Genomic DNA, 46,292 nt, shown 5'->3' with positions numbered 1-46,292 from the left:
CCCAGTAATCTCTTCAGGCTTGAATTTTTAAATTTTATAACCATCAATTCTATTTAAAGACCTGCGGAATGTGGGTTCTAAAATCTAAAATCTAAAATCTAAAATCGATTGACCGGATTTGAGGTTTTGGAAGGGTTGAAATGCGATCTAACTACTTGTCAAATACCTGCTATCGTGATGAATTCACAACATTTTGGGTTACATCACTTTTTTGCTGTGCGGGATGCTAGGGCTGCACGATGAAAAATATTATTGCGATGCGAAGGGAAACGATATCAGGAATTGTAGCTTTTGAGCACTGAAGTCCGATGCTGCCAACCTAATTATATTTTTTTCCTCGAATTTTATATGGTTCGTAAGAGAGTTAATTTATAGCAGGCAAGATTTATTTAATTTGCCACAGCATTTAACCTTTGTGCTGTAAAATGTAGCAGTTCTCAGTTGCCGACTATACAGTAGGGACTTACCGAGGGCCTGTTTTCGTGTTGGCGATCGGCTAAAATCCATGATAAATCTCGTTCTTAGCAAAGTCTCGATTAATAAAAATAATGCAACATTAGGCCCGGAATCCAAACCCATACAAAATAAGCCATTCCCAAATCTAAAATCTAAAATCTAAAATCTAAAATGGTATGACTTTCATCTCCCTTCAATATGCCCTGTTTCTGTTGGTTTTGTTCGCGGCTTACTGGTTGGTTCCACTGCGGTGGTGGCGGCTGTTCATCATGTTGGCGGGTAGTTTGATTTTTTACGCTTCGCTACAAATTTGGTACATTCCTCTGCTGTTAGTCGGTGCTTTGTTTAATTACTGCTTGGCGATGGCGATTGGGGAACCTCTGGATTGGCGGATTGCTAATGAATCTTGGAACCGCCGCCGTTTGTTGCTGCTGTGGATAGGAATCTCGCTGAATGTGTTGCTGCTTCTGGGCTTTAAGTATGTGCCTTTTTTATTGAGTTCGATCGGCACTTTGTTCAATTGGCCTGTAGCTATCGACGGGGCTGACTGGGTGAAAAGTCACGTCATCGCACCCCTGGGATTGAGTTTCTTTTGCTTTGAGTGCATTGCTTATTTGATTGACGTGTACCGAGGCGCGCCTGCTGCTACTTCGCTGCTGCATTTTGCTGCTTACAAATTGTTTTTTCCAAAACTGATTTCCGGCCCGATTACTCGGTATCACAACTTGATCTATCAACTGAAAACCCAGCAATTTCCGACGCCCGATCGCATTTCTGAGGGACTTTGGACGATCGCCTTTGGTGCAGTAAAAAAAGGTCTTTTCGCAGATAACTTGGGAATTTATGTCGATTTAAGCTTTACCAACTTGCAGCGGGCGGGTAGCGAGGATTTGTGGCTGGCGATTTTTGCTTACGGGCTGCAACTTTATCTCGATTTTAGTGGCTATGTTGACATGGCGCGCGGTACTGCTTTGCTGCTGGGTTGGTATTTGCCACCAAATTTTGATTTTCCTTATTTTAGTGCCAGCATAGCTGATTTTTGGCGACGCTGGCACATGACTTTAGGCGATTGGCTACGCAATTATTTGTATTTTCCTTTGGGCGGTTCGCGAGTCGGTTTGTGGCGCACTTGTCTGAATTTGTCGATCGTGATGTTAATTGCGGGAATTTGGCACGGGGCAGCTTGGGGATTTATTGTGTGGGGGGGTTTACACGGTTTAGCTTTGGCGGTTCACAGGCTGACTGATGTGCTGTTTAAGCGGTTGCGTATCGAGTTTTTGTGGGAAAATCCGATCGGGATTGCGATCGGTTGGCTATTGACTCAGACGATGGTTTTTGGTAGTTGGATATTTTTCCGCCTTCCCGATTTAAAGGATTCTGGATGGGCGATTTCGCATTTGTGGGGACACACTGCTGACGTGCAGTTTGCTGAGAAAGTTTATGGCGAAGTTTTGGGTTTAGATAGAGTGAGTTTAGCTGGGATGTTGGCGGCGTTGGCTGCGGCGATGCTGGGGAATTATGCGTTGAGTCGGGGTTTGAAATTGGAGTTAAATTGGCCGATGAAATTGGTGTTAGTGCCGCTTTGTTTGTATGCGGTTTGGGTGTTGGCTCCCGAAGGGGGTTTGCCTTATATTTATTTTGATTTTTAGGGTATTATTTAAGTCGCCTTCTGAACAGGCAAGATGCCTGTTCCACAAGAAAATCTACTCTTTGTGGAACAGGCATCTTGCCTGTTCTTGACAAGGGTGCAAGATGTCAGTCGAAGTGATTACCCGCTACCTATTAGTGTCAACTTAAGCTTTTAGTTTGCCAGTCCTCCCGCTCACCCAACAGTCCGCCAGGGAATGAATTCCCTGTCTCATAGCTAAAGTCCTCTCAAAGAGGACTGAAGAACTCATTAGTCCTAATAGCGAGGAATTTCGCTTTGAAGAAAGGGTTTCAACCGATGCCGGACTGAGGGCTTAACGTTAACTTGACATCAATGCCCGCTACCATAAAACTCACAGTCAACAGTCAACAGTCAACAGTCAACAATCATCTGGCTCCTGCACGCTACAACTGATAAGAACACCAGTCACTCCAGCTACCTACATAAAGTTTAGCATCGGGAATTCCAGCGATTTCTAAAGACAGTAAATTAACGCAAGCCGTCACCCCGGAACCGCAATAAACAATAATTTCTTCGGCTTTTTCTAATTCCGTCCACCGCTGTTTTTGTTCGGATGCCGATCGCACTTTTCCAGTTTCATCCGTCACCCCTTGCCAAGGATAGTTAACCGCACCCGGAATGTGACCTGCAATGGGGTCGATCGGCTCCCGCAAACCTTCATATCTCTCGCTTTCTCGCGAATCAACCAAAACCTTTTCCGGCAAGTCTTTACGCTCTTTTACCGCCTCAATATCTACCGCCAAATCCTGCTGCAATTGAGCAACAAAGTTACCCTCGCGGGAGTCGGGCAAAGTATTTGTTACCGGATAGCCCGCCGCTTTCCAGGCGCTGAAACCGCCGTCTAACAAAGCGACTTTGCTGTGTCCCATATATCGCAGCAGCCACCACAAACGAGCGGCAAAAGCCAGCCGCGAATCGTCATAGGCGACGACTAAAGTTTCTGGTGAATTAATGCCCATCGCGCTCAACTTCTCAGCTAATTCTTCAATATTTGGCAGCGGATGTCTACCGCCATGTTTGCCCACTGAACTCGCGAGATCGCGGTTTAAATCTAAATAGAAAGCTCCGGGAATGTGACTTTCTTGATATTGTTTTTGTCCCAATTCAGGGTCGGCAAGAGAAAACCGACAGTCAAGGATTACAACTTGCGGATTGTCGGTATTGGTTGCTAACCATTCAGGAGAAACGATTAAAGTGTTGTCAGTCATAATTATTCACATCTATGTTTTAACATTTATCGGGAAGGAGCTTTTTTCTCTGGTTCTGCTTTCTCGGAAGGAGATTTCTTAGAAGTTGCTTTCTCTGAATCTCTCTTTTCAGAATTTGATTTTTTAGGAGTTACTTTTTCCGAAGTTTCTTTGGGCAAATTGGATTTTTTAGGAGTTGCTTTTTCCGAAGGTGATTTTTCGGCTGGTGCGGGAGTTGGAGTTGGCAGAGGGGGAGTTACTGCTGCTTCTTGAGCGTAAAGCAGATATTTCTGATACTCGATTACTTTTGCTTGAGCTAGTTGATGGTTGGGGCTAGAAACTGGTACTCTTCTCATTAATGAGACAGCTTCTTGCCAACGATCGATAACTGTAGTCCAATCTTCCTTGGTTTTTGCCGATCGCCCTAATTCTGCTGCTTTGAGTGCGCTGTTAACGGCTTCTCGAAAAGTATCTGGTGCAGTTGCTAAATCTGCTGTTTCATCGGGATTATTCCCCGCAGTTGCTGCTGGCTGGTTCAAAATTTTACCGACAAACGCCACCACGGCGATCGCCAACATACCTGTTACTAGCCCAACTACAATGAAAGTCGATCGCAGTCGGTTCTCAAAAGCAGCAAGTTCCGGCGGTTTTTCTTCCTCAATATTGCTCTCCATCTCTGTGCGATCGTCCATATTAGGAACCGCAGTATTTGGTACAGCTTCTCCTGCAAAGCTCTGTGGTTCAAAATTGCTGTTTTCTAAACTAAACTCTTGACTCCAAGCAGCAGCAATCTGACCACTTTCTCGGCCCTCAACCTTCACTTTGCGAATCGAATCCGGCTGCAAATTCGTCAGCTCGGTGCGAACAAAATCAACTAATGTATCTTCTATCGGTATCTGCTCTGCCTCAAGAATTACATCCAAACAGTCGCCGTCGAGATTCGCGGAGGCTGTGATGCCTTCAGATTGCAACTGGCTGTTTAGCCAAGATGCGATCGCAGTGGCGGGATTTCCCTGCTTGGCAAGTTCCTGAAAATTAAGCTCTGTCATAGCTGGACACCTGATAATGCAGAAGGTAGAAGGCAGAAGGAATGAAAAAGTCAGAAATTGTTTTTTAAAGTTGAAAACACCCTAACTGAAATTCAACAAATAGTATAATGTATCGTGGCAAATTCCAGCCCAAAGATGCCAAGTCTCACTCTCGCTCCCCCTCCCAGCCCTTGGGAAAAGACTCGCAGTCCTTACTCCCAAACGAACTCAGGTTTGTAGTGAGGAATGCCAGTCGTGTTGCTCAGCCCCCAAATACTGCTGCTGCAACGAGGTTTTTGATACCGGGCGCGCCAGTCCAGATATTGCAAGCATCGCCCCTACAACCAGCATCCGGCTGGAAAAATCCTCGATCGCGCGGATGCGAGATGGGAAATTTGAGATGAAAAATTTGTGCAATCGCAGTGCCATCGGCGGACAGCGAGTGATATCATCATTTAGTCAATATTCAAGTTTTTATAGCAAATAACTCGATCGCACAATGGTAGCAATAGCAATTTTAGCGGCTGGACGCGGCACGCGCATGAAATCTGACTTGCCCAAAGTTCTACACGAATTGGCCGGTCGATCGCTAGTTGAGCGAGTCCTCCAAAGCTGTCAAGAAATTCCAATTTTCCGGCGAATTATCATCGTCGGTTATCGAGGCGAACTCGTTAAAGAATCCCTGATTCGAGGTCAAGAAATATCAGGGAAAAATCCTCAATCTCCTCCCCTAGAATTTGTAGAACAAACCGAACAATTGGGAACCGGTCATGCCATCCAACAATTGCTGCCTCACTTAGAGGGATTTCAAGGAGACTTGCTGGTCTTAAATGGGGATGTACCTTTGCTGAGGGCAGAAACTCTCAAACAATTGATGGTAATTCACAAACAGCACCAAAACTCTGCTACTTTATTGACAGCTAATTTGCCGAATCCCCAAGGGTACGGCCGAGTATTTACCGACAGTCAAAACTTAGTCCAGCAAATTGTCGAAGACCGCGACTGCACACAAGCTCAAAAGCAAAATCACCGAATTAATGCAGGTGTTTACTGCTTTCACTGGCCGGATTTAGAGAAAATTTTGCCAGACTTGAAGGCAGACAATGACCAAAAAGAATATTACCTAACTGATACGGTAAATTTCCTCAATCCGGTAATGGCGGTGGATGTGGAAGATTATCAAGAAATATTAGGAATTAACGATCGCAAACATTTAGCCACAGCTTGCGATATTTTGCACACGCGGATAAAGGACAAGTGGATGACGGCGGGAGTGACGCTGCTCGATCCCAACAGCATCACCATTGACGATACAGTAGAGTTGCAGCCGGATGTGGTAATTGAACCGCAAACTCACTTGCGGGGAAATACTTCGATCGCCTCCGGGAGTCGCATTGGCCCCGGCAGTTTGATCGAAAACAGTCAGATTGGGGAAAATGTGACTGTGCTTTATTCGGTGGTTTCTGACAGTATGGTTGCTGAAAATTCGCGAATTGGCCCTTACGCACACTTGCGGGGACACGCAGAAATTGGGGCTAACTGTCGCGTCGGCAATTTTGTAGAATTGAAAAATACTCAAATAGGCGATCGAACTAATGTGGCTCACCTGTCTTATTTAGGCGACGCGACTTTGGGAGAAAAAGTCAACATCGGTGCTGGGACAATTACGGCAAATTATGACGGAAAAAACAAGCACAAAACTCAAATAGGGGATGGGAGTAAAACGGGTTCTAACAGCGTGCTGGTTGCACCGATTACTTTGGGAGAAGATGTTACTGTAGCGGCGGGTTCTGTGGTGACAGAAGATGTGCCGAAGGATTGTTTAGTAATTGCCCGTTCCCGGCAAGTTGTCAAACCAGGTTGGAAGTTGAAAGAACCTAAAAAGTGAACGATTGTTCACTTTTTAGATGATCAGTTTCCACCCACGAGTTTCGCACTGGATACCAAAGAAACCGGGTTTTTATAACGGAAGCGATCGCACTCTAGGAGAGATTTTGCTAAAAAACCCGGTTTCTGCGTAAGTCCGCAACCTTGAGAAATCTGGTCGATCGCGATCGGCTATTTTTGGTTATTTTGCTGGTGCAGATAGTTGTTAATCGCTTTGGCAATTTTTTCTTGCTGGTATGGGTTCATGGTGCGGGGTAGGGAGATGCGACAGCCTCCACAAGCTAACAGTCTGACTTCGTACCAAATGTCATGATCCCGATCTTTTGTGCGATCGACTTCCACGCCATAAATCTCGCACAGAGAGTATTCCATGACTTTACCTGCCAACAAACCCCGCTGTTTAACAGTCAAGGTGTTTAAAGTTTCATCGAAGCTGTAGATTTCATTATTTCTCAAGACGATCGCTGCGATTCCTGCGAGCAAAAATATGCCTCCTGTCCATCCCAACCAGTGATCGTCTTGGCTTAAGCGCAGCAAGCGATTTTTTGCATTTTTAACAAAAAAATTGATGTCAGAAGCCACAGCGTCTTGGGTTCCCCAATTAGTGGAGTTAGCAGTGAAAGGAACAGTGCCAACAGAAGTCAAAAGTACAACTCTGGTTTTATAGCCGCATCTTTCCACTTTAGCTCCCCGCAAAGAAGCAAGCTCAATTTCTTTGATGTTCGATCCCAGTAAATTCGATCGCACAATCTGGCATTTTCCTTGTTTTGCCTGCAATCGCTGGCAGCTCAGACTTGCTGCATGATAGTCAAAAGTCAGCGATATCAGTCCCAATGTCATGAATAAACAACTAGGGAACCAAAAATCAAATATACTTTGAGTCTGAATTATTAATTCACTTGCTGTTTGCTTGATTATTTTCATTGATCTCACCCTTTTATTCCAAAAATGAGGCTACACATCGACTTCCTGACCCCGATGAGCCGAATTGTTAACTTATATATTATTGGAAGTCGTCCTCTGCCATGACCCCTTTTATTTTGCTAATAGATTAGCACTAAAATGTCTGACCGACAATAAAGGTCGCGAGTTTAACTGGGGCTGGGTTTAAGATAGCTTTCCGTGATTTAAATTAGATGAATCTTAAAAATATGTTAATTATGTTATGGGGAATGAAACGTTAGCTTCGCGTTCCGTAGGAAAGTAATCATCCAGGTGAGCATAGGTTTACATTTTGTTACATTGTCAGCTTTATTTGCGCCTACTTAATTATCATTAAGCTAATCCGCATATAAATTCCCTGGTCAAATCAACTTTCACTCTTGTGGGGAGTAGCGGTTGGGCCCGAAAGCCCGCCCTCAACACAAAATTTAAATGCACAACAGCTTAGTTATGGATTTGGGCGATTCCCTACGGGAGAGCTAGGGTTCACGGATTTGTAGGGCCAATACATTGCTAAGCGTGCGATTATCGCTAATCGAGATATAGCTGCGAATCAAGTCAGCCATTCTGTGTTGTTCTGTTAGTGAATAGCTTCTTAAACAGATGATATCGCCCCCGAACATCCACAAATCAACATAATAGCTACGATTTCCATCGCTATCTCCTATTTCCTCTAATTCCACCGCAGAAATCTCGCGAGTTGAGCATTCGCTAACATCATGAAGCCACACACCCCGTCGTTTAATGGTCATTTTGCTAAAAGTTTTATCAAAAATGTATGTTTCATCTATCGCGCCGTCCAACAAAGACAGCGAAAACAACAGAAATATGCCTCCACCTATCCAATTTGATGCTAAAATAATCTGCAATAGTCCAATGACGATGAAGGGAGAAATTAATAGCAAACCATCCCAGGCGCTCGAAGATTGAATTGTTAGTTTAGTCGGTGTTTGGTTGAGAATTTTCATCAGTTAATTTTGGATTTTCACCAACAACGTGAATTACTTATATATCCGCTATATCCAATTTCTCAGGCACGGATTATTATTTAACACTGCTTTGGACGATCGCAATTTTGGTGTTGTAAACAGCCTTGACAGCATAAGCGTTGCCCGGACGTATCTGTAAAGCTCTGTTAAAATTGATTAAAGCGGTTTGATAGTCTCCCTGCCCGTAGTAGATATAGCCGAGTTTCATCGATTGTTTGAAGTCAGAATTTTGAGCGGCAACACGAGCAGAATTAGGATTAGTTACAGGTGCAGAAGAATTAGGATATGGCTCTTGATAGAGTGAGGGATAAGTATTGAAATCCGAAGAAAAAGAAGATGGCGATTGCTCGTTAGACCCCTGATCTACATTAGGCACAGAAGGATCGGTTCCGAGAAGACCTATTACAGGCAATAATGCAATGATAATGCCTAACAAGAAATACATGAGGAATCCAGTAAGTTGAAGTAAAAATGGTTTTCTAACTTTTTTATTACTCCAATTTTTAATATGAAATACCCAGGAAGCAAAGGGAACAAAAAAGTAAACCAATCCCCACAGAGTTTCTTGTTCAATAGCTTGAGATAATCCCCAGATATAACCAACCAAAATTAAAATAAAGCCCAGACCGCCAAAAAAGAAGACGATCGCAATAATAGACATTTTATGTTGCTCCCGTTGGTGTAAAGTTATTTGACAAACTGTAAAGGTAAGGATTGAGGCACATTTTCAACCTGAAACTCTTTCCCCTGTTTGCTGTGTTAAAAATAGATTAGCGGTGACAACAGTTCGATCGCGCACAGCGAATGTTAGGATTTTGGTTAGGAATTAGACTAGGAACTCGATCGCGACTGCCGCAAATGATACCCTCTACCCTCGATCGACCCGAAGAACCATTTGCACGCGCCAGCAACGGCTGGGACATCCAAAAGCTTTACAGCGACTTGGCAAATGCCAAACAAGAATTCGCCCCCCACACCAGAAGAGGGCTGACACCCGTAGAAAAGCGGCACCTCTGCGGCTTGCTGTGCGGCTACAGCCCAGCCGAAATTGCGGTATTTCTCAACAAACAAATCAAAGGTGTAGAAGTTGATTTGTCAAAAACTTTGTACAGATACATAGAATTATTGACAAATCGACCCCGCAATGCTCTTAAAAATTGGAGAGATGCGATCGACTGGCTGGAAATAGCCGGGTATAAAACGCAGCCAAAAACCTCAACCGGCGCCATCTTAAAAGCTACTCTCCACCATTCAGACAGGATTTTGTCTGCGGCTATCAGTCCCGACGGACAATTCCTCGCAACGGGTTCTGAGGACAGTACAGTGAAAATTTGGAGTTTGCACAGCGGGGAACTGCGGCAGACGATTTTCGGACATTCAACAGCCGTGTTGCTAGTGGCTTTCAGTCCCGCCAGCAAAACGCTGCTGACACGATCGCGCGCGGGCACAGTCAAACTCTGGAACCTGCAAAACGGCGAACTGCTGAAGCGTTTGGCAGACGTGCACCGCCACGAATCCGTCGCCGTCAGCCCCGACTGGCAAATTTTGGCGATCGGCACCACCCGCGGCACGATCAAGCTTCAGCACCTCAACAGCGGCCAACTGCTGCAAGTTTTAGAAGGCTATCAAGGGGATGACATAAGTGCCATCGCCCTGAGTCCCAACGGCAAAATGCTAGTAGCCAGCGGACTCAATGCAGCCAGCGGTTTCTGTCGGGCCACAGTCACTTTGTGGGAATTACCGGGAGGCGAAGTAAGGCGAACATTTGGCAGCGAAAATTATGTAGCGATTTCTTCCGATAGCCAAATTCTTGTCAGTCATGGAGGCCAAACTATCAAACTGTGGAATTTGCAAACAGGCGAATTATTGCATTCGCTGCAAACAGGAATTCGCATCACTTCCGCCGCCGCAATTAGCCCCGACGGGAAATACTTTGCAGTGGGCTGTTTTGACGGTACTGTTAGACTTTGGAATCTTCGCGGCGACTTGCTGCACACTTTAGATGGGCATTCTAGCCCTGTTTCTGCGGTGGCGATCGGGCTTTTGGGCGAAACTATCGTCAGCGGTGGGGAGAATGGTACTGTTAAACTTTGGCAACTGCGGATTGAAGATTAGAGAGGTGACGGGCCATGATTAAATTATTGGAGTATAATTGATTTAAGGTTTTTTAGAGGGGCCCAGACAATGAATGTTACCCTAACACCAGAACAGGAAAATTACGTGCTCTCGCAATTACAAGGTGGCAACTATGACAGCGTTCAGGAACTAATTAGCGAAGCATTGCAACTGCTAGAAGAAAGAAATCGTGCACTGAAACAGCAGCGTCTGGCAGAACTCAGACAAAAAATTGCTAGCGGCACTGAGCAAATTGCTCAAGGAAAAGTGACTGATGGTGAAGTAGTTTTTGCCAGATTGCAGGAAAAAATTCGCTCAATTTCTGAGTCTGGATTATGAGCAGCTATTCTTTCTCAGATGATGCAATTCAAGATTTAGATGACATTTGCGAGTATATTGCTGGTAATAATTACAGTTCGGCCAGTAAGCTTTTTGATAGGATTCGAGAAGGATGTAAAGTCACGGCGGATTGTCCTAATATGGGTAAAAATTATAGCCAGCTAGCTTCCAGCTTGCGAGGATTTATTGTCGATGATTACATCGTTTTTTATTACCCCAGAGAAGATGGAATTGATGTAGTTCGCGTAGTGAATGGATACCGCGACTTGGAATCTATTTTTTCAGATTCGGATGAAGGATAGGACGATCGCATTTTCAGAACTCATTGCATAAAATGTCGCCATATTGCTAGAAGTGAGAAAGGAATGAGTAAAACTAAGGATCGCGAATTAAATAACTTACAATTTTAATTGTTATTGTGGGATGGGCGTCCCGCCCGTCCAAAAAGGACGGGCGGGACGCCCATCCCACTTTCAAGAGTGGAAGTTATTTAATTCTCATTCCTAACGCAGATCGAACTCCCCGACTTCTTGGAGAAGTCGAGGATCGGAATCACCGATTAAGAACCATTTTTAAGCAATGAAAATCAGCGTTCCCTTGCTCATTTCCAAAGTATCGCCCATTTGCATACCGTTGTGAAAAGCACCCAAAATCACCTCGCTAGTTTTGCCGAAAGCGATCGCCCCGGTAGCATCAATTCCAATTGCGCCAAAATCCCGTTGACGTTCGTCAGCTTCAGCAAAAGAACGCTCAAAAGCAGCTTTCAAACTCAAACCATCCGTTACCCGAATCACAATTCGCGCGGCCAAACACTCGTCCATAATGTGCTCGCCAATCCCCGTACAGCTTACCGCCGCACTCCCTGCCGCGTAATTTCCTGCAGGCATCGCCGAGTCGCTAACCCGCCCAATCCGCTCAAAACCCTTGCCACCAGTCGAAGTCCCAGCAGCCAAGCGTCCATGCACATCCAAAGCTACGACTCCGATCGTACCCACACCGGCAGGTTCGGCAACCACGTCAGCCATTGCTTTGCTAAAATTGCCTTGGCGTTCCTGCATCCACTCGTGCAAACGCAAATCCGTCATCGGATCGTAAATCGGCAAGTGAAGTTCTCGCAGCAATTCTGCCGAACCAAAATCAGAGAGAACCCGATCGTCCGAAGTCTGCAAAAATTTAGCAAGTTCGATCGGATTTTGAACGCGAGAAACATTAATCGCCCCGCTGAAACGCTGCATCAAACCGTCCATCAGCGAAGCACTCATCCGAATTTGACCGTCCGACTGCACCACAGAACCAGTACCGGCATTGAATCGCGGGTCATCTTCCAACAATTGGCAGCCCCGCACCACTGCATCTACGGCACTTGCACCGTCTTTCAGCAGCGGATAAACTTCCTCCAAAACATCGTAAAGCGATTTCCGCACCGCCTCAATTCCGCCTTTACTGTGTAGAGAACTGCCGGCACCGCCGTGAATAACTAGCTTTGGTTGCACTTGTTGCGATGCCATAATTTATAACCTAATAACCTAAAATTTTTCCTTTGCAATCTTAGCTTTGTTCGAGCAACTTGCTCTAAATTCTTAATCTTGAGCCGCCAAACGGCGGCGACGACAACGTTCGGAGCAGTATTTCACCTCATCCCAGCAGTCGGCCCATTTTTTGCGCCAAGTAAAAGGTCGATCGCACACCGGGCACATTTTTGTCGGTAAATCAGATTTCGATCGTTGCTTTGCCATGCTAATTTTGACAATAGATTAACTAATTCACATCTTGTACCATTTTTATGAACAGGCAAGATGCCTGTTCCACAAGAGTTAAATTGGATTGTGGAACAGGCATCTTGCGATTATGAACAGGCAAGATGCCTGTTCCACAAGAGTTAAATTGGATTGTGGAACAGGCATCTTGCGATTATGAACAGGCAAGATGCCTGTTCCACAAGAGTTAAATTGGATTGTGGAACAGGCATCTTGCCTGTTGCTGAGGAAACAACCCGCATCTTGCCTGTTGTTGAGGCCTGTTCCACAAGAGTTAAATTTGATTGTGGAACAGGCATCTTGCCTGTTGCTAAGGAAAAACCTACTTTCTGCCAAACACCTCCCCAAATTAAATGCTCTCAACGGCCGACGCCAACATCCGAATAGTCTTAGTCGAACCTGCAGGCCCATTGAATGTGGGTTCAGTGGCCCGCGTCATGAAAAATATGGGTTTGCACCAATTAGTTTTGGTAAATCCCCAATGCGATCATTTAGGGGAAGAGGCCCGACTGATGGCAGTTCGCGCCGCCGACATATTGGAAACGGCCAAAGTTGTCGAGAGTTTGCCCGCTGCTTTGGTTGGGTGTGTCAGAGCGATCGCAACTACAGGAGATGATAGTCGATCGTTGCCAACACAACTAGAAGAACCCGCAGAGGCCTTGCCTTGGCTCCTAGAAGCCCCCAGCGCCCTCATTTTCGGCAGAGAAGACTGCGGCTTGACCAATACTGAATTAAACCGCGCTCAACGCCTGATCCGCATTCCCAGCAGCGATGCCTACACTTCCCTAAATCTCGCCCAAGCCGTCGCTATCTGCTGTTACGAACTATACCGGGAAGAAGGAAGAAGGAACAAGGAACAAGGAACAAGGAAGAAGCAAGAGGGAACAAGGAACAAGGAACAAGGAAGAAGCAAGAGGGAAGAAGGAAGAGAAAAGCAGGAAGAAGAAGAAGCCTCGTTCCCAGGCTCAGCCTGGGAACGCACATCCAGAGGCTCTGCCTCTTCAATACCCGATGCCACAGATAATTTATCAACTTGTTACCAAGAACAACTTGCCACCCGCCCGACAGAAAATCCCTCAATTCCCCTCGCCAGTGCACCCTTGGAAAATTTAGAGGGATATTACCAGCAACTAGAAACGCTGTTACTCAAAATAGGATATTTGCAGCAGCACACAGCAGCAAGCAGGATGGAAAAATTTCGGCGTTTGTACAACAGAGCTTATCCGACAGTGGATGAAGTCGCCATGCTGCGGGGCGTCCTCCGCCAAACAGAATGGGCAATCAAAAGTTACCCACGAGAGGCAAATTCTGATACTCTGGATGGGGCGTTACCGGAAAATCCAACCGACAGCTAGGAGAACTTTCCTGCACCCAGTTGTCACCTTCATAACAGGGTTCCTTGACTAAAAACCTAAGCTTTGCGATAATTTGCGGGCAATAAACCCGGTTGCTGATACCATGCAGCGTCTGGGATAAATCTAAAATCTAAAATCTAAAATCTAAAATTGATTGGCTGGCAAGCTGAAAAATCTTAAACTTGAACTTTACATTAGTGATGAAGGAGTAAGACGTGGCAGAGCGGTTTCCCAAAGGATCGATATTATCGGTGATATCCTCGATATCCTCTCCCAACTCCGGCTCAAAGCAGCCTAAGTCAGGCAAAGCAAGTCAGTCTGGCAACTCGGGCCGTCGCCGCCCTTCGCAACCGCAAAACGGCAATTCAGAAATTCGATCGCCCGAACCAGCGACTTTGCCACCGCAACAAAGCCGCGGCAGCAGAATTGGAGCTAATTCTCCCACATCTTCAGAAGAATTTACCACACAAGACTTTTTATCCGATCCTCGATCGGCAATTAACCCCAGAAAACCCAGAACCAGCAAAACTCCGCAGTCGAAGACTCGCCAACCAGGCAAAAAAGGCCTCGCTGCTGTCGATATGTTCGAGTTTCCGAACCCGAATCTGGAGCGGGAAAATGTGAGTTCGATCGCCAGCAATCCCAAGACCCAGAGCCCAACTGCGACTCCGCCTGCAACCCGTGGAAGTCTTCCCAGTTCGCCCCCAGTTCGCATTCCAGACACGGTAATCCCCGCAGATGCCAAAAAACCCCCCGTGCCTAAACCACGCTCACAAGCGAGTCAGAGACCGGGTAAACGCTCTGCACCTCGGAGCGTGCCACCGTTGGTGTACGCTACTCGCTTGCTGATTTTGGGAGTTGGGATAGCGGTGATTTGCGGTACGCTGCTGTCGGTGGTAAATGCTGTGAGTCGAGCATCGACTGTAGCGACAGAAGAACAAACTACCGCAGGGCAGAAAAACCCAGCCGATAGCGCATCTGCAGCATCCGCAACCCCAGAAGTGCTGCAACTGAATCAAGAATTAGGAGCTTTAAAAACCCAAGTTCAGGTTTTAGCAACAGAAAATCCTAGTTTGACAGCCGGAATATTTCTAGTCGATTTAGATACTGGAAGCTACTTAAATTTTAATGGCGATACTGCTTTTGCTTCAGCTAGCACAATTAAAGTACCAATTTTAGTAGCTTTTTTCCAAGCAGTAGATGAGGGCAAAGTGCAGTTAGATCAGATGCTGATGCTGAAGTCCGAACACATTGTCGGCGGTTCTGGGGATATGCAAGACCAGGCTCCTGGCAAGAAGTATTCGGCTTTGGAAGTTGCCCAAAAGATGATTGTTGTCAGTGACAATACGGCGACAAATATGATGATTGAGTTGTTGGGAGGTGCTGAGTTTTTGAATCAGCAGTTTGCAAATTGGGGCTTGAGTACCACGGTTCTGCGTAATAATTTGCCAGATTTGGAGGGAACTAATACTACCAGTCCGAAGGATTTGATTAATATCATAGCCCAGATCGATCGGGGTAATTTGGTATCGGTGAAATCGCGCGATCGCATTTTGCAAATCATGCGCCAAACTAGAAATGATTCTTTGCTGCCGAAAGGTTTAGGCGAAGGTTCAGTTATTGCTCACAAAACCGGCAACATTGATACAATGCTTGGGGATGCGGGGATGGTGGATTTGCCGAACGGTAAGCGTTATTTAGTGGCGGTGATGGTGAAGCATCCGCCGGAAACGGAGAAGCCAGCTCAAACATTGATTCGGGATATTTCTCGGATGAGTTACCGCTATTTGTACGGTGGGGAAACGCCAGCAGATTCACAAGTGAAAATTAAAAATTGAAAATTTAACCGGGTTTTTTCGGGCAAGTGTTGTAGACTTTATCAAACTATAAATCAGTTTGTATTATGAAACTAAACATTCGACTTGCTTGTCTGGTAGCGCTTTCAACTTTAGCTGTTGGAGTCTCCCCCGCCTTGAGTAATGCTAATCCTGCTGCTGAATCTGAGACGGACGGCGTGAGAGTGATCAACAATAATATCGAACTCAATCGGGCGAAAAACTTAGCCCGTCAAGCAGCAGAAATTGCTAATGGGGGTTTAGGCAACTATCGAGCTGAAGCTTCTATGCACGGTACTTCTAAGGAATCGCCGTTTGTTGACAATGGCGATGGAACTTGGACTTTTACTTTTAAGGGTTACAAGCCTGGTTCGTCTGTCTATACTGTAGAAACGGTTGTTACGGTTTCTCAAGATGGGAGGGTGAGAGTTGATTATAATGGGCAAATTCGCGAGTCAAGCGGAATTTAACAATACTTCGGACTTACTCACCGGTGCTCAGAAACCGGGTTTTTCAATGATGGGGAGTGGGGGAATGTGGAATTATTGGTCTTGAGTTTATCATTCCCATGCAACCGGAAACGATATGAACTTGTGAAATAGCGATCGCCCGATTAGAGAAATCATTGATTAAGCTTTCGGAGCGGGTGATTCTCGCAACATTCTTTCGCTACTGAGATCCCGATCAATTTTCTTTGTTAAGCCGAGAGCCGGAGCTGTCAAATAAACGAACGAGGACACTCCGGTCACGCTTTCAAGTTGCTTGTTACCTCGTCAGGCAAAATAGAAGCAGATTGATAAGTTTACTCGTGATAAGTAGTTATATCTAAAAAAGTGTAATATAAATAAAGATAAACTTTACTAGATAGAGATTAGCAAAAGCTATGAAAGTCAAGCACTTTATCAATCTGCACAAAGGACTCAGCTTTCCATTTATTTTGACACTGATGCTCATTTACCAAAATTTTAATTTGGGTGCTTGGGTTTATCTCGCTCTGCACGGTACTTATGGTTTGTTGTGGCTGCTCAAAGACCAGATATATCCAGATAAACAGTGGGAACAAGAAATCTCTGTCGGAACGGGAATACTCGGCTTTGTGTTGGTTAGCCTCTATTGGGTAGCACCTTTTATTTTGATTAGCAGTGGCTCACAACCACCTCTGCCGTTAGTGGCAGCAGCAATTTCCCTAAATATCATCGGTGTCTTTCTACACTATACTGCTGATGCACAGAAGTATTACACCCTTAAGTACCATTCGGGACTAATAACAGAAGGATTTTTTGCCAGATCGCGCAATACGAATTACTTAGGAGAAATCCTCATCTACGGAGCGTTTGCGATGCTAGTTCAGCACTGGCTACCTTTTTTAATTCTGGCAGCTTTTTTTGCTGGTGTTTTTATTCCTAACATGATAAAAAAAGATCGTTCACTCGGACGATATCCTGAATTTGCCGACTACAAAGCTCGGTCTGGATTTTTACTACCTCGACTATTTGTATCGACAGATATCGAACAAAAAAAAGACAGTTTAGAGGAGAAAGTTGGTTAAAAATAGTAATTTAGGGCGTTGCGGAATTACAATATGAGTTGAGGAGGGATAATAAGGCGAATTTTTAGGAAATGCCCTGAATTGAGCTCAACTCATATCCGCAAAATAAGATAAAGCTTCTAATAATAAATTTCCCGCCTTTGCCGCACAGCCTTAGCGATTGCCCCATACCCCTTTGGGAACTTTTACCGTCACGCTCGTAGGCGATTTAAAGCAGTCGGTAGATACTTTTAAACCATCGTTTTTCAAGACACAGAGGCTCAAACCCTGGCCGCACCAGCCATACAGCCGAAAGATTTGACCTCCTCAAAAAAACACCTACCGATTCACGGACATTCCAGGAACCGGAAAGCGATTAAACACTCGCGACTGCTAACTGTTCCGCCGCTTCACTCTCGTTCATCTCGTCGAGTTTTTGCCAAACTTGCTGCATCAATTCATCCAACCCAACTCGACTCACAGCCGAAATCAACAAAATCGGAGCGCCGCTAATTTCTTTAAGTCGGCTGATTAAATTACCGATTTCTTCGCTTTCAAGATCGATCGCATCTACCTTATTAAAAGCCAAAATCTGCGGTCGATCGGCTAAACCACGCCTGTAAGCCTTCAATTCTTCCTGAATTGTGACATAATTGGCGATCGGATCTTCATCGGTAATATCGATCAAATGCAGCAACAACCGAGTTCGTTCGATGTGCCGCAAAAACTCGTAACCCAAACCAGCGCCTTCGTGAGCCCCCTCAATCAATCCCGGAATATCAGCAAACACCGTACCGTCGCCAGTCGGTTTTCTGACTACGCCCAAATTCGGGACTAAAGTTGTAAACGGATAATCTGCTATCTTGGGGCGGGCTGCAGACAAAGCAGAAATTAAAGTGGATTTGCCAGCATTCGGCATCCCCAGAATTCCCACTTCAGCTAATAGCTTCAATTCCAAACGCAAAAATTTGTGTTCTCCTTCTTTTCCCGGCATCGCATAATCTGGAGCACGGTTGGAATTGGTCAGAAAACACTTATTCCCCAAACCGCCTTTGCCGCCTTTGGCTACGCAAAAAGTCTGTCCGGGCGTTACTAAATCTGCTAAGATTGCCTGAGTTTCCGCGTCGTAAACTACTGTACCGCAGGGAACTTCGATCGTGCGATCGTCCCCACCGGCACCGGTCATATTTTTCGGCGCGCCCCGCTTCCCGTCATCGGCTTTAAAAATCCGGTTGTACTGAAAATCTAGCAGCGTTTGCAGGCTTTCCACCGCCACCATATACACGGAACCGCCTTTGCCGCCTGTCCCGCCAGAGGGGCCGCCCGCTGGTACATACTTTTCTCTGCGAAAAGCTACCATACCGTCGCCGCCTTTGCCGGCTGCGACTTGAATATCTGCTCGATCGATAAATTGCATAATTTAGTCAGTTGTCAGTTGTCAGTTGTCAGTTGTCATATCATGTCCAATCGAGCGATTAAGAGGGCGGGTTTTTGAGATTGTCAATTATTGGAAAATATTTTTCGTGAACCCGCCCCTACCTTATTAGGGGTAATCGACCGGACATGATATCACTTGTCATTGGTCAATTGTCAATTGTTAGTTGTGATTAGTCATTAGTCATTAGTCATTAGTTATTATACCAGATGCAAGTACCATATTCCCCTTTTCCTTTAGTCCGCGTCGGCGGACGACAGCCAAGTTTAGTCGCGATTTACAGTTGCCGGAAAATTATAATTTTACCAATTTTTAAAAGTAGTTCAGAGCCAGAGATTGTACGTGAGCATTTGTAGGGAAACGGCAATGCCGTGTCCGGCTCCTAAATCGGCGATTTTTAATAATTTGTATAAGCTTGAGGATTGTACCAAAACTTTGGTTGAATTAGTATTATCAAAGCAAATTTGATATTAGCAGGACTCACGCACAAAAACTGCATAAACCCGGTTTTTCTACTGGGGCGGATGGGTGTAATGATGTTTTTTCGTAGAAAAACCAGGTTTTTGCGTTCAGGACTAATAGTAGTCATTGGTTAATAGTTACAATCATTAATCCAAATTTTCACAAGAATGACTAATGACTAATTACTAATGACTAATGACTACTAACAATAGGACGATACATCTTCCTTACATTCATCTGCCAAATAGCAGAGAGCTCGAAAGCGCATCCCGACTAACTGTTCGTAAAGCGGGTTAATCTGGCACATCGCCGGAATATGGACGATTTTGCGACCAAATAATACGATATCTCGCTCAAACGGACACTGGGGCGGAATAATTTTACAGACAAAGTGTGCCAATTTTGGGTCGTGAATTTCCCAGCCGTCAAGCCAGTCTTTGACGGGTTGCAGGACATTTTTGTGGTGAGGTTGAGGTAGCCGAGATGAAAGCGGTGTTCCGACGGCGGGGAGGACATTCGCATCAAAGACTATTTGGCTGGTGGGCCCCTGCGGATCGCACTTGCTGTCTTCGATGGTGTGTCGCAGAGCTTCGATCGCCTCTACATTGTGCCCCAAAGCTGTGCAAAACTTAGAGATTACCTCGTCTTCGCTGCTCGAGTATGTACCGTCTGCCAAGGCTACCATTACTGCTGTCCTCAAAAAATCCTCGCCTTTGGCGGTGTCTTGCCCTAACGCAGTGGCTAGTTCCTCTGCGGTAATCGGTTCAAAAGGCGCCTCAAAAGATATCGGATGTAGTTCATCCTCAGTTAGATTCGCAATCATTTTTTGCTCGTATTCGTCAAAGTTGCCGTCTGCCCAAGCAATAGTCAGCAATCCGCGCAGCCAAGCAGTAATCTCTTCATTGGTGCAGGAAGATTTAGCGTTACTCATTAGCCTTTCCATTTGGATATACGAGTCAATTTGGTCGTTTACAGCGGGAGCAATATTTGCCTCCCAAGAATTATTACTGCTTGTTTGTTCGATCGACGATCTATTTGTAGAAGGTTGGTGCCTGAAGATTGCTCCAAACGTTTGTAGTGGACGTGTTAAAAGCATATTGGTTTCTCAGCAGCATCGCTGACTAGCGAGCTAATCTATTGGCTAATCCTATTCCCTAAAAAGTCATCTATCGGGAGGAATAGGTTCGTTGAATTCATCTTAACTCTAGTTGCACCCATCGAGATGGCGATCGAGTTTTATGCAACCCCGATTGCCATTAGCAACCCAATTTTTCGCAAGAAATAAAAGGTTGGCAAGCGTAGGATCTAATCAGAAACTGGGTTTGTCACCTAGGGGCGATCGAACTTCGCTCTGTTTACATTTTAATATATATTTTTGTGAATTTTTCTATGCCGGCAGCACAATATTAACAGCGAGTCGGCTTTAAGCTGTTAAAAGAAAAATATAGGAGGAAAATTTTACGGCCTATAAAAGGTTTTGATTGCTGCGTCCGTCTAAAAATGACCGATTTTTTTTTAACTTCGGCGGCACAAAATCCAGCGCAATTCCATTGGCGGGCGGGCGTTTGCCATCGGGAAGACATCTCGACCGGTGGCCCAACTGGGAAACCAGGGCGTCGGCGGCCAGGCTCCTTCCGGCAGGTGGTGGCGTTCGTACTCAAACACCAATTCGTCGGATATTTGGACTAAGGGCAACCCTTCCATTGCGGTAGCGAGTTCTTGGGGCGTAAATAAAGTAGACCAAGAGAGTTGGGCAACTTGTCGCACGAGGGCATCTGGCTGATAGTCACCGACGGTTAAAAACGTGCTGAACAGCAACAAGCCTCCGGGAGACAGGGAATCGCACATTTTAGCGAGGAAAAGCCGTACTTGATCGCTGTCTCGAAAATGTGAGATGACTTCAGCGGCAACTGCCAACTGGTACCGGGCAGGTTTCATCCGCATTAAGGGGTCGAGCACGTCGCCTTCAGTCACTGTCACGGGAAGGTTTTCGGCTGTTACTGCTGCTTTCAATTGTTCGGCAAAAGCTGGAGCTAGTTCGATCGCATCTACAGAATAGCCCAATCTCGCCAGGGGCAAGGTATTGCGGCCGGTACCAGCCCCCACGTCCAAAATCCGCACTCGATCGGGCGTGCCCAATTTAGCAGCCGTTGTCATCAATTTTGCATCTGGATGAGAACCGAAAAGCGGAGGTTCTCTGGTGTCTACCCAGCTTTTATACTGTTCTCCAACACTTGAGGTAGTAACAATGACTTTGCAGGCTAAACCGGTTTGTGGTGGCTGCACTGATTCGTATTGTAGGATCAGCATCGATGCTGTGGAGGTGCGGTAGCCTTGTTCTAACTTGGTGGCTAACAGCTTGCTGAGTTCGTCTCTGCGGTCTTCGGGCAGTGGTCTGTCGAGAGTGCTAAATAGCTTTTCTATGGACTTGAGATAGTGGCTTAGCATTCCCGGAACGCAGGGGAAAACTAATTCTCCACGAGCTATGATGCGAGTATTAATTTTGTAGAGGATTGCTTGCTGGAGAATGTCGGGATTTACTACCAGCGGTAGCTGTTCGGTCTGGTTGATTGTACTTTCGGCGCCCATAAATTCCGCGAAGAAGGAAGAAGGAAGAGAGAAGAAGGAAGAAGGAAGAGGGAAGAAGGAAGTTCGGCAACGGATTCTGTAACGGATGTAACGGATATAACGGATGTCAGGAAGAAGGAAGCCCTGTACAAGATTTAACGAATTTAACTGATGGATTTTGAGGATTGAGGTTGGAGGTTCGGGGGAATTCCGTTGAGAGCTGACTGTACAATTTTAAAGTATAAAAAAGCCGATTTTAGATTTATTTGGTTTGGTTGCTTAGTCTTTTGAGATTGTAGAAAATCCGATTTGAGAGCTTTATTTTAGATAAATCTCAAATCTCAAATCTCAAATCGACCAAGCCCAAAACCCGATTAGGTCTGAAAATCGGATTTATTATCAAGATAAGCTGTAGCGCATTTAAATTGTATTTTTCACGGCGAGGTGGAAAAAGCGTCTAATCCTCTCGCCTTCTCCCCTCTCTCCTTCCCCTTGTCAGCCATAACAGGCAATGTATATGGGTAGCAACTAAAAGCTGGGCTTAGTTGCTGCCGGTAAAAGTCACTAGGGGGAATCTTGACTGAGCTTCAGTCATTGGGCGCCGTCTGCCTTCCTCTTGCCAGTAGTTGATTACTTCTGTGGCTTGGTTGAGGATTTCGACGCGATCGTTATCAGCAATCCAGTGTTTGGCTTCGAGTTCGTTTTTGAGGTCTTCCCACGCATCTTTGCGGGGCCAGAAAAAGTAGGATGTCAGCGGGCTAGTTCCTTTGCCGACAACTTGGTCAACGGCGAGGGCAACATTCTCTTCTAGCCAGAGAACTTTTAAGATGAACTTGGACAAGCAAACCTCCAGGGTTCCGATCGAACTTGTTAAAAATTTCTACAATCGCTAAGCGTAGCACACTCTGTTCGATAATTGGTCATCGGCCATGAAAAGTTTTGTGGCGCGACTGCTTTTAGCGCCACTCAGGGGCTGGGAACAGATAAAATTTGGGTTCTCACCCGCCCTAGGTACAAGGATGGTTAAGTTGTGAACAGAGTTATTGTAGTCTTCGACATTGATGGTGTGGTGCGGGATGTGTCCGGTTCCTATCGGCGGGCGATTGCGGATGCGGTGGAACATTTCACGGCGGGTGCTTTTCGTCCGAATTCTCTCGATATCGACTCTCTGAAGTCTGAGGGAGTGTGGAATAATGACTGGCAAGCGTCTTTCGAGTTAGTTTGCCGTTATTTTGAGGGGATTGGGCGATCGAGAAACGAACTCGCTCTCAACTATGACGAATTAGTGGCTTTTTTCCAAAGTCGCTATCGCGGGCCTGATGAGAAAAATTGGACTGGTTATATTTGTGACGAACCGCTGTTGTTAAGTCCGGCTTACCTGGAAAATTTAACTGTTGGGGGCATTGTTTGGGGCTTTTTTAGCGGGGCGATGCGGGATGAAGCTGCTTATGTTTTGTCAGGGAAATTGAGTTTAAATTCCCCGGTGTTGGTGGCGATGGAAGATGCACCGGGAAAACCCGATCCGGCTGGACTTTTCGCGGCAATTGAACAGTTGGAAACTCTGCACGGTTTAGAAAAAAATTTGCCTGTGATTTACGCGGGAGATACTGTTGCCGATATTTACACGGTTGTGAAGGCGCGGGAAGTGCAACCAAATCGAGTTTGGCTGGGGGCTGGAATTTTGCCACCTCATGTTTTGGATGATGCTGTGCGCTGTAAGGCGTATGCTGCCGCGCTGGAAAATGCGGGTGCAGCAGCGGTTTTCAGGAATGTCGAGGAGTTGACGGCTGCGCGGATTCGAGAATTAGTTCTGTTGACTGTTGACTGTTGACTGTTGACTGTTGGCTGTTGACTGTTGACTGTTGACTGTTGACTGTTGGCTGTTGACTGTTGGCTGTTGACTGTTGACTGTTGACTGTTGACTGTTGGCTGTTGAATCGGGGTCAAAAAAATGAAAATTGCGCGAATTATTTGTTGGCAGCTTGATTCGACTTTACGCCCGACGATGAAGCGCAGATTTGACACCGTATTATTTACAAACAAAACAAATAGACCTCTTGCAAAAGTCAAAAACTCACCCCCCTCAGTCCCCCCTTACTAAGGGGGGAAGCAAGAAAAATTAGGCTCCCTCCCCGCGACTTCGGGGAGGGTTGGGGAGGGGTCTCAGCATTTTTGCAATAGGTCTAATGTAATTTTGTTAATTGACACTCCCCGACCTCAAGGTACGGGGATTCTTAAGACATTTCTGTCAAAATATCCCGCGCAAGCGTGGGTTCCCAGGCTGACTACGTTTGCACCGTTGAGTGCGTAGTCATATCTCCTCAAAAATGTTTTGGGCGTAGACTTTCCCCCAGTCCAGGGGTAGGTTTTTAAATCTTGTCTGATGTGTTTATTCTACCATATTCATTTGTGCCAATGGATTTGTTACTTTACTTAATAATGGCAAAAGCCGTCCTATAAGGACGGGGTTTTCAACCCAATTCTATGATAATTTTGCAGCTTATTTTATTGACAAGTAAATGTAGTTTTGTTACATTTATTTGTCAATTTTTGCATCTTTGAGTTGACAATATCTGCTACTGCGGCTTAGTACAGAGTAGAGGTCAAGCTCTAGGAGAATGCAACTATGTTAGTTTCGCGATCGAGTGATAAACAACCTACGCTGGAAGAAACGCGGCAACTAGAAAAGCTCCAAGTCCAAATCGAGCGAGCTGTTGCTGACGGCAAGATATCTAAGCATGAAATGGAAGACATCAAGAGAGCGATTTTTGCTGACGGAAAAGTTACTGTTGAAGAACTGGAACTGTACAGAATATTGGTGACAGATAGGATTGTTTCTGGAGATGTGGAATACGAGTTTTGAGAATAAAGAAGTTGGGCAACGAGCGGTGTACTGGTGAATATTGAGGAAAGAAGCAACAGGGAAGAAGAGTTTGAATTGTTCTTCAATAGTTTGTTTTCTGTTATAGCAATCCTTGCAGGAGTCGTAAACTTTTTACCCCACCCCAACCCTCCCCTTATCAAGGGGAGGGAGTAAGAAATTCACAAATGATTTAGGATTGCTATAGCGGTTCTCAAAAAAGTGAGGTATGCCCACGGAGGCCTATGCCCAGTCGTACCTCATCTTTCTGAGAAAGGCTATATATATCTTCGGGTGACATTTGGCAATTTTTTGGAGCATCCGTTTTAGGAAAAATACCCCACAATCATGGGGATGCTCGCAATTTTTCATTGGTGTTGTGAGATTATTTCAAGTGCAAGAATTTGTCTAATGCACTGACTGCAACTGGCGGCCAGCGGCGGTTATTGGCAACCCAATCGAGGTCTTTGTAGCGGGAGTCGAGGCCGATCGCAGCTACCCAATTGCTCTCAGCTTCCCCACGCTGTCCTGCCTCCCAAAGACAGGCGCTGAGGGCGGCTCTCATGTCGGCAAATTGGGGGTATCTGCGGACGATGTTTTTCATGTTGCGAATTGCTTCTTTGGTTTGCCCGTTTTGATAAAGTGCGAGGGCGTGGTTGGCGCGGGCAAAGGCGTATTCGGGGGCTAGTTCAAAGGCTTTGCTGTAGTCGGCTATTGCTTGTTCCCATTTTCCTAAACCTGCTTCGGCGTTGCCTCGGTTGTTGTAGGCGGCTGGATCTTTGGGGTCTAATTCTAACACGTGATTGTAGTCGGCGATCGCTTCTTCCCAGCGTCCTAAACCTTCTAGGGCGGTGCCGCGGTTTAGGTAGGGATCGGGGGCGTCGGGTGCTAGTTCGATCGCTCTTTCGTAGTCGGTAATAGCTGCTTGTAGTTTGTTTTGGCTGACTCTAGAGTTGCCTCGGTTGCTCCAAGCGGCCGCTTGTGAGGGAAATTTGTCAATGATTTGAGTCCAAAAAGTTTCGGCGGCGGGAAATTTGCCTTCATTTGTAGCTTCAAAAGCTTTTTGAACGAGTTCTCCCAATTCCTGTTGAGGATCGGTGATATCTGTTGGTTGTACTTGTGCGGCAACGGGGGCGATATTTCCCAACCACACTAACCCGGTTACAATTAATACTGTAAAAAATGTCAAAAGTGAGCGAATCATTGTTGTTGGCGGTTTAAACTTTACTAAGCATATTATTAACCCAAATTGCGGGCGTTGCTTGGATAAGTTAGGGGTAATTTGGTGAAAAAACGGTTGCTGATTTTGGGGGGGACGGGGGATGCTGCGGAACTGGCGGTAAGAGCGTCTCAAATTGCTGATATAGAGGTGGTTTCTTCGCTAGCAGGACGCACTCAACAGCCTTTTACCCCAAAAACGGGTACGGTGCGAATTGGGGGGTTTGGTGGGGCGGCTGGGCTGGCTGCCTTTTTGCTCGTTAGCGGAGCCCGCCCCTACGGGGGCTACGCCAACGGAGAGGATCGCCCGATCGACTTCTTAATCGATGCTACTCATCCGTTTGCGGCTCAGATTTCTGCTAATGCTGCTGTTGCTGCTGCTGAGTGTAATGTGCCCTATTTGATGCTGGTGCGTCCTGCTTGGGAGAGGGTGGAGGGCGATCACTGGATTGATGTTGCGGGCCATTCGGAGGCTGCAAGGGCTTTATTAGGGCTGTCTCAGCGGGTGTTTCTGACGATTGGTAGGCAGGAATTGGCTGCTTTTGCTGGTTTGGATGCTATTTGGTTTTTGATGCGGGCGATCGATCCTCCGGCACTCAATTCTCCTATTCCTAATGGGAAATTGTTATTAGCAAGGGGGCCTTTTTCTTTGGAAGACGAGCGTCAATTACTATTAGAATATCAGATTGATACTATTGTTAGTAAAAACAGCGGCGGCGGTGCTACTTATGCGAAAATTGTGGCGGCTAGGGAACTGGGAATTCCGGTGGTGATGGTGCAGCGGCCGCCGATTGCGGATGTTGAGCAGGTTGCTGATGTTGCAGGGGCGATCGCTTGGTTAGTGAAGCAGTTATGAGTCAATAGGTTTTAGTTAAGCTCGATCCCCCCTAGCCCCCCTTAAAAAGGGGGGGACAAGAACTTACTCAAAGTCAACCCCTACTCCCCTTCTTAAGGGGGATTTAGGGGGATCTCCGAGGAATAAGTAGTTTTAACCCAAGCGTATTGAGTTATTAGTTATATCATGTCCGATCGATTACCCTAATACGGTAGGGGCGGGTAAACCTGCCAATATCTGCCCATAATTGACAATCACGAAAACCCGCCCTTTTAATCGCTTTAGTTTCCCTACAGCAATTTTGTCATCGCCCCGCTAAATTTGCGCTTTCACCCAAGATCGAAAGGCTTTCATGGCGACGTTTCTGCCGGCTGTTTTGCTTTGTTCTAAATATTGGGGGATGAGCTCGGTGATGGGGAAGTTGGGAAACTGGAGACTGCGATCGGACTGTATGTATTTTCCATTTTGCAATACGCTGATTTGCAGGTTGCGGCCGTTGTAGCGCCACAATTCGGGAACTCCTAATGCTTCGTAGTTGTTGAACTGAGTGCGGGAGGTGAGGTCGATTTCTATGGCTAAATCGGGAGGTGGGTCTGTTTCTAAGTCGATGCGGTTTTTGCCTCTGACTGCGGCTTCGTTTTGGATGTAGAAACAGGTATCTGGTTCTACTCCTTGAGCCATTTTTTGATTTTTGAAGGTGGTGGAACCTAGTGACCAAAATTCTCTGTCTAATTCTTCAAGGAGAATTTTTACTAAGTCCCCAATATTTTCTTTGCCAACTTCGTGTTCGGGTAGGGGAACCATGATTTCTAATGTTCCTTTGCTGTATGAAAGTCGGGATGCGCGACTTTCTCCCAATTCTGTTAGTAGGGTTTCAAACATCGGCCAGGTTATGTCTTTGAGTAATAGTTGATTTCCTGGCTGGATGATTATTTGTTTTAGTTCTAGCTGCATTTTTTGACTGTTTTAATTAGATTGGAAATATAAAATAATTTATGTTAATATATTTTAGCAATTCTACACTTATGCGGAACTGCTGTTAGAGATTAAGATTAAATTTATTGAAAGCTAGGATGGTGGTGGGCAATCATTTCCTTCACCAGTTCTCATTCCTCCTATGAGAGTTTCCACAATTACGCACTGCTTACCAGCGGTATTAGGTAGAGAATCGGGTGGATAAATTGTCACTGTAAAACCGTCAGTTAGTTGTCGTGGCGTTCTGCTTTGTATTGATGGGCTTGTGATCCAGCCTTGGTAATTAAAAGTAATTGATTTGATTGTGGAAACTCCATTAGCTTGAGCAAAAAGTTTGACCTGTCCGGGCTTTATTTCGCCTCCTGCATCCAAATTTTGTGGAGTATTAGTATTTATCGTATATGTTGGCTTAACTGGCGGATTAGCATTAGGATCGTAATTGAATTTAACTGTGACATCGCTCTTAGTTCGCTTGGCTTCGCTTTGTGCAGTTCGCAAGGTTTGGAGGACGCGATCGTTGACAGTGCGAACTCTTTGTCTGTTGATGAATCCCTGCCAGCTTGGAGCTGCGATCGAGCTAAATATACCTATGATTAACGCTATCACCAACACTTCTAGAAGGGTGAATCCTCCATCGCCTTTTCTGGATGCAGTTTTGTGGAAATTAGGGCTGGGCTTGGCAGCCGCGTTATGCAAAAGTTTTAATAATATTGGTGGTGTTTTCATGGTATTCTCCTATTGTTTATCGGCGGGCGGCGATTCAGAAATGTGTTTCAGAAATGAGCTACTTTCCTAATGAACCTAAACCTTGTACTTGCACGCTTGCTGTTGGGAAATATGCCGATTTTTTTTCATTATAATCAGCATCGGTTTGAATGCGGCGCAGGCTATTTCCTCGGATAGTAACTCTGGCTACATTTCTTTCTGTATCAACACAAGCGTAAAAGCTGTTGATCTCCTTTGTTGTTCTATCTGTTACTTTTAGAGTGTCTTCTGTAATTGGGGAGGTTGTAGCTCCAGTTTGAGTAGTGGGGTTCCCCAAAGCGGTCCTACATTCATTCCCTATTAATTTCGGCTCTTTGCCGTAGTCGAGGTAATTAACTAATACTTCACCAGACTCCCAATTAACGTTTGGTTCCGTCACATTTTCCAGGGGCTTACTGAGGTCAAAAAGTCGATTGTAAGCTGGACTGCGTTCTTGTCCTGTCTTTACAGAAGCATAATAAGGATTGGTAGCTGGACTTGCTGCTTTAGGGTCTTTCAGTCCGTCTCGAATTTGATACCGAACTATACGGGTAGGACAATTGGCTCCTGATGGTTGACACCAAATAGATGCAGGATTGTTCTCATTAATCTGGTAGTAGGCGACTAACGATAAAACATAGGCGTCATTACATGGTTTATCTGTAGTATTGCAATTAGCTGGGTTAGGAGTGTTGGCGGCTGTTGGAAGAACGGGAAGAGCCTTTGGCTGAAGCTGTCGCTTCCAAAATACGAGAATTGGAGTTCCTGCAGGATCGGTAGTAGGTGGACGCAGGCTGTTGCTGTTTTTAAGAGCAGTAATTCCATCGTTATCGTAAATATAAATAGCTTGGCTCAAATCTTGGGCGATGAAATCAACGGCGGCCTGAAGGTCTTGCTCGGTATTTGACTTGACTTGTTCCCTCCTGTCGGTATTCAGCATATCGACTACAAAACCGAGCATCGGCGTAATGATTAAAAACGCCATAATTGCTCCGACTAATAGCTCAACCAGAGTCATGCCCTTGTCTGTTTGAGCTCTCTTGGATCTGTTTTTCTGGTGCTGACTTTTGAGAAGCAACCTGAGTAAATTTTTCATTTTGACTGTTTCCTTTGTCAAAGGGGGGAGCGATTTTAAATTGAATAACGGCGACTTTGATTATTAGTTATTACAGCCCTTGGTACGATCGCACAACGATTGATAGGCGGAGGTACCTCCTCGTGTAGTAGGGGGAATTTGTGTGTTCATTACCACCAAAGGTGCTTTAGGGTTGCCAAGAGCGGAATTAGCCACGGATTGCTGTTGGGTTGTCATCGTACCTCCGGTAAACCCATCCGCCCGGTAAACCCGCACAGTAAGTTCGTAGCCTGTTGTTGTCGGATCGGCCGGATTAGCTCGATTTCGCCAAGTACCTTGAACAAAAAACTCTTTGCTGCCAGCACAACCTGCCTTTTCATCCAAGTTAACGCAGTACAAATTATTCTGAGGGTTTGTAGAAGCAGGAGGAGGAGCAACAGCAGGAGCCACAGACGTATCTTGGATAGGAAAACCAGGGTTTGTCGGATTGTTCGGCTTGAGCGCCCCCGTCCTGAGAGCGTCAATGTAAGATCTCGCCGCCTGTGTGGCCAGTTCCACCCGCCGCGCTTGTACGCGAGTCGCTACTGAGTAAGCCATCACCGGGGCGATAGCAATCATCAGCACCGAAACTACAATCATCGCTACCAATGACTCGATAATCGTGTAGCCACCATCTCGTGACTGGGATAAATTTTGGTGTTGTTTTTGCTTAGTCATAAATAGGACTCCAGTAATTGCACGGCGGAAAGTTAGAGGCTTAAGTCGGGCATTGATTTCGATCGGCAGTTGTGAGGGTTTCGGTCGCTGGCTTGCTAGTCTGGTCTGTAACTCCGCACATCAAAGTTTTTACCCAATCGTCATTGCGAGGTACTTCGCGGAAATACTCCGTCGGCTCAGTCTTGGGAGGAGTAGTGAACTTTTGGGTAAATAAGTCAGGTGGCTGAGATAGCAAGCCCACGTCATAACCCCAGTTCCGGGTGGGCGGGGTGAAGTATGGAATTCTAGCTGGGCCGTTCGTCGTGTTGTATGTAATTAGTGCCTGACTGTCAGTAAAAGGAGTAGGCGCTGTAGTAGGAGTGGCGGATAGGGAGAACAGAGTGGCGAGCTGATCGACTGCATTTGTCGGATAGCCATCAGGCAAAATTGGCTGATAGGGTGCGGTACTAAAAGCGCTGCGGTTTTGCTGAATGAAAGACCCTTGGACGTTATTAGAAACCTCAGTTATTGAAGTTCTTGGTCCGGTGCGCCACATTTCCAAGAATCGGGGCAAGTTTTGCAAACCGCCGTTAAAGTCACCCGAGGCAGTGTCTAGCGCCCTCGAAGGAGTGTCGCCCGCTCCAACAATCAGATTGAATGTAGTCTCTACAGCCTGGGGTATCCACCCTGTTTCCTGTACGGTTTTAGTACCTCGTGGGGGGTATGATGGGCCTGAGCCTGTTACTTCTGTTACACCCATGAGCTGCGGAACTGGTACTAATAGCGGCTGCGACCCGTTGTAGGTGTACCTTGCTGGCGGTACTGTTACTGCTGGTAATGTTACAGTGCTTGCTGCGGCGAGAGTTGGTAGAGGTACTTTGCTGCCGTCTGTAGTGCCGGCAGCAGTAGTGTTGGTGTTTACCCGATACGGAAGATTGGTAGCATTGTAAACCACATTACCCGCGCTATTCACTGCAGCAAACCACAGAGCGTTATTTCCTCTTACACGGCCGACTACACCAGGTGTAATAGTTCCTGTGCCTGCACTAATCCCCAAAGGCTTTGGAGTGAGGGGGGTTACTAAGTCATTAGCGGTGCCTCTCTCAAAAGCCACGCGACGGGGGAATCGCTGCAATGCTGGAATCGGAGGATCGACGGTCGAGCCAGCTTGAAAAGGAGAAGTAGTAGGGTTAGCAGGGTCAGGAGACGTATAAGTCGTCGTACCCGCATCAATTAGAGTTTTTGCCGTCCGTTCTGCTCCTGGTGTCAGATCCACAAACCAGTCGGCATCCCTACACTCAGAAACCGGCAGTTTTGGACAAACTTCCATTACATACTCTGGGAAAGGCCCCCGCCGCTGGACGGGGGTGACAAAGTTGTTGAAGTAGGAACTCCATAGCCGGGGCAGGGGAGCTGCAGCCGCGTAGGTAGCGTCTGTCACCGTTACACCGCTAGCACCTGTGGTACCTCGTAAAGTGAGGTTGTCTGAAAACGCACCGCTGGACAGTCCATTAGTAACAAAGTTGTTGTTGAAAAATCCTTGCTGTCTCCGGGGTAATACAGCAGCAGCGCCCGCATTGTTTCTCAGGTCAAAATCTCCCTCGTTGCGGAAGCCAAAACGGTAATTTTGCGATAGAAGGTGGACTGCATCTGCCAGCACAGTTGCCGGTCTCCAAAAGTCGCCGTCCGTACACTTCGGGAGCCTCGGATCGCCCGCACGACAGGCAAAGTTGTCGTTTAGTTTAGCGCGAGCGTAAAAATTTCCCCAATTTGGTTGCGTCAGAGGAACATCAAACTCTTCCACTTTGACCAAAGTGGGTGTACCACCGGCAGGAGGAGTCGGGATGGTGCCGTGAAGGTTAAAGACTCCTTTGATGTAAACCGGCACATTCGATACCAAAATCAGCCCTTTTTCTCTGACTATATCGTTTATGCTCGTTGGTCTTGTGGGGGTGTCGGCACCGCGAAATAGCTTCTGACCATTAATCAGGACTATGCCGTTAGGCTTGCGCGTTGGATCTAGCAGGCTGTCTGTAGGACTTTTTCTTTTGCTGCTGTCAGGATCTTCTCTATTGCTGCGATCGGGCAATGCGTCGTCCCGGGTAGCATAAATAATCCCGCTGTTCGGCAACAACCACTCGGTCGTACTACCTTTGGGTCTGTTGCCGCGCAAGACGTTGATATTTAGCTGAGTGGCACGAATTTCTAGAGGTTCTCGTTCTTCTAGAGATTGATTGTAATTGCCTGTTAATTTTGCTGCTGCGCTAGTACCCACTGGACTGCTGAGGGTAAAGGCTTCGTTGACGATGGTACTCGGGTCGTCCCGATCGACCGCCTTGACTTCTCTGCCATTAATAAATGCTACTTCTTGAATTGCTCCGTGAGGAATCAGTGAAAGATCGGGAGTGCCGATCGTGCCGTCAAGTATTTTTAGGGCACAATTCGTTGAATCAATAGCAGCTTTTTGTGCCAAAGTGCGACTGGCTTCGGGCACTTGGAGAGCCGATCTCAAAGGCCCGTTGGCAAACCGACCGTCGGGGAATACTAAGTTGGCTTGATTATCCAAAACTGCATTGCCACCACTCAGCAAGCCGTTAGCCCCTATAGTGGAAACACCCGGTCTGGCTGTTGCAGGGAATTTGTAGGTGATGCCGTTGTTAGAGCCGATAAATGCCGGCCGTGATCCCAATCCAGCCTGGCCGCTGACATCGAAGCTGGCATTATTGGTTAGGCTTCCCGTTGTGATGTTTTTTGCTGTGGAAGCGTTGCTGGGGTCGTAGTAGCTGCTGACGCAGGCATAGGGTTCTTGCGTTGGTTGGGTTCCTGCTAGTGGGTCGTAGCCGCTGTGTTCGTAGTGATACACTGCTGTTGCCCGCATCCGCAAGTCGCCTTTGGCATATTTGCGAGCGGTAGTAGCCTGCTCAACAATACCTGGAAGTAGAGTAGTAGATGCGACTGTTGCATCTAGACCCGTACCATCGGCTGCTGCTCCTGTTGGCCAATCTTCCCAATCCCCAGCCACGTTGTCGTATACCTTAGAACCCGGACCCAGCGGTGACATTGGCATGGAGTCCGGCCAGACGACAGGGTAGTTCTCTGTGGCTGCTGTTGCTGGGTCGTCGTAAGTAGCGGGAGCTGTTACCAATCTGCCAGCAGCATCGATCCACTTAGGCGGCGGTAGGAAAGAATTAGTGCGATCATAAACTCCTGCACTGGTGATCACGCGCAAACCGCCAGTGCCATCGACTGCTGTTTTAGGTATTTGGGCTGCTGATGCTTCCCAGAAACCGTCTTTGAAAGGATTTGCGGGGTCATATTTTTCGCCTAAACCGTTGCCACGGTCTGTCGCCCCCACGTCAGCAAGTTTGGTGACTTGTGTTGTGCGGGTGCGTTTTACGGTAGTATCATCTTTCCATGTGGTTGCGCCGTCAACTTCTTGTGTGTCATTGCTGCCTAGAAACTTGCTCCCGTCCCACCGCAGTGCTGGCAAGTTGTTGCCGATAGCGACTCGATTGCCCAATTCTGGTTCGCTGTCAGTGGGTTGTACGTTTGCAGGGTTGTTGGCTGGTGGCAGATTGGGTTCCAGAGTAAGTCCCGTCGGTCCGGCTGCAGCACCTACCGTCGCAGTTCCGGCGGTAGGAAGGCTCCAGGCATCTATGGGTCTGAGACTGTCCCCACTGCCTTGAAGGTAAGAACCCCCAGACACTACTCCTCCGTCACTTCCGAGGGGTGCTTCTGCAAAAGTAACTTTCCGCAGCCGATCTTTAAAATAGGATTCTAAGGCATCTTTGCGCTGCAGGTTGGTAGGAGACAACTGCGCTCGTTGAACGGATACTGGGTCGGTTGTGGGAGCGGCTAGCATTTGAGCGTTTACTAGCGCATTTAACCGCTTGGAATAAGCGTCGCTGTTGTAAATTACCTGAAGGCTCTTTTCTTTTACAGATTGAGTTGCGGTTGCAATTGCTGGCGGGCTTACATTTGGTTCGGAGTCGCTAGTTTTTTTGAAAAGATGTACATCTATGGGATTTATTTGTGAACTGGTGCTAGTGTTCCCCGCCCATCCATTAACAACATTGCCTCCAACAACTATTTTGCTATTTTCTTGCTCGTAAAAACAAGATTTCTTACTGCTGACTTGATATAGTCGTGTCCTATCTTTCCCATTTAAGTTGGTAACTAACAAATTACTATTTGTGAATACCCGCCCGTTGAGATTGAACTCAGGCCCGGGCGATATGTCCAAGTCGTCTTCATATACAACCGCGTTGTTGCTGAGGGGAATGAGACTTTGGTCTTGCTGGTATTCCAGAGCGGATATGCTGGTAGTTCCTGTGAATTCTTTATATCGCCCTAATGCTATTTCTTTAGGGGTAAGATTAAGACGATCTTCCTTTTTAAAGGGTACATTAACCGTGTAAACAAAGAAACTTTTTTTAAGTTTGCCATCTATTCTGTACCAGCCAGATTCACCTACCAAACTAGCGCTATTACCTGCAGCCGCCTCGCATCCTTCTTTCAATACCCCAAGCGACATTGGTGGCGTTCTTGCTTCCAGCGGTTTTCTTTCCCTCGTGAAGTCGCCTGCATTAGCACCTCCTCTTATCCGTGGGGGGCTGCGAAAGAATATGCCGTAGAGGGTAAAAGTGTCAAATTCACCATCGTTATTTGTATCGACGGGATATCTCCAAGCAGTGTTTATAGATTCATTTGTTTCGAGATTAAAACCTGGCTCGGTAACTTTAAGGTCGGGAGATATGGCTGGAGCAGAGTCTAGGTTAGCTTTAAGTTTTAGGCGCACCTCGTCCCCAAAGCTATATAAATCTGGGTTTGTAGAAGTTGAGGCGGCTGGGTAAGATGACATCGCCAGGTACAATTGTTGATCGGAGGGAGTACCCGTCACAGGCCGGCCTTCACCCAGCACATATTCAATTTTCGCTTTCGCCCGATCGAGCGCGGGAGTCGCGGCCGCCAGCACCTGCTGGTTCACGCGCACGTTACGCGCCGTATTCGCCCGATCAAACGATCGCAGCGTAATCGCCACAGTCAACAAAATCACTACCAGCAACACCATCGTCACCGTCGGCAGCACAAACCCCGCCATCGGTAGTTTAGCCCTGCGGCCCATAGCCATCAGCGCTTGCAGCATTGCTCTCATCAGCCGCTTCGCACCGGATCTGGTAACACCAGCAATCCGCCGTAGCAGGGACACGATAACTTTGGATAATTTGCTCTTAAACATTGACGCCTTCCTGAATAATTTCAGAGATGGTATTGCTGGTAGTTACTGCACGACAGTACAATCCCATCTTTATTGTTCCCATTTTTTGCAACTTGCATATCAGCCTCTTGCACAAATTTAAATCTGTACTTTGGCTGAAAAATAAAACCCACAAACCCCCAAGCAAAACCACCGCCGATCATATATTTTTCAGCGAAAGATTTGCCCCGCACCAATTAGATATTCCTAACTCCACTCTAATCTAGTTAAATTGAAATGTCAGCGGTCAGAGCCAGAGTGAATTCGATCGCCCAAAAACAGCGATCGTATCTGATGTATTTCCCAGCCCTTGTCTGACCGACTTTGTTGATGTGTTCGCCTTGCTAGCGCTTTCAACCACCGGAATCTACAATCACGATCTGCCCATCGAGTAGTTATGCCTGTCAGCGCGATCGAATCTAAATTGGGCGATCGAATTGCCGTAATGCCCCCAAGTGCGATCGAATTGCCGTAATGCCCCCAAGTGCGATCAAATTTTCGTAATGCCCCCAAGTGCGATCGAATTTTCGTAATGCGCCCAAGTGCGATCGAATTGCCGTAATGCGCCCAAGTGCGATCGAATTTTCGTAATGCCCCCAAGTGCGATCGAATTACCGTCATGCCCCCAAGTGCGATCGAATTTTCGTAATGCGCCCAAGTGCGATCGAATTGCCGTAATGCGCCCCAGCCCGCCGGGGGTTAAAAACCCCCGTCTCATAGCTAAAGTCCTCTAAACAGGACTAATCAAATATTAAGATATTAGATAAGCTGTTGTGCATTTAAATAGAATGTCAAAAAATAATCTAAGTCTTGTGGGGAGTAGGGGGTTGGGCGTCTCGCCCGCCCTGAATATGCAATTTAAATGCGTGACAGCTTATAGCCTTTCTCAGTAATACCAATTTTTTATGAGGTTGCATAGAATCCGATCCCCCAGCCCCCCTTAATAAGGGGAGTAGGGGGTGGGACAAGATTCTTCTCAAAGTCAACCCCTACTCCCCAACAATCAGGGGGAGTAGGGGGTATGCGAGGGGGAGCGAGATATGTGCAACTTCACATTAAATTGGTATAACATGAGGTGCACGCTTGATAAGCGGGCATAGGCCTCCGTGGGCATACCTCACCAAGATTGAGAACTGCTATATATAAATACATATTCAGTCCTTTTCAAAGGACTTGTGCTATGAGACGGGGGTTTTAACCCCCGGCGGACAATCGGTACAAATGCCAAATCCGAAACACTGTCAGTACAACTGCAAAATATAAAACCTACAACCCATGAAACAAACTCCCAAACCCCCAGACTTCATCATTATCGGCGCCCAAAAAGGCGGCACAACATCGCTTTATTCCTATCTCACCGAACATCCCCAAATCGCCCATGCCACCCAAAAAGAAGTACATTATTTTGACTTAAACTTCGACAAAAGCCCAGACTGGTACTATGCCCAATTTCCCCTGCCCAAACACAGCCCCAAAAGAATCACCGGAGAAGCCAGTCCTTACTACATATTTCACCCCCACGTTCCCCAGCGAATTCATGATTTATGTCCCAAAGTTAAAATCATCGCCCTGCTGAGAAACCCAGTCGATCGCGCTATTTCCCACTACTATCATTATATCAGAATAAAATACGAAACACTCTCATTAGAAGATGCGATCGCCGCCGAGTCCGAAAGACTCAAAGGCGAAATGGAAAAACTCCTAGCCAACCCCAAATACTATAGTTACGAACACCAACACCACAGCTATCTAAACCGTGGGATTTACGCCGATCAACTCCCAGCCTGGATGAAACTTTTTCCCAAATCACAAATCTCCATCATCAAAAGCGAAGACTTGTATAGCAACCCAGCAAAAATCCTCAACACCGTCCTCGAATTTTTAGACTTACCCCCCCACCAACTAAAAACCTACGGAAAGCTCAACTCCAGCGAATATCCCCCCATCAGCGAGACAGTATACGACCAATTGAGAGCATATTTTCGATCGCACAACCAAAGACTAGCCGAATTGTGCGATCGAGACTTCGGCTGGGATTAACATCATATTAGGGAAACCGCAAGGCCCATTGGTTTCAACTTAAGGTAAAACCCATAGTCCGTCAGGGGTTGAAACCCCTGCCTCAAAGCGAAAGTCCTCGCTATGAGGACTAATACCATTTTTTTAAAGTTATGCAAGACTTATGTCAAAACTTAAAGACATAATTATCAATGTCTGGCGGTATTTTATCTCTATCACATCTTTAGAAAAATGGTATAAGTTGTTGCGGCATTTAAATTGTCTGTTAAAAAACAATCAAACAATGAGTGGGGTGGGCGTCCCACCCGCCTCGAATATGCGATTTAAATGTGCGACAGCTTAATCAGTTTAAAAATCTTCTTCTGAGTCCTCATAGCGAGGACTTTCGCTATTAGACAGGGAATTCATTCCCTGGCGGACTCGGGGACTGGGAGATAGTCGGCTTAAGTTGATGACACCAATGGGCAATGCCGTTTCGCTACATTTTGCAAAAAAATGCTTGACATTCCTACCAGTCTGTGCTAGCTTGTGCAATAGTATTGTGTTTAATCCACAAATCGCAGCACTTCAGCTATGTTCACAGCCAAGTTCACAGCCAACAGCTATTTTTATTTTTGGTACAGCCAAGTTCGCCCGGAGTGAATTTGCAATTCACTGTGAACATCCGGGCGAACCGCAGATTAACACCTGCGGTTTTGTTTTTTCTACTTTTTTCCCCAACAACCAATCGAGTACAAGCGAAAACAGCAATGACATTATTCAGTAACTGGTACAACAGCTTTTATTTTTGGCCCAACCAAAGTTCTGGGTAAATTGTCGCGCTGTCTTTTCGCACCAACCCGGAACTCCTAAAAGTTCCGGGTTTTTTGTTGTCAACCACCCACTTAAATTTCCAGGAAAATACCCTCATGTTAGAAGCCAAACTCGTAACTAAATCTCATCCCGAACACCAGACAATTGTCAAACTCTCAGAAACAGTCTCAGTCGGCGGCCAAGAATTATTAATCATCGGCGGCCCCTGTACCGTCGAAAGTTCCGCACAAATGGAAACCGTCGCCCGCCAACTCTCCGCCGCCTCCGTACAAGCTTTGCGAGGCGGAGTCTACAAACCCCGCACATCTCCCTATGCTTTCCAAGGCATGGGAATTGAGGGACTCGAAATTTTAGCCGATGTCAGCCGGCGTTACGGTTTACCCGTAGTGACAGAGGTAATGTCGATCGCCCAAATCGAGCCAGTTGTCACCTATGCTGATATGCTGCAAGTAGGCAGTCGGAATATGCAAAACTTCGAGTTACTAAAGGCGATCGGTCAAGCCGGAAAACCAGTCCTGCTAAAACGCGGCTTATCAGCCACAATCGAAGAATTTGTGATGGCCGCCGAATACATTCTCAGTCACGGAAATCCTCATGTAGTTCTGTGCGAAAGAGGCATCCGCAGCTTCGACAATTACACCCGGAATGTATTAGATTTAGGTGCAGTCGTAGCACTGAAACAGTTAACTCATTTGCCAGTAATTGTAGACCCTTCTCACGCCGTCGGCAAGCGAGAATTAGTCGCACCACTAGCCAAAGCAGCGGTTGCTTGCGGTGCAGACGGATTAATTATTGAGTGTCACCCGCAACCCGAAAAATCGGTTTCTGACGCGCGGCAAGCTCTTTCTTTACCAGATATGGTTGATTTAGTTGCGAGTTTGCGCCCTGTGGCCGCCGCCGTTGGTCGCTGCATACCCGATATTAATGTGCATTCACAGGTATTAAGTTTGAAGTGATATTAGTGGGAAATAATCTATAACTTTTAACGTCAAACTCTACAGTCGGTTTTAACCGATATCTTGCACCATTCTCAGCAACAGGCTTTTCGGCCTGTTCCACAAGAAAATTTATCTTTTGTGGAACAGGCGTCAGCAACAGGCTTTTCGGCCTGTTCCACAAGAAAATTTATCTTTTGTGGAACAGGCCGAAAAGCCTGTTCATAAAAGGTTAATTGATATTGCTGCAACATATCAGTTTTAACCGAATTGAGCTTTGAGGCAGGGGTTTAAACCCCTGCCGAAATCGGCGAAAGCGCGTGTTTCACGAATTTAGATTAAAATAAAAAATAATACTGTCATCTACGAAAATTTGCTTAATTATGGCAATACTACTTAACGTTCCCTCGATCGTCTGCTCCGGCTGCGCTGATACAATTACCAAAGCCATCAAAACTGTTGACTCCGAAGCTACTGTCAATGTGGATGTCGCAGCTAAGACTGTTACGGTTGAGGCTCAAGCTTCTGAAGAGTCAATTACACAGGCGGTTGTTGCTACGGGCCACACCGTCGAAGATTAATATCTAGTTAGGTGGGGGCGGGTTTACGAGATTATTGGTCTTAGGCCCAAATTATTGGTAAAAGCCGCCCCTACAGAATTTTAAATCCATTATCAATGCCCAATGCCCAATGCTCAAAAGCTTAATCTGCTTCGTCTAAGTGTTCGGCGACGGCTTGGTAAAGTTCCAAAACGTGGCGATCGAGTAAACTATAAAAAACTTGTCTCCCAACCTTGCGGTAACTGACCAACCGCATAGCCCGCAATGCCCGCAACTGGTGCGATACTGCTGACTCGCTCATACTCAACGCCGCAGCCAAGTCACACACGCACAGTTCTTGTTTTGCCAAAACCGACAGTAGCCGCAGGCGATTCGCATCTCCCAACAGACTGAAAAACTCAGCCATCCGCTGCGCTTTTGCGGTGTTGAGAACTTGTGTTTGGATGTCGCCGGCCCGCAAACGGTCAACTAAGTGCGGTCGATCGCACGTTGGTGTATCGTTTTGTGCGGGAGGCTGACTTATCGCTCCATTAACAGCAGAGTTGGGTGACATCTTTTCCCGGCTAGTTTTAATTCTCATTTTCATTTTAGTGCGATCGGCAAACCTTTTGTAACAAAACTTTTACATTCCCTTGACTTATATCTGAATATGTGTTCATATATAAGTATAGACAAACAACCCCACCAGGAGAAGCTCAAATGACTACCGCCACCCAAACAAAATGTGCCTGTCCTTCATGTTCGTGCGTTGTCAGCCCCAGCGAAGCCATTGAAAAAGACGGCAAAACATACTGTTCCAGTGCTTGCGCTGACGGGCACCCCAACGGCCAAGGCTGTGGCCACACAGGCTGCGAGTGCCACAAATAAATATTCGGCTTCAGAAAAGGTTAATCACCAACTGCCAAATATATCTTAAGGGAGATGCGAAGCGCGCATTTCCCATTTTTTGTGCTTTTAGGTTAAAGAAAAGTTAAAATAAAGCTAACTTAAGGTTAAGACTGCATTAATAGACTAAATACAGAGCGAAAAAGCACAATTGCTACTTACGCAATACAATAGAAGCAAGTTAGCGCCGCGATACTGAATACAAATAGTGCTATTAACAGCAGAGACCGAACCAAAAGTTGAATACCAAAAGTTAAATTAGGAGGGGGCAATGAAAGAGCGGGAAGATTTTTTACATCCTCGCAATCGCTACTACGGTGATTTCACGCCAGAAAACTTGGCGTTTAATGCCAACTTGCAGGAGTTTGCTCAAAAAATAACTTATATTTGCTCGCTGGAAACAGGGGGGAAAATTAGTGCTGAGAAAGCCTATAAAGATATTAAAATGCTTTGGAAAGACCTAAAATCCTCTAAGAAGCAATTGGGAATTGGCCAAAAACCCCCCAGTACCGAGGAGCAAAATTCACCTTAAAATCATCGCCGCAAACGCAGCGTTTGCAATCGAAAACCCCTGCGATTGCAAGCGTGGCCTTTTGCTGCGTACCCAGCAAATGTAAGGTGCTTGCTAGTAGGCGAACTTTAGAAAGTCTATGGTTTGGGATTTGGTGCAGTTTCTACTGCAAAAGAAGTACAATTGCCACCGAGGCCAGAAATAATCGCGCAAGTATTAGTTTTCAGCATTCCGTGATAAGTATCAGCACCGGTGCCGGGGCCGCCCAACTCGTCGCTGTAAAGTTCCTTGTCCCAAATTTTGACATTTGCCTCCCTCGCCACAGTCTCCATCAACTTCGGATTAGTTGTAGTTTCGGCAAAAATGGTCGGCACTCCTGCGGTCTTAATTTCTGAGGATAATTCGGCAATTCTTGCTGCGGTGGGCTGTTCCTCTGTCGTCACACCCTGCAAAGCTCCAGCCATCTCCAAACCGTAAGCATCGGCATAGTAACTCAGAGCATCGTGAGTCGTTACTAACTTGCGTTTTTGGGCTGGAATAGTCGCAATTTGAGCTTTGATCCAAGTATCTACTTTTTGCAACTCATCTGTTAAGCTGGCTGCATTTTTTGTATAAAGTTGAGCATTGGTGGGAGAAACTTTGATCAATTCATCCCGAATTGTTTCTACCATACGGATGCCATTTTGAGGGTTATGCCAAACGTGAGGGTCAGGGACTTTTTCGCCTTCTGCATGAGATTGGTTTTCCGCTTTCTCTTCGCCGTGTTCGTGCTCGTGTTCGCCCATCAGCGGTTTGGGAACTGCGAGTTCGTGTACGGCGATTTTGGGTGCGGAGTTGGTACTAGATTGAATTAACTTAATGATGCTTGGTTCGTGGTTGTAGCCGCCGTATAAAATCAGATTTGCTGTTTCAATCGCTTTGCGGTCTTCCGGCTTAGTTTGATAGGCGTGGGGGTCGTCTCCCGGCTTGATTAGACAGGTGGTGTCGATCGAACTTTGAGCGATTTCTTTAGTTATGTTGCAGATAACGCCAGTCGTGGCGACGACTTTGGGCAAGTTGGCGGCCCGACTGGCTTGAGTTTGAGTTGCGGCGGGACTCTCTGGCGCCCGATTGGTTGCGTTCTGCCCTCCACTGCACCCAACCAGCCCGCAGCCAATTGCCAAAACAGTGGCACCGCAAAATCTGCGGGTTTTTCCAGGCAAGTTCTTTAACATTTTCACCTTTGGAACGATAATCATTATTGCTTTTTCGAGTTATCCTATTGTAGTAGCTACGAACAAGAATCGTTCTCAAAATCTCTAATTATGCTAGAAGTGCAAGACTTGGCTGTCAATTATCGCGGAATTGCGGCCCTCAACAGCGTGAATTTCCAGTTAGATCCCGGACAATTAACCGGTGTGTTCGGCCCCAACGGCGCGGGGAAAAGCACGATGGTGAAAGCGATGCTGGGATTGATCCCGGCCTGTCGGGGTTTGGTGAAATATCAGGGGCGGCTGCTGAAGGAACAGTTGTCGCGGGTGGCTTATGTGCCGCAGCGATCGCAAATTGACTGGGATTATCCGATTACTGTCTGGAATGCGGTAATGATGGCGCGAACCGTCCAGACTGGTTGGTTTCGCAGCCCCTCGAAGCAGTCCCAAGAATTGGTCAAAGCTGCTTTGCTACGGGTGGGAATGTGGGATTTGCGCGATCGGCAAATTGGCGAACTGTCTGGCGGACAGCAGCAGCGGATTTTTTTAGCAAGGTCGATCGCCCAACAAGCCGATTTATTCTTCTTCGACGAACCTTTTAACGCGATCGACAAAGCAACCGAAGAAATTATTTTTGATATTTTTGCCGAACTAAAAGCAGAAAATAAAACATTGCTAGTAATCAGCCACGATTTAGGCGAAACTTTAAAACAGTACGATAATTTATTATTGCTCAACAAGCAGTTAATTGCGACTGGTTCCTGCCGGGAAGTTCTCACCGCCGCGAATATTCAAAAAGCCTATGGATACGATTTAAGTTTAGTTTCAGCGTAAGCAAAAAAAGATTTATCTTTAAAATTGATAGTGGCACGGGCGTCCCGCCTGTGCAATTGATAGTGGCACGGGCGTCCCGCCTGTGCAGTTGATTGTGGCACAGGCGTCCCGCCTGTGAAGTGGATTGTGGCACAGGCGTCCCGCCTGTGAAGTGGATTGTGGCACAGGCATCCTACCTGTGCAATTGATTGTGGCACAGGCATCCTACCTGTGCAATTGATTGTGCCACGGGCGTCCCGCCTGTGCAATTGATTGTGCCACAGGCATCCTACCTGTGCAATTGATTGTGCCACGGGCGTCCCGCCTGTGCAATTGATTGTGCCACGGGCGTCCTACCTGTGCAATTGATTGTGCCACGGGCGTCCCGCCTGTGCAATTGATTGTAGTTAAAAAAATCCTATTATTGACCTAATTCAATGTTAAACCTACTAATTGAGCCACTACAATTCGAGTTCATGCGAAATGCGATCGCCGTCGGCGTTTTGCTAGGAATTCTCTGCGCCGTTGTTGGTTCCTATTTAATTGTACAGCAAATGGGGATGATGGTTGACATGATTGCCCATTCAGTATTAGCAGGATTGCCAGTGGCTTTTTCTTTAGGTTTCAATATTTCGATCGGCGCGTTTATATCGGGAATTATCAGCGCGGTAATAATGACCTGGATACAATCGCAATCGCGCCTGAAAATTGATGCAGTTATGGCCTTAATTTTGTCTACATTTTTAGCAATTAGCATCACGCTGATTAGCCTATTGCGGACAACCAAATTAGATTTAGACGGTTTTTTGTTTGGGAATATCTTATCAGTTGCACCTGCTGACGTGCAGCAGACTTTTGTGATAACTTTGATAATTTTGGCGACGGTTAAAATCTTTTACAAAGAACTGCTATTCTATACTTTTGACCCCCTGGGGGCGCAAGCGTGCGGTTTGCCTGTAAACTGGATTTATTTGGGGATGATTTCGGCGATTACGCTGACGATTGTTGCGAGTTTGCAAACTGTAGGGGCGCTGTTAGTAATTTCGCTATTAATCGGGCCGGGAATAACGGCGTATTTGTTGGTAAAAGAGCTACATTTAATGATGGGATTGGGAGCAATTCTTGGGATGACAGCTAGCGTGAGTGGTATGTATCTCAGCTATTATTTGAATATGCCATCGGGTGCGGCAATTGTGTTGGTTGTTTTTGGGTTATTTTTAGTAGCTTTGCTGTTCAGTCCCAGTCAAGGGATTTTGACACGAAAGAGAGGATAACAGTCCTGGACGCACTCTATCTGTTGTGCGTTTTTTACGCTTAGTTACGCAAAAATTTTCCCTACAAGGGCTACATATAAAGGTGCTGCGTCCAGGACTGGCTTACTTACTTAGCTTGACAATAAGCTTCGTAAACGCCGTCAAGCAATAAGTTGATAGCAAAAGTTGCTTTCTCAGTTGCTAACAGCGCTTCCTGTTTTGCTTCTTCAGTTTGGCAAAGTTCTAACAGCGCTTCGCGGGTAGCTTCCGAGTGGAACTCGTCGGCTTTTTCGTGAACTTTAAAGAAAGACAAAGCAGATTCGGAATCGATGCCGTAAAATTCCTTCAAGCCAGCGATTTTAGTTGTAGAAACTTCGGGGATTTGCGCTTCGTAAGCGTAAAGGGCGGCTAAACCTGTGACGGGCGATTCGCTGCGCGCTAAGTCTTTGAGAATGCGAACGGATTCGCTGGTTTTTTCTAAGTGTTCGTGATCGATAACGGCTTTTCTGTCTAAACCCAAACCTTCGGCAAAGCGCAGCCACAGTTCAGGGTGATTAGCAGCGCCTCTCTCTTCTTCTATCAGGTTTTCGAGGAGCATTTGACGAATTTTGATGTCGTCACAGGCGGCGTGCGTAGCGCTGACGTAGGTGGGGAAGTTGTGGACTTGCAGATAATATTCTTTGGCGTACTCTTGCAGCATTGCGAGGTCGAGTTTACCTTCGTTCCACATTTGGTAGAACGGGTGTTTCAGCAAGTGGTTTTGGTCGAGAATCGTGTTGAGTTGTTCGATAAATTGCTGTTGGGTCATAATTGTCGATCGCCTTTGAGGATAGTGCAGCCACTAAAATGTTATTGTAATTTAGCATTTTGTCAAGACCAAGTTTTTAATTTTTATCTTTTGGTCAAACTGGTGCATCGCCCATTACGCCAACTTAGCGCCGCCCGAAGCCTTTGCCACGCATAGACTTTGACCAAACCAGCACTTCGCCGCCACTACCGCCGGCTGCGAGAAACCGACCTTCGGGATGCCATGCGAGACAGGAAAAACCGCCCTCTGCACCTTCTAGAATTTGCAGCAATTGTTCTGCTTCGTACCACAAACAAACTTGACCGTCTGCGGCTGCAGAAGCTAATAAAAATGTGGTAGGTTCAAAGGCGATCGCACTTACCACATTTTCATGCACCTCTAACGCCCAAGAAGCCCAACCGACACTTTCATCAGCGTCTCTTTCCCAGACGGAAATGCCTTGAGAGCTCGAAGCAGCTAACAAAGGTGCACCCAAAGAATTAGTTTTACTCGACCAAGCTAACTCCCGAACTTTCCCAGGGAAACCCTGCATTACCCAGGGTTCAAAATTGCCCCATTCATTAACAATGAGAGTATTGTCCATATTGCCACAAGCTAAATATTCCCCTTGTGGCGACCAAGCAATTGCACCTGTTGCAGAGGGTACTGATAAAATTTCCGGGTCTTCGTCCCAGTCTTCGCCATGCCAAACTTTGACACCTTGATAGCCGCTAACTGCCAGATATTGAACCATAGGATGCCATGCTAAATCGAGGATAGATGATGACTCGAAATTCAGCGTTACTTCAACAACATTATCCTCAGCATTCCAGACTTGAACGTAGCGGCCCATACTGAAAGCTAACTGGTTGCAGTTGGGACTCCAAGCTAACTTATCAACCCAGACGCGCTGGTTATTCAAATCAGCAATTAATTCCCCAGAATTAACGCGCCAAATTCCCACTTTTCCATCTTGTCCGCCCGCAGCTAGGAATTGACTGTCGCGGGAAAAAGACAAGCAATCGGCTGATTTACCCGTAGCAGTTTGTAGCGGTTGCAAGCACAATTCATTCATTTCCCCTACTTTCGCCAGCATCACTTCGCCCGCAGCGGAACAGACTGCTAAAGTTGTGCCATCCGGCGACCAAGTAATAGCAGTTACGTAGTCAGACAGCATTTCTTTAGCGTGAAATTGCAGGTTTAGTTCACTTTTATTTGTCTTTTTGTTACCCATATTTATTGAATCAGAGATGTTGCACTATTCTTAAGAACGGGCAAGATGCCCGTTCCACAAAAGATGAATTTTCATCTTGT

The 46,292-nt window shown here is 46.3% G+C and carries 43 protein-coding genes; 20 read left to right on the top strand and 23 right to left on the bottom strand.

Translation table 11 applies throughout. From position 1 onward, the window contains the following. The first annotated feature begins 632 nt into the window (after nucleotides 1-632). Nucleotides 633-2,105 carry an MBOAT family protein gene (locus QUB08_RS18870; protein WP_333226143.1) on the top strand — a complete coding sequence of 491 codons (1,473 nt, stop codon included), beginning with the start codon at nucleotides 633-635 and terminating at the stop codon, nucleotides 2,103-2,105. 403 nt (nucleotides 2,106-2,508) lie between these two features. Here QUB08_RS18870 and QUB08_RS18865 read toward each other — a convergent pair whose 3' ends face one another. The 3 genes from QUB08_RS18865 to QUB08_RS18855 form a co-directional block, all read right to left on the bottom strand. Then, on the bottom strand, nucleotides 2,509-3,333 hold the full coding sequence (locus tag QUB08_RS18865; protein ID WP_333226142.1) for a sulfurtransferase: 825 nt from the start codon (nucleotides 3,331-3,333) through the stop codon (nucleotides 2,509-2,511). Nucleotides 3,334-3,359: 26 nt separating this feature from the next. Next, nucleotides 3,360-4,361 (bottom strand): hypothetical protein, encoded by a 1,002-nt coding sequence (locus tag QUB08_RS18860; RefSeq protein WP_333226141.1) that lies wholly within the window; start codon nucleotides 4,359-4,361, stop codon nucleotides 3,360-3,362. Between the two features lie 207 nt (nucleotides 4,362-4,568). Then, nucleotides 4,569-4,769, bottom strand: a complete 201-nt coding sequence (locus QUB08_RS18855; protein ID WP_333226140.1) for a hypothetical protein — start codon at nucleotides 4,767-4,769, stop codon at nucleotides 4,569-4,571. A gap of 70 nt (nucleotides 4,770-4,839) precedes the next feature. Between QUB08_RS18855 and glmU the strand changes: the two genes are divergently transcribed. Beyond that, nucleotides 4,840-6,228, top strand: a complete 1,389-nt coding sequence (glmU, locus tag QUB08_RS18850; RefSeq protein WP_333226139.1) for a bifunctional UDP-N-acetylglucosamine diphosphorylase/glucosamine-1-phosphate N-acetyltransferase GlmU — start codon at nucleotides 4,840-4,842, stop codon at nucleotides 6,226-6,228. A gap of 170 nt (nucleotides 6,229-6,398) precedes the next feature. Here glmU and QUB08_RS18845 read toward each other — a convergent pair whose 3' ends face one another. The 3 genes from QUB08_RS18845 to QUB08_RS18835 form a co-directional block, all read right to left on the bottom strand. Next, complete coding sequence (locus QUB08_RS18845) at nucleotides 6,399-7,151, bottom strand: hypothetical protein (protein ID WP_333226138.1); 753 nt, start codon at nucleotides 7,149-7,151, stop codon at nucleotides 6,399-6,401. A gap of 497 nt (nucleotides 7,152-7,648) precedes the next feature. Next, the gene (locus tag QUB08_RS18840) at nucleotides 7,649-8,137 is read right to left on the bottom strand and encodes a hypothetical protein (protein WP_333226137.1); all 489 of its coding nucleotides are present in this window, start codon (nucleotides 8,135-8,137) and stop codon (nucleotides 7,649-7,651) included. A 76-nt stretch (nucleotides 8,138-8,213) separates the two neighbouring features. Then, nucleotides 8,214-8,819: a tetratricopeptide repeat protein gene (locus tag QUB08_RS18835; RefSeq protein WP_333226136.1), complete on the bottom strand. Its 606-nt coding sequence runs from the start codon at nucleotides 8,817-8,819 to the stop codon at nucleotides 8,214-8,216. Nucleotides 8,820-8,962: 143 nt separating this feature from the next. On the opposite strand from QUB08_RS18835, the gene QUB08_RS18830 reads away from it, so the two are divergent. From QUB08_RS18830 to QUB08_RS18820, 3 genes are all read left to right on the top strand, one after another. Further along, nucleotides 8,963-10,273: a WD40 repeat domain-containing protein gene (locus tag QUB08_RS18830; RefSeq protein ID WP_333226135.1), complete on the top strand. Its 1,311-nt coding sequence runs from the start codon at nucleotides 8,963-8,965 to the stop codon at nucleotides 10,271-10,273. 69 nt (nucleotides 10,274-10,342) lie between these two features. Further along, a complete protein-coding gene (locus QUB08_RS18825; protein WP_333226134.1) occupies nucleotides 10,343-10,612 on the top strand; it encodes a type II toxin-antitoxin system ParD family antitoxin in 270 nt (89 codons plus the stop codon). After that, nucleotides 10,609-10,914, top strand: a complete 306-nt coding sequence (locus QUB08_RS18820) for a type II toxin-antitoxin system RelE/ParE family toxin (protein WP_333226133.1) — start codon at nucleotides 10,609-10,611, stop codon at nucleotides 10,912-10,914. Before QUB08_RS18825 ends, QUB08_RS18820 begins: the two co-directional genes overlap by 4 nt. Nucleotides 10,915-11,184: 270 nt before the next feature. Here the strand turns inward: QUB08_RS18820 and QUB08_RS18815 are convergent, their stop codons facing one another. After that, nucleotides 11,185-12,120 (bottom strand): isoaspartyl peptidase/L-asparaginase, encoded by a 936-nt coding sequence (locus tag QUB08_RS18815; RefSeq protein ID WP_333157485.1) that lies wholly within the window; start codon nucleotides 12,118-12,120, stop codon nucleotides 11,185-11,187. A gap of 72 nt (nucleotides 12,121-12,192) precedes the next feature. Next, a complete protein-coding gene (locus QUB08_RS18810; RefSeq protein ID WP_006631540.1) occupies nucleotides 12,193-12,348 on the bottom strand; it encodes a DUF2256 domain-containing protein in 156 nt (51 codons plus the stop codon). Between the two features lie 177 nt (nucleotides 12,349-12,525). Between QUB08_RS18810 and QUB08_RS18805 the strand changes: the two genes are divergently transcribed. From QUB08_RS18805 to QUB08_RS18785, 5 genes are all read left to right on the top strand, one after another. Continuing rightward, a complete protein-coding gene (locus QUB08_RS18805) occupies nucleotides 12,526-12,756 on the top strand; it encodes a hypothetical protein (RefSeq protein WP_333226132.1) in 231 nt (76 codons plus the stop codon). Then, a complete protein-coding gene (locus QUB08_RS18800; RefSeq protein WP_333226131.1) occupies nucleotides 12,723-13,724 on the top strand; it encodes an RNA methyltransferase in 1,002 nt (333 codons plus the stop codon). Before QUB08_RS18805 ends, QUB08_RS18800 begins: the two co-directional genes overlap by 34 nt. Before the next feature lie 251 nt (nucleotides 13,725-13,975). Continuing rightward, on the top strand, nucleotides 13,976-15,562 hold the full coding sequence (locus tag QUB08_RS18795) for a serine hydrolase (protein WP_333226130.1): 1,587 nt from the start codon (nucleotides 13,976-13,978) through the stop codon (nucleotides 15,560-15,562). A 65-nt stretch (nucleotides 15,563-15,627) separates the two neighbouring features. After that, nucleotides 15,628-16,029, top strand: coding sequence for a hypothetical protein (locus QUB08_RS18790; protein WP_333226129.1), 402 nt, complete (start codon nucleotides 15,628-15,630; stop codon nucleotides 16,027-16,029). 413 nt (nucleotides 16,030-16,442) lie between these two features. Next, complete coding sequence (locus QUB08_RS18785; RefSeq protein ID WP_333226128.1) at nucleotides 16,443-17,108, top strand: DUF1295 domain-containing protein; 666 nt, start codon at nucleotides 16,443-16,445, stop codon at nucleotides 17,106-17,108. Between the two features lie 355 nt (nucleotides 17,109-17,463). On the opposite strand, the gene obgE is transcribed toward QUB08_RS18785, so the two are convergent. The 4 genes from obgE to QUB08_RS18765 form a co-directional block, all read right to left on the bottom strand. Beyond that, nucleotides 17,464-18,504, bottom strand: a complete 1,041-nt coding sequence (obgE, locus tag QUB08_RS18780) for a GTPase ObgE (RefSeq protein ID WP_333226127.1) — start codon at nucleotides 18,502-18,504, stop codon at nucleotides 17,464-17,466. A gap of 682 nt (nucleotides 18,505-19,186) precedes the next feature. Then, nucleotides 19,187-20,080 (bottom strand): Mo-dependent nitrogenase C-terminal domain-containing protein, encoded by an 894-nt coding sequence (locus tag QUB08_RS18775; protein ID WP_333226126.1) that lies wholly within the window; start codon nucleotides 20,078-20,080, stop codon nucleotides 19,187-19,189. 419 nt (nucleotides 20,081-20,499) lie between these two features. After that, a complete protein-coding gene (locus QUB08_RS18770; protein ID WP_333226125.1) occupies nucleotides 20,500-21,573 on the bottom strand; it encodes a class I SAM-dependent methyltransferase in 1,074 nt (357 codons plus the stop codon). A 520-nt stretch (nucleotides 21,574-22,093) separates the two neighbouring features. Then, the gene (locus QUB08_RS18765) at nucleotides 22,094-22,405 is read right to left on the bottom strand and encodes a 30S ribosomal protein PSRP-3 (protein ID WP_333037125.1); all 312 of its coding nucleotides are present in this window, start codon (nucleotides 22,403-22,405) and stop codon (nucleotides 22,094-22,096) included. Nucleotides 22,406-22,582: 177 nt separating this feature from the next. Between QUB08_RS18765 and QUB08_RS18760 the strand changes: the two genes are divergently transcribed. Continuing rightward, complete coding sequence (locus QUB08_RS18760; RefSeq protein WP_333226124.1) at nucleotides 22,583-23,383, top strand: TIGR01548 family HAD-type hydrolase; 801 nt, start codon at nucleotides 22,583-22,585, stop codon at nucleotides 23,381-23,383. Nucleotides 23,384-24,178: 795 nt separating this feature from the next. Beyond that, on the top strand, nucleotides 24,179-24,415 hold the full coding sequence (locus QUB08_RS18755; protein WP_333226123.1) for a hypothetical protein: 237 nt from the start codon (nucleotides 24,179-24,181) through the stop codon (nucleotides 24,413-24,415). Nucleotides 24,416-24,797: 382 nt separating this feature from the next. Here the strand turns inward: QUB08_RS18755 and QUB08_RS18750 are convergent, their stop codons facing one another. Then, on the bottom strand, nucleotides 24,798-25,616 hold the full coding sequence (locus tag QUB08_RS18750; RefSeq protein ID WP_333226122.1) for a tetratricopeptide repeat protein: 819 nt from the start codon (nucleotides 25,614-25,616) through the stop codon (nucleotides 24,798-24,800). Nucleotides 25,617-25,697: 81 nt separating this feature from the next. Here QUB08_RS18750 and QUB08_RS18745 point away from each other — a divergent pair, with 81 nt between their 5' ends. Next, the gene (locus QUB08_RS18745; RefSeq protein WP_333226144.1) at nucleotides 25,698-26,486 is read left to right on the top strand and encodes a cobalt-precorrin-6A reductase; all 789 of its coding nucleotides are present in this window, start codon (nucleotides 25,698-25,700) and stop codon (nucleotides 26,484-26,486) included. A 294-nt stretch (nucleotides 26,487-26,780) separates the two neighbouring features. Here QUB08_RS18745 and QUB08_RS18740 read toward each other — a convergent pair whose 3' ends face one another. The 6 genes from QUB08_RS18740 to QUB08_RS18715 all read right to left on the bottom strand — a co-directional run bounded on the left by QUB08_RS18740 (nucleotide 26,781) and on the right by QUB08_RS18715 (nucleotide 35,833). Further along, the gene (locus QUB08_RS18740; RefSeq protein WP_333226121.1) at nucleotides 26,781-27,419 is read right to left on the bottom strand and encodes a Uma2 family endonuclease; all 639 of its coding nucleotides are present in this window, start codon (nucleotides 27,417-27,419) and stop codon (nucleotides 26,781-26,783) included. Nucleotides 27,420-27,533: 114 nt separating this feature from the next. Continuing rightward, nucleotides 27,534-28,166: a prepilin-type N-terminal cleavage/methylation domain-containing protein gene (locus QUB08_RS18735; protein ID WP_333226120.1), complete on the bottom strand. Its 633-nt coding sequence runs from the start codon at nucleotides 28,164-28,166 to the stop codon at nucleotides 27,534-27,536. A 58-nt stretch (nucleotides 28,167-28,224) separates the two neighbouring features. Next, nucleotides 28,225-29,280, bottom strand: a complete 1,056-nt coding sequence (gene hpsC, locus QUB08_RS18730; RefSeq protein ID WP_333226119.1) for a hormogonium polysaccharide secretion pseudopilin HpsC — start codon at nucleotides 29,278-29,280, stop codon at nucleotides 28,225-28,227. A gap of 63 nt (nucleotides 29,281-29,343) precedes the next feature. Beyond that, nucleotides 29,344-29,976: a hormogonium polysaccharide secretion pseudopilin HpsB gene (gene hpsB, locus QUB08_RS18725; RefSeq protein ID WP_333226118.1), complete on the bottom strand. Its 633-nt coding sequence runs from the start codon at nucleotides 29,974-29,976 to the stop codon at nucleotides 29,344-29,346. 40 nt (nucleotides 29,977-30,016) lie between these two features. After that, nucleotides 30,017-35,194: a hormogonium polysaccharide biosynthesis protein HpsA gene (hpsA, locus tag QUB08_RS18720; protein ID WP_333226117.1), complete on the bottom strand. Its 5,178-nt coding sequence runs from the start codon at nucleotides 35,192-35,194 to the stop codon at nucleotides 30,017-30,019. A 258-nt stretch (nucleotides 35,195-35,452) separates the two neighbouring features. Continuing rightward, nucleotides 35,453-35,833, bottom strand: a complete 381-nt coding sequence (locus QUB08_RS18715; RefSeq protein WP_333226116.1) for a hypothetical protein — start codon at nucleotides 35,831-35,833, stop codon at nucleotides 35,453-35,455. 654 nt (nucleotides 35,834-36,487) lie between these two features. Here QUB08_RS18715 and QUB08_RS18710 point away from each other — a divergent pair. From QUB08_RS18710 to QUB08_RS18700, 3 genes are all read left to right on the top strand, one after another. Beyond that, complete coding sequence (locus QUB08_RS18710; RefSeq protein WP_333226115.1) at nucleotides 36,488-37,252, top strand: sulfotransferase domain-containing protein; 765 nt, start codon at nucleotides 36,488-36,490, stop codon at nucleotides 37,250-37,252. 887 nt (nucleotides 37,253-38,139) lie between these two features. Further along, a complete protein-coding gene (aroF, locus tag QUB08_RS18705) occupies nucleotides 38,140-39,000 on the top strand; it encodes a 3-deoxy-7-phosphoheptulonate synthase (protein WP_333226114.1) in 861 nt (286 codons plus the stop codon). A gap of 362 nt (nucleotides 39,001-39,362) precedes the next feature. After that, nucleotides 39,363-39,560 (top strand): heavy-metal-associated domain-containing protein, encoded by a 198-nt coding sequence (locus tag QUB08_RS18700; protein WP_333226113.1) that lies wholly within the window; start codon nucleotides 39,363-39,365, stop codon nucleotides 39,558-39,560. Nucleotides 39,561-39,681: 121 nt separating this feature from the next. On the opposite strand, the gene QUB08_RS18695 is transcribed toward QUB08_RS18700, so the two are convergent. Continuing rightward, on the bottom strand, nucleotides 39,682-40,092 hold the full coding sequence (locus QUB08_RS18695) for a metalloregulator ArsR/SmtB family transcription factor (RefSeq protein ID WP_333226112.1): 411 nt from the start codon (nucleotides 40,090-40,092) through the stop codon (nucleotides 39,682-39,684). 146 nt (nucleotides 40,093-40,238) lie between these two features. On the opposite strand from QUB08_RS18695, the gene QUB08_RS18690 reads away from it, so the two are divergent. Both QUB08_RS18690 and QUB08_RS18685 read left to right on the top strand, forming a co-directional pair. Next, complete coding sequence (locus QUB08_RS18690; protein ID WP_333081421.1) at nucleotides 40,239-40,406, top strand: metallothionein; 168 nt, start codon at nucleotides 40,239-40,241, stop codon at nucleotides 40,404-40,406. Nucleotides 40,407-40,695: 289 nt separating this feature from the next. Further along, a complete protein-coding gene (locus QUB08_RS18685) occupies nucleotides 40,696-40,956 on the top strand; it encodes a DUF7219 family protein (protein ID WP_006631574.1) in 261 nt (86 codons plus the stop codon). Nucleotides 40,957-41,072: 116 nt separating this feature from the next. Here QUB08_RS18685 and QUB08_RS18680 read toward each other — a convergent pair whose 3' ends face one another. Next, on the bottom strand, nucleotides 41,073-42,173 hold the full coding sequence (locus QUB08_RS18680) for a metal ABC transporter solute-binding protein, Zn/Mn family (RefSeq protein WP_333226111.1): 1,101 nt from the start codon (nucleotides 42,171-42,173) through the stop codon (nucleotides 41,073-41,075). A 66-nt stretch (nucleotides 42,174-42,239) separates the two neighbouring features. On the opposite strand from QUB08_RS18680, the gene QUB08_RS18675 reads away from it, so the two are divergent. Both QUB08_RS18675 and QUB08_RS18670 read left to right on the top strand, forming a co-directional pair. Continuing rightward, nucleotides 42,240-42,959 (top strand): metal ABC transporter ATP-binding protein, encoded by a 720-nt coding sequence (locus QUB08_RS18675; RefSeq protein ID WP_333226110.1) that lies wholly within the window; start codon nucleotides 42,240-42,242, stop codon nucleotides 42,957-42,959. 416 nt (nucleotides 42,960-43,375) lie between these two features. Next, complete coding sequence (locus QUB08_RS18670; protein ID WP_333226109.1) at nucleotides 43,376-44,212, top strand: metal ABC transporter permease; 837 nt, start codon at nucleotides 43,376-43,378, stop codon at nucleotides 44,210-44,212. Between the two features lie 106 nt (nucleotides 44,213-44,318). On the opposite strand, the gene QUB08_RS18665 is transcribed toward QUB08_RS18670, so the two are convergent. Together QUB08_RS18665 and QUB08_RS18660 are read right to left on the bottom strand one after the other, a co-directional pair. Continuing rightward, entirely contained in the window at nucleotides 44,319-44,999 is a 681-nt protein-coding gene (locus tag QUB08_RS18665; RefSeq protein ID WP_333226108.1) for a CADD family putative folate metabolism protein, read from the bottom strand. 124 nt (nucleotides 45,000-45,123) lie between these two features. Further along, nucleotides 45,124-46,212: a WD40 repeat domain-containing protein gene (locus tag QUB08_RS18660; protein ID WP_333226107.1), complete on the bottom strand. Its 1,089-nt coding sequence runs from the start codon at nucleotides 46,210-46,212 to the stop codon at nucleotides 45,124-45,126. Nucleotides 46,213-46,292 lie beyond the last annotated feature (80 nt).

This window comes from Microcoleus sp. BR0-C5, from assembly GCF_036705045.1.
GTDB lineage: Bacteria > Cyanobacteriota > Cyanobacteriia > Cyanobacteriales > Microcoleaceae > Microcoleus.
The sequence above is the reverse complement of the archived record's forward strand: the minus strand, read 5'-3'. Positions and strand labels throughout refer to the sequence as shown.

Coding starts and splice junctions, on each gene's coding strand:
- QUB08_RS18690 (WP_333081421.1), top strand. CDS start 40,239: ATGACTACCGCCACCCAAACAAAATGTGCCTGTCCTTCATGTTCGTGC.
- QUB08_RS18675 (WP_333226110.1), top strand. CDS start 42,240: ATGCTAGAAGTGCAAGACTTGGCTGTCAATTATCGCGGAATTGCGGCC.
- obgE (WP_333226127.1), bottom strand. CDS start 18,504: ATGCAATTTATCGATCGAGCAGATATTCAAGTCGCAGCCGGCAAAGGC.
- QUB08_RS18810 (WP_006631540.1), bottom strand. CDS start 12,348: ATGGCAAAGCAACGATCGAAATCTGATTTACCGACAAAAATGTGCCCG.
- QUB08_RS18680 (WP_333226111.1), bottom strand. CDS start 42,173: ATGATTATCGTTCCAAAGGTGAAAATGTTAAAGAACTTGCCTGGAAAA.
- QUB08_RS18695 (WP_333226112.1), bottom strand. CDS start 40,092: ATGTCACCCAACTCTGCTGTTAATGGAGCGATAAGTCAGCCTCCCGCA.
- QUB08_RS18865 (WP_333226142.1), bottom strand. CDS start 3,333: ATGACTGACAACACTTTAATCGTTTCTCCTGAATGGTTAGCAACCAAT.
- QUB08_RS18800 (WP_333226131.1), top strand. CDS start 12,723: ATGCTCTCAACGGCCGACGCCAACATCCGAATAGTCTTAGTCGAACCT.
- QUB08_RS18855 (WP_333226140.1), bottom strand. CDS start 4,769: ATGGCACTGCGATTGCACAAATTTTTCATCTCAAATTTCCCATCTCGC.
- QUB08_RS18825 (WP_333226134.1), top strand. CDS start 10,343: ATGAATGTTACCCTAACACCAGAACAGGAAAATTACGTGCTCTCGCAA.
- QUB08_RS18740 (WP_333226121.1), bottom strand. CDS start 27,419: ATGCAGCTAGAACTAAAACAAATAATCATCCAGCCAGGAAATCAACTA.
- QUB08_RS18660 (WP_333226107.1), bottom strand. CDS start 46,212: ATGGGTAACAAAAAGACAAATAAAAGTGAACTAAACCTGCAATTTCAC.
- QUB08_RS18840 (WP_333226137.1), bottom strand. CDS start 8,137: ATGAAAATTCTCAACCAAACACCGACTAAACTAACAATTCAATCTTCG.
- QUB08_RS18685 (WP_006631574.1), top strand. CDS start 40,696: ATGAAAGAGCGGGAAGATTTTTTACATCCTCGCAATCGCTACTACGGT.
- QUB08_RS18715 (WP_333226116.1), bottom strand. CDS start 35,833: ATGACGGTAATTCGATCGCACTTGGGGGCATTACGAAAATTCGATCGC.
- hpsA (WP_333226117.1), bottom strand. CDS start 35,194: ATGTTTAAGAGCAAATTATCCAAAGTTATCGTGTCCCTGCTACGGCGG.
- QUB08_RS18735 (WP_333226120.1), bottom strand. CDS start 28,166: ATGAAAACACCACCAATATTATTAAAACTTTTGCATAACGCGGCTGCC.
- QUB08_RS18755 (WP_333226123.1), top strand. CDS start 24,179: ATGTTAGTTTCGCGATCGAGTGATAAACAACCTACGCTGGAAGAAACG.
- QUB08_RS18785 (WP_333226128.1), top strand. CDS start 16,443: ATGAAAGTCAAGCACTTTATCAATCTGCACAAAGGACTCAGCTTTCCA.
- QUB08_RS18775 (WP_333226126.1), bottom strand. CDS start 20,080: ATGCTTTTAACACGTCCACTACAAACGTTTGGAGCAATCTTCAGGCAC.
- aroF (WP_333226114.1), top strand. CDS start 38,140: ATGTTAGAAGCCAAACTCGTAACTAAATCTCATCCCGAACACCAGACA.
- hpsB (WP_333226118.1), bottom strand. CDS start 29,976: ATGACTAAGCAAAAACAACACCAAAATTTATCCCAGTCACGAGATGGT.
- glmU (WP_333226139.1), top strand. CDS start 4,840: ATGGTAGCAATAGCAATTTTAGCGGCTGGACGCGGCACGCGCATGAAA.
- QUB08_RS18845 (WP_333226138.1), bottom strand. CDS start 7,151: ATGAAAATAATCAAGCAAACAGCAAGTGAATTAATAATTCAGACTCAA.
- QUB08_RS18815 (WP_333157485.1), bottom strand. CDS start 12,120: ATGGCATCGCAACAAGTGCAACCAAAGCTAGTTATTCACGGCGGTGCC.
- QUB08_RS18665 (WP_333226108.1), bottom strand. CDS start 44,999: ATGACCCAACAGCAATTTATCGAACAACTCAACACGATTCTCGACCAA.
- QUB08_RS18835 (WP_333226136.1), bottom strand. CDS start 8,819: ATGTCTATTATTGCGATCGTCTTCTTTTTTGGCGGTCTGGGCTTTATT.
- QUB08_RS18830 (WP_333226135.1), top strand. CDS start 8,963: ATGTTAGGATTTTGGTTAGGAATTAGACTAGGAACTCGATCGCGACTG.
- QUB08_RS18710 (WP_333226115.1), top strand. CDS start 36,488: ATGAAACAAACTCCCAAACCCCCAGACTTCATCATTATCGGCGCCCAA.
- QUB08_RS18700 (WP_333226113.1), top strand. CDS start 39,363: ATGGCAATACTACTTAACGTTCCCTCGATCGTCTGCTCCGGCTGCGCT.
- QUB08_RS18770 (WP_333226125.1), bottom strand. CDS start 21,573: ATGGGCGCCGAAAGTACAATCAACCAGACCGAACAGCTACCGCTGGTA.
- QUB08_RS18860 (WP_333226141.1), bottom strand. CDS start 4,361: ATGACAGAGCTTAATTTTCAGGAACTTGCCAAGCAGGGAAATCCCGCC.
- QUB08_RS18790 (WP_333226129.1), top strand. CDS start 15,628: ATGAAACTAAACATTCGACTTGCTTGTCTGGTAGCGCTTTCAACTTTA.
- QUB08_RS18750 (WP_333226122.1), bottom strand. CDS start 25,616: ATGATTCGCTCACTTTTGACATTTTTTACAGTATTAATTGTAACCGGG.
- QUB08_RS18805 (WP_333226132.1), top strand. CDS start 12,526: ATGAACAGGCAAGATGCCTGTTCCACAAGAGTTAAATTGGATTGTGGA.
- QUB08_RS18870 (WP_333226143.1), top strand. CDS start 633: ATGACTTTCATCTCCCTTCAATATGCCCTGTTTCTGTTGGTTTTGTTC.
- hpsC (WP_333226119.1), bottom strand. CDS start 29,280: ATGAAAAATTTACTCAGGTTGCTTCTCAAAAGTCAGCACCAGAAAAAC.
- QUB08_RS18670 (WP_333226109.1), top strand. CDS start 43,376: ATGTTAAACCTACTAATTGAGCCACTACAATTCGAGTTCATGCGAAAT.
- QUB08_RS18820 (WP_333226133.1), top strand. CDS start 10,609: ATGAGCAGCTATTCTTTCTCAGATGATGCAATTCAAGATTTAGATGAC.